50 protein-coding genes, 3 rRNA genes and 4 pseudogenes (1 of these 57 running past the window's edge) are annotated in these 57225 nt (G+C 35.5%); 24 read left to right on the top strand and 33 right to left on the bottom strand.

Going from position 1 to position 57225, the window contains the following annotated elements:
* Positions 1-16, top strand: the end of a protein-coding gene (locus tag C7J90_RS11560; protein WP_103207538.1) for a C45 family autoproteolytic acyltransferase/hydrolase. The gene continues 1028 nt to the left of window position 1, outside the view; 16 of the gene's 1044 nt are visible here — the last part of the coding sequence; its start codon lies off the left edge, out of view; it ends in the stop codon at positions 14-16.
* 426 nt (positions 17-442) lie between these two features.
* Here the strand turns inward: C7J90_RS11560 and C7J90_RS11565 are convergent, their stop codons facing one another.
* Together C7J90_RS11565 and C7J90_RS11570 are read right to left on the bottom strand one after the other, a co-directional pair.
* Complete coding sequence (locus tag C7J90_RS11565) at positions 443-1285, bottom strand: DUF4097 family beta strand repeat-containing protein (protein ID WP_103207536.1); 843 nt, start codon at positions 1283-1285, stop codon at positions 443-445.
* Entirely contained in the window at positions 1282-1845 is a 564-nt protein-coding gene (locus tag C7J90_RS11570) for an HAAS signaling domain-containing protein (RefSeq protein ID WP_103207534.1), read from the bottom strand. The genes C7J90_RS11565 and C7J90_RS11570 overlap by 4 nt, the downstream gene beginning before the upstream one ends.
* A 187-nt stretch (positions 1846-2032) precedes the next feature.
* Between C7J90_RS11570 and C7J90_RS11575 the strand changes: the two genes are divergently transcribed.
* Complete coding sequence (locus C7J90_RS11575; protein WP_103207532.1) at positions 2033-2593, top strand: thioredoxin family protein; 561 nt, start codon at positions 2033-2035, stop codon at positions 2591-2593.
* A 159-nt stretch (positions 2594-2752) separates the two neighbouring features.
* On the opposite strand, the gene C7J90_RS11580 is transcribed toward C7J90_RS11575, so the two are convergent.
* The 10 genes from C7J90_RS11580 to C7J90_RS12345 all read right to left on the bottom strand — a co-directional run bounded on the left by C7J90_RS11580 (position 2753) and on the right by C7J90_RS12345 (position 11445).
* Complete coding sequence (locus C7J90_RS11580; RefSeq protein ID WP_103207530.1) at positions 2753-4114, bottom strand: gluconate:H+ symporter; 1362 nt, start codon at positions 4112-4114, stop codon at positions 2753-2755.
* 13 nt (positions 4115-4127) lie between these two features.
* The gene (gene gntK, locus C7J90_RS11585; protein WP_103207528.1) at positions 4128-5669 is read right to left on the bottom strand and encodes a gluconokinase; all 1542 of its coding nucleotides are present in this window, start codon (positions 5667-5669) and stop codon (positions 4128-4130) included.
* Positions 5670-5689: 20 nt separating this feature from the next.
* A complete protein-coding gene (locus tag C7J90_RS11590; RefSeq protein WP_103207526.1) occupies positions 5690-6364 on the bottom strand; it encodes a GntR family transcriptional regulator in 675 nt (224 codons plus the stop codon).
* 192 nt (positions 6365-6556) lie between these two features.
* Positions 6557-7285, bottom strand: a complete 729-nt coding sequence (pmtD, locus tag C7J90_RS11595; RefSeq protein WP_103207525.1) for a phenol-soluble modulin export ABC transporter permease subunit PmtD — start codon at positions 7283-7285, stop codon at positions 6557-6559.
* On the bottom strand, positions 7285-8157 hold the full coding sequence (gene pmtC / locus C7J90_RS11600) for a phenol-soluble modulin export ABC transporter ATP-binding protein PmtC (RefSeq protein WP_103207523.1): 873 nt from the start codon (positions 8155-8157) through the stop codon (positions 7285-7287). The genes pmtD and pmtC overlap by 1 nt, the downstream gene beginning before the upstream one ends.
* 13 nt (positions 8158-8170) lie before the next feature.
* Positions 8171-8818, bottom strand: coding sequence for a phenol-soluble modulin export ABC transporter permease subunit PmtB (gene pmtB, locus C7J90_RS11605; RefSeq protein ID WP_103207521.1), 648 nt, complete (start codon positions 8816-8818; stop codon positions 8171-8173).
* Between the two features lie 624 nt (positions 8819-9442).
* A complete protein-coding gene (gene pmtA / locus C7J90_RS11615) occupies positions 9443-10333 on the bottom strand; it encodes a phenol-soluble modulin export ABC transporter ATP-binding protein PmtA (RefSeq protein ID WP_103207518.1) in 891 nt (296 codons plus the stop codon).
* Entirely contained in the window at positions 10333-10710 is a 378-nt protein-coding gene (pmtR, locus tag C7J90_RS11620; RefSeq protein ID WP_103207516.1) for a PSM export ABC transporter transcriptional regulator PmtR, read from the bottom strand. The genes pmtA and pmtR overlap by 1 nt, the downstream gene beginning before the upstream one ends.
* A 333-nt stretch (positions 10711-11043) precedes the next feature.
* Positions 11044-11217 (bottom strand): SE1626 family protein, encoded by a 174-nt coding sequence (locus C7J90_RS12035; protein WP_167389004.1) that lies wholly within the window; start codon positions 11215-11217, stop codon positions 11044-11046.
* A 90-nt stretch (positions 11218-11307) separates the two neighbouring features.
* Positions 11308-11445: a Trp-rich small protein gene (locus tag C7J90_RS12345; protein ID WP_158701930.1), complete on the bottom strand. Its 138-nt coding sequence runs from the start codon at positions 11443-11445 to the stop codon at positions 11308-11310.
* Positions 11446-11652: 207 nt separating this feature from the next.
* Here C7J90_RS12345 and C7J90_RS11625 point away from each other — a divergent pair, with 207 nt between their 5' ends.
* The 5 genes from C7J90_RS11625 (at position 11653) to C7J90_RS11650 (ending at position 17307) form a co-directional block, all read left to right on the top strand.
* Entirely contained in the window at positions 11653-12945 is a 1293-nt protein-coding gene (locus tag C7J90_RS11625; RefSeq protein WP_103210369.1) for an aminotransferase class I/II-fold pyridoxal phosphate-dependent enzyme, read from the top strand.
* Between the two features lie 199 nt (positions 12946-13144).
* Positions 13145-13966, top strand: a complete 822-nt coding sequence (locus tag C7J90_RS11630; RefSeq protein WP_103210371.1) for an SPL family radical SAM protein — start codon at positions 13145-13147, stop codon at positions 13964-13966.
* Positions 13967-13979: 13 nt separating this feature from the next.
* Positions 13980-14489 (top strand): methylated-DNA--[protein]-cysteine S-methyltransferase, encoded by a 510-nt coding sequence (locus tag C7J90_RS11635; RefSeq protein WP_103210373.1) that lies wholly within the window; start codon positions 13980-13982, stop codon positions 14487-14489.
* On the top strand, positions 14482-15717 hold the full coding sequence (locus C7J90_RS11640) for an acetylornithine deacetylase (RefSeq protein WP_103210375.1): 1236 nt from the start codon (positions 14482-14484) through the stop codon (positions 15715-15717). Before C7J90_RS11635 ends, C7J90_RS11640 begins: the two co-directional genes overlap by 8 nt.
* A gap of 445 nt (positions 15718-16162) precedes the next feature.
* Positions 16163-17307, top strand: a protein-coding gene (locus tag C7J90_RS11650; RefSeq protein ID WP_103209691.1) for an IS3 family transposase whose coding sequence is annotated in 2 segments (ribosomal slippage) — positions 16163-16409 and positions 16409-17307 — 1146 coding nt in all. Because the reading frame shifts where the segments join, the coding sequence is not laid out codon by codon here.
* Positions 17308-17986: 679 nt separating this feature from the next.
* Here the strand turns inward: C7J90_RS11650 and C7J90_RS11655 are convergent.
* From C7J90_RS11655 to C7J90_RS12355, 6 genes and pseudogenes are all read right to left on the bottom strand, one after another.
* Positions 17987-18364, bottom strand: coding sequence for a hypothetical protein (locus tag C7J90_RS11655; protein ID WP_103210796.1), 378 nt, complete (start codon positions 18362-18364; stop codon positions 17987-17989).
* Between the two features lie 18 nt (positions 18365-18382).
* Complete coding sequence (locus C7J90_RS11660) at positions 18383-18871, bottom strand: hypothetical protein (protein WP_103210794.1); 489 nt, start codon at positions 18869-18871, stop codon at positions 18383-18385.
* A 180-nt stretch (positions 18872-19051) separates the two neighbouring features.
* A pseudogene (locus tag C7J90_RS12350) lies at positions 19052-19376 on the bottom strand (hypothetical protein).
* Between the two features lie 208 nt (positions 19377-19584).
* Positions 19585-20729 (bottom strand): IS3 family transposase gene (locus C7J90_RS11670; protein ID WP_103209691.1). Its coding sequence is split into 2 segments (ribosomal slippage): positions 19585-20483 and positions 20483-20729, totalling 1146 coding nucleotides; the frame shifts between segments, so codons are not numbered across the junction.
* A 9-nt stretch (positions 20730-20738) separates the two neighbouring features.
* Entirely contained in the window at positions 20739-21293 is a 555-nt protein-coding gene (locus tag C7J90_RS11675; protein ID WP_106465148.1) for a DUF3885 domain-containing protein, read from the bottom strand.
* A pseudogene (locus tag C7J90_RS12355) lies at positions 21286-21717 on the bottom strand (SAR2788 family putative toxin); the annotation flags it as partial. The pseudogene C7J90_RS12355 and the gene C7J90_RS11675, both read right to left, overlap by 8 nt.
* Between C7J90_RS12355 and C7J90_RS12120 the strand changes: the two are divergent.
* Positions 21709-22492, top strand: a pseudogene (locus C7J90_RS12120) (tyrosine-type recombinase/integrase); the annotation flags it as partial. The pseudogenes C7J90_RS12355 and C7J90_RS12120 sit on opposite strands and share 9 nt — an antisense overlap.
* A 96-nt stretch (positions 22493-22588) precedes the next feature.
* Here the strand turns inward: C7J90_RS12120 and groL are convergent.
* Entirely contained in the window at positions 22589-24214 is a 1626-nt protein-coding gene (gene groL / locus C7J90_RS11685) for a chaperonin GroEL (RefSeq protein WP_103209737.1), read from the bottom strand.
* Positions 24215-24253: 39 nt separating this feature from the next.
* Positions 24254-24541, bottom strand: coding sequence for a co-chaperone GroES (groES, locus tag C7J90_RS11690; RefSeq protein WP_103209739.1), 288 nt, complete (start codon positions 24539-24541; stop codon positions 24254-24256).
* Between the two features lie 158 nt (positions 24542-24699).
* Here groES and mroQ point away from each other — a divergent pair, with 158 nt between their 5' ends.
* A complete protein-coding gene (mroQ, locus tag C7J90_RS11695; RefSeq protein ID WP_103209741.1) occupies positions 24700-25443 on the top strand; it encodes an intramembrane glutamic endopeptidase MroQ in 744 nt (247 codons plus the stop codon).
* Positions 25444-25504: 61 nt separating this feature from the next.
* On the opposite strand, the gene C7J90_RS11700 is transcribed toward mroQ, so the two are convergent.
* On the bottom strand, positions 25505-26668 hold the full coding sequence (locus tag C7J90_RS11700) for an SdrH family protein (protein WP_106465149.1): 1164 nt from the start codon (positions 26666-26668) through the stop codon (positions 25505-25507).
* Positions 26669-26933: 265 nt separating this feature from the next.
* Between C7J90_RS11700 and C7J90_RS11705 the strand changes: the two genes are divergently transcribed.
* Positions 26934-27740, top strand: a complete 807-nt coding sequence (locus C7J90_RS11705) for a carbon-nitrogen family hydrolase (RefSeq protein ID WP_103209745.1) — start codon at positions 26934-26936, stop codon at positions 27738-27740.
* A 248-nt stretch (positions 27741-27988) separates the two neighbouring features.
* Here C7J90_RS11705 and C7J90_RS11710 read toward each other — a convergent pair whose 3' ends face one another.
* Positions 27989-28102, bottom strand: coding sequence for a delta-lysin family phenol-soluble modulin (locus tag C7J90_RS11710; RefSeq protein WP_194295051.1), 114 nt, complete (start codon positions 28100-28102; stop codon positions 27989-27991).
* 362 nt (positions 28103-28464) lie between these two features.
* On the opposite strand from C7J90_RS11710, the gene C7J90_RS11715 reads away from it, so the two are divergent.
* From C7J90_RS11715 to agrA, 4 genes and pseudogenes are all read left to right on the top strand, one after another.
* Complete coding sequence (locus tag C7J90_RS11715; RefSeq protein WP_103207462.1) at positions 28465-29031, top strand: accessory gene regulator AgrB; 567 nt, start codon at positions 28465-28467, stop codon at positions 29029-29031.
* A 2-nt stretch (positions 29032-29033) separates the two neighbouring features.
* Positions 29034-29171, top strand: coding sequence for a cyclic lactone autoinducer peptide AgrD (gene agrD / locus C7J90_RS11720; protein WP_103207460.1), 138 nt, complete (start codon positions 29034-29036; stop codon positions 29169-29171).
* A gap of 35 nt (positions 29172-29206) precedes the next feature.
* A pseudogene (gene agrC / locus C7J90_RS11725) lies at positions 29207-30504 on the top strand (quorum-sensing sensor histidine kinase AgrC).
* 14 nt (positions 30505-30518) lie between these two features.
* Positions 30519-31235, top strand: coding sequence for a quorum-sensing response regulator AgrA (gene agrA / locus C7J90_RS11730; protein WP_103207458.1), 717 nt, complete (start codon positions 30519-30521; stop codon positions 31233-31235).
* 88 nt (positions 31236-31323) lie between these two features.
* Here agrA and C7J90_RS11735 read toward each other — a convergent pair whose 3' ends face one another.
* The 4 genes from C7J90_RS11735 to C7J90_RS11750 all read right to left on the bottom strand — a co-directional run bounded on the left by C7J90_RS11735 (position 31324) and on the right by C7J90_RS11750 (position 35661).
* Entirely contained in the window at positions 31324-32808 is a 1485-nt protein-coding gene (locus tag C7J90_RS11735) for a sucrose-6-phosphate hydrolase (RefSeq protein WP_103207456.1), read from the bottom strand.
* A gap of 224 nt (positions 32809-33032) precedes the next feature.
* On the bottom strand, positions 33033-33257 hold the full coding sequence (locus C7J90_RS11740; protein ID WP_103207455.1) for a sulfurtransferase TusA family protein: 225 nt from the start codon (positions 33255-33257) through the stop codon (positions 33033-33035).
* Between the two features lie 17 nt (positions 33258-33274).
* Complete coding sequence (locus tag C7J90_RS11745) at positions 33275-34351, bottom strand: YeeE/YedE family protein (protein WP_103207453.1); 1077 nt, start codon at positions 34349-34351, stop codon at positions 33275-33277.
* A 665-nt stretch (positions 34352-35016) separates the two neighbouring features.
* The gene (locus C7J90_RS11750) at positions 35017-35661 is read right to left on the bottom strand and encodes a redox-sensing transcriptional repressor Rex (RefSeq protein WP_103207451.1); all 645 of its coding nucleotides are present in this window, start codon (positions 35659-35661) and stop codon (positions 35017-35019) included.
* Positions 35662-35813: 152 nt separating this feature from the next.
* On the opposite strand from C7J90_RS11750, the gene C7J90_RS11755 reads away from it, so the two are divergent.
* On the top strand, positions 35814-37766 hold the full coding sequence (locus tag C7J90_RS11755; protein WP_103207449.1) for an ABC-F family ATP-binding cassette domain-containing protein: 1953 nt from the start codon (positions 35814-35816) through the stop codon (positions 37764-37766).
* 189 nt (positions 37767-37955) lie between these two features.
* Here C7J90_RS11755 and tsaD read toward each other — a convergent pair whose 3' ends face one another.
* Genes tsaD through tsaE form a run of 4 tightly spaced genes read right to left on the bottom strand, consistent with a single transcriptional unit; the run spans position 37956 to position 40515 of the window.
* The gene (gene tsaD / locus C7J90_RS11760) at positions 37956-38978 is read right to left on the bottom strand and encodes a tRNA (adenosine(37)-N6)-threonylcarbamoyltransferase complex transferase subunit TsaD (protein ID WP_103207447.1); all 1023 of its coding nucleotides are present in this window, start codon (positions 38976-38978) and stop codon (positions 37956-37958) included.
* Entirely contained in the window at positions 38971-39396 is a 426-nt protein-coding gene (rimI, locus tag C7J90_RS11765) for a ribosomal protein S18-alanine N-acetyltransferase (RefSeq protein WP_103207463.1), read from the bottom strand. The genes tsaD and rimI overlap by 8 nt, the downstream gene beginning before the upstream one ends.
* 11 nt (positions 39397-39407) lie before the next feature.
* Entirely contained in the window at positions 39408-40073 is a 666-nt protein-coding gene (gene tsaB / locus C7J90_RS11770; RefSeq protein WP_103207446.1) for a tRNA (adenosine(37)-N6)-threonylcarbamoyltransferase complex dimerization subunit type 1 TsaB, read from the bottom strand.
* The gene (gene tsaE / locus C7J90_RS11775) at positions 40066-40515 is read right to left on the bottom strand and encodes a tRNA (adenosine(37)-N6)-threonylcarbamoyltransferase complex ATPase subunit type 1 TsaE (RefSeq protein ID WP_103207444.1); all 450 of its coding nucleotides are present in this window, start codon (positions 40513-40515) and stop codon (positions 40066-40068) included. The genes tsaB and tsaE overlap by 8 nt, the downstream gene beginning before the upstream one ends.
* 491 nt (positions 40516-41006) lie before the next feature.
* On the opposite strand from tsaE, the gene ilvD reads away from it, so the two are divergent.
* The 9 genes from ilvD to ilvA all read left to right on the top strand — a co-directional run bounded on the left by ilvD (position 41007) and on the right by ilvA (position 51825).
* The gene (ilvD, locus tag C7J90_RS11780; RefSeq protein WP_103207443.1) at positions 41007-42695 is read left to right on the top strand and encodes a dihydroxy-acid dehydratase; all 1689 of its coding nucleotides are present in this window, start codon (positions 41007-41009) and stop codon (positions 42693-42695) included.
* A 101-nt stretch (positions 42696-42796) separates the two neighbouring features.
* Complete coding sequence (gene ilvB / locus C7J90_RS11785) at positions 42797-44473, top strand: biosynthetic-type acetolactate synthase large subunit (protein WP_232618943.1); 1677 nt, start codon at positions 42797-42799, stop codon at positions 44471-44473.
* Entirely contained in the window at positions 44470-44943 is a 474-nt protein-coding gene (gene ilvN, locus C7J90_RS11790; protein ID WP_103207440.1) for an acetolactate synthase small subunit, read from the top strand. Before ilvB ends, ilvN begins: the two co-directional genes overlap by 4 nt.
* Positions 44944-44979: 36 nt before the next feature.
* Positions 44980-45984 (top strand): ketol-acid reductoisomerase, encoded by a 1005-nt coding sequence (gene ilvC, locus C7J90_RS11795; RefSeq protein ID WP_103207438.1) that lies wholly within the window; start codon positions 44980-44982, stop codon positions 45982-45984.
* A 21-nt stretch (positions 45985-46005) separates the two neighbouring features.
* Positions 46006-47544 carry a 2-isopropylmalate synthase gene (locus tag C7J90_RS11800; protein ID WP_103207436.1) on the top strand — a complete coding sequence of 513 codons (1539 nt, stop codon included), beginning with the start codon at positions 46006-46008 and terminating at the stop codon, positions 47542-47544.
* Positions 47541-48593 (top strand): 3-isopropylmalate dehydrogenase, encoded by a 1053-nt coding sequence (leuB, locus tag C7J90_RS11805; protein WP_103207435.1) that lies wholly within the window; start codon positions 47541-47543, stop codon positions 48591-48593. The genes C7J90_RS11800 and leuB overlap by 4 nt, the downstream gene beginning before the upstream one ends.
* Entirely contained in the window at positions 48594-49976 is a 1383-nt protein-coding gene (gene leuC / locus C7J90_RS11810) for a 3-isopropylmalate dehydratase large subunit (protein ID WP_103207433.1), read from the top strand.
* On the top strand, positions 49966-50535 hold the full coding sequence (gene leuD / locus C7J90_RS11815; protein ID WP_103207432.1) for a 3-isopropylmalate dehydratase small subunit: 570 nt from the start codon (positions 49966-49968) through the stop codon (positions 50533-50535). The genes leuC and leuD overlap by 11 nt, the downstream gene beginning before the upstream one ends.
* 21 nt (positions 50536-50556) lie before the next feature.
* Positions 50557-51825 (top strand): threonine ammonia-lyase IlvA, encoded by a 1269-nt coding sequence (ilvA, locus tag C7J90_RS11820; RefSeq protein ID WP_103207430.1) that lies wholly within the window; start codon positions 50557-50559, stop codon positions 51823-51825.
* Positions 51826-52131: 306 nt separating this feature from the next.
* Here ilvA and rrf read toward each other — a convergent pair.
* The 3 genes from rrf to C7J90_RS11835 form a co-directional block, all read right to left on the bottom strand.
* Positions 52132-52246 (bottom strand): 5S ribosomal RNA (gene rrf, locus C7J90_RS11825).
* A 72-nt stretch (positions 52247-52318) separates the two neighbouring features.
* Positions 52319-55240, bottom strand: a 23S ribosomal RNA gene (locus C7J90_RS11830).
* A 392-nt stretch (positions 55241-55632) separates the two neighbouring features.
* Positions 55633-57183, bottom strand: a 16S ribosomal RNA gene (locus tag C7J90_RS11835).
* The 16S, 23S and 5S rRNA genes sit together here, the layout of an rRNA operon.
* Between the last annotated feature and the right edge of the window lie 42 nt (positions 57184-57225).

The raw sequence follows: 57225 nt of genomic DNA on the forward strand, positions 1-57225 counted from the left end.
CTTCGCATCACATTAATCCTTATTTTCATTGTCATATATTAACATGAAACATAAAGCAGGCTGGGAGATCAATCCCAAAATAAATAGCGCTAAGATGATTTTTAATCAAAGTACGTCTTAGCGATTCTTTTTTATGATATGCCTTCACTTTTCGAGGTACAGCCTCAGCTGTCGTCTTCATCTAGTCCTATTCCCTCAGGAGCCTCGTCACCAATACGTCGCTTATACATATAATCATTCACTATTATACTTTAATAAATAAGACACTTTCGTATCATTTAATTCATCATCATAAAACTAAATTAACGAGTACCTTATATATAAAGATCATTAAAAGAAAAATTTCGAGATTTTTCGCGAATTTATACGAAAATCTCGAAGTTTTTCGATTACTGAGATATTTATGTCTCAGCCTTTTTCATTCCATTGTGATTCAAAAGTTCTATTCAACTTTAATGTCACCATTTGTAGTATACAATTCGATTTTATGACGTCCGTCCCCATTTTTGCCATTTTGAATGTTTTTATTTTTAATGATAGAGCGACCATTCTCAGGATTCAATTTGAGCATCATATTATGAGGTTGAGCTTTATAGTGCAATAATATATCTCCATTTTTGATTGAAGCTTTTAAGACGCACTCTGCTGGCATGTTTTTTAGGTTAATCATACCTTCAACCACTTTAAATACACTATTGTTTACTTGTGTGCTATTAATATCGATGGCGCCTTTTTCTATATTAACTTCACTATCTGTTAAAGAACTATTATTCGCTTTAACAAAGGTTTCATATCCGCTTATTTGCGTGCTTTTAAACTGACTATCATCAATATTTATTTCACCATGCTTTTCATTCCATAATGTGGCATTAACACTATTAATATGATTCACTTCAATGTTAGATACATTCGAAGTTAACTTTAATTCTTTGAGTTTAGTAGATGGAATTTCAATTTTTAAAGTACCATGATGATTGGCAAAAGGATTGACATCGACCATTTTTTTAGAAGTTGCAGACATTTCAGCAATTTGTAATGTCTGATCCACATTCGATATATTTAGTTTGTTTTTTCCTTTGTAGACAAGCTTAAATGTATTGCCTTTCGTCACTTTAATATCAGCTGTATCGCTATTAACAATAAGTCTATTTATTTTGTTTATATCATATTGCTTTTCAATTGTTTTGACTTTATTATTATTTTTTTCAAATCCAAACCATGTGACCATGCCTAAAATAAAAGTAACGATAAAAAGGCTTAAACCGAACAGAAATAATTTTTTCATTCTTTCACTGTTCCTTTTTTAATAAAATTAATATTCCATGTTAAATAACGTATGATAGCATATCGAATGACAAGTACTATTTTAGTAATAATAACAATGAAAACAATACCCAAACCTAAAAAAGACATACTAAAAATAAAGTTACTTAAAGAAAAGTATTGTACGCCAACCCACATCGTTGATATCAATACAATAGCTGGTGCTAAAATCATACCTATCGATATAAATGCACCTGCTAACACAAACAAGCTGACAAAAAATAATGGAATCATAATAATGAACAACGTAATGATGCTCATACCAATTGTTGCTACTAAAGCTCTTGCAATATGCACGAAATCAGGCTTTTTTTCTGCATTTTTAACCGCATATGCTGCATAACTTTGTTTAGCGACCTTCTTAGGACTATCAAGCATTTTAACAATTTCTTTATCTGTTTTACCGTTTTCGCCTTCTTCATAAAAATACTGTTCATATTTAGTCATCACTTCGTCAATACGATAACTTGGCAACTTCTTAAGGCGATGTTCTAACTCATTTAAATATGTTATTTTATCCAATACTTTCCCCCCTTACCCCTTAAAATAACCTTTCTTAATAATATAAATTATATAGATTCTTCATAAAGATTTGAATATGAAACAACGAATTGTATTTTAATTGTTATATTCTTAATTTGTCGTAATCTTTTTAATTTTCTTCACATTGAAGAACTGTTATAATCTAAATAAAATAGGAGGGATGATTATGGTAAATTTAAAAACATATTATGAGCAATCTAAACCATTATCTCAATATATTGACGATATGACATCCAATCAAGCAGGCATTAAAGAAATTGATCAACGGTTTGTCGCTCCTCAAAATGAACCTCAACTCGAAAAAATCAAACAAAAAAATTATAAATATGTACTTGTGATTAGTGAAGACTGGTGCGGGGATGCCATGATGAACATTCCTGTTTTAAAGCATATTGCAGAACAATGTGATTTAGAGGTACGTGTATTTTACAGAGATGAGGATACAAATCTTATTGATCAATATTTAACGAATGGCAAATCTCGTTCCATTCCTATTTTCGTATTTTTGAATGATCAATTTGAGCAAAAAGCGGTTTGGGGTCCTCGCGCAAAAGAAGTCCAGAATTTTGTAGACGATATTCGCTCTAAACATCTTCCTGATAAGAAGGATCCGCTATTTGATGATAAGCAGAAAGAAGTGCATCAAATGATTCGCAATCGTTATTTAACTGATTCACAATTTTGGCTTTATGTTTATCATTCTATCCTTAATCGCCTCACATCTTAGCACTTCAATTTTACGTATTAAGCTAAACAACAGCTTCTATATAAAATAGCTATAAAGTAATCTTTGCTGTTAGATTGCTTTATAGCTATGCTTTACTGATGATTATTGATAAGCTATGTAGATGAATGTTTGTTTGATGCGATAACGTCTATTCATACTCTAAACGATTAAACTAAGAATATAAACAAAAATGAGTCCACTCACAGAAATAATCGTTTCAACCATAGACCAAGTTAAAAAGGTTTCTTTAACCGATAATCCAAAGTATTCTTTAAACATCCAAAATCCTGCGTCGTTAACGTGAGAGCAAAAAACACTTCCCGCTCCGATAGCTAATACTACAAGTGCCGTATTAACATCACTCGTTTGCAGTAACGGCAAAACTATACCTGTTGTCGAAATAGCTGCAACTGTTGCAGATCCCAAAGCTAAGCGTAATACCGCTGCGACAAGCCACGCAAGAAATAATGGCGATAATTCAGACCCGACGAAGAAATGTTCGACTGTTTTACCAACCCCACCATCGATAAGTACTTGTTTAAAAGCACCGCCACCTCCGATTATGAGTAGCATCATGCCAATTGGCGTAATCGCTTTTGTCACACTTTCCATAATATCAGACATACTTCTATTTAAATGTAACCCCATACTATAAATTGCAAATAGCACCGCAATGAGCATAGCAGTTCCAGCTGTACCTATAAAATAAACAATACGCTCAATAAAATCAGTCGCTTCTTTTTGATGCCCCGTAACCAACTGCCATATTGTTGCAACTAACATTAATATAACTGGTAATAAAGCTGTGAAGACACTTAATCTAAAACTTGGTAACTCTGACTTTTGAAACGTTTTTGTAGCACCTAAAGAAGAGATATTACCTTCTTTGTGAAATGCAGTCCCTGATAAATGGGGTGCGATTTTGACAAATAATGGTCCTGCAATAATTGTGACAGGAATAGCTACAATAAAACCATATAACAACACTTGACCTATGTCAGCATTTAAAGATTGCGCGATAACAACAGGACCAGGGTGAGGTGGTAAAAAACCATGTGTTACAGATAATGCTGTTACCATAGGCAATCCAATTTTAAGCTGCGACATTTGCATTCGTTTAGCAATTGTAAATACTAGAGGAATCAACAAAACTAATCCCACTTCAAAGAATAATGCTATTCCGACAATAAATGACGCAATGACCATCGCCCATTGAACGTAGCGCCTACCAAATCGATCAATGAGTGTGTCTGCAATTTGAGTTGCACCACCACCATCTGCTAAAAGTTTTCCTAACATTGCACCTAAACCAAAAATCAGTGCGATATGTCCTAATGTATTTCCCATGCCTGTTTCAATCGTGCCAATAATTTTATCTAATGGCATACCTAGTAAGATACCAGTACATATTGCAGTTAAAATCAATGAGATAAATGTATTCAATTTTAAATAAATGATCAATATTAATAAAAATACAATACCAATCACAACACTGAATAATGGCCATAACGCTTCAAACATACGCTTCCCTCTTTTACTTTAAATTATTTTTTCGTTGAAACTGTGCAAGATTTCGATAAGTTTCAGATAATGATAATGAGATATCATTAAAAATAGGCATCAATTGTTGATAAACTTCGTGATAAGCTAAGTTTGGACTGTGCACATGCGTTGATGTTATCCATTTTTCAACAATGTCATAATTTTCGATTTCACCCATTGCTTTTAAACCGATAATACATGCTCCTAAACAAGAGCTCTCATTATGAGTTGGAATATCAACATGGCAATTAAAGACATCAGAAACTATTTGACGCCAAACGGCACTCTTTGAAAATCCGCCAGTTGCGCTAATTTTGTAAGGCGTACCTCCTATGATTTCACTTAACGCCATAAATACACTATATAAATTAAACACAACCCCCTCTAAGACTGCACGTATCATATGCTCTTTACGATGTGCTAATGTCAATCCAATAAATGAACCTCTCGCATCAGATGTCCATAATGGCGCACGCTCACCTGTTAGATAAGGATGAAACAGCAACCCTTTTGCCCCTGGTTCAACCCTTTCAGCTATTTTAGATATTAAATGATAACTATCAATCCCTAGACGCTTTGCAACTTCAACTTCATCAGCTAAAAGTTCATCTCTTAACCATCTTAAAACGACTGCCCCATTATTAACTGGACCACCAATGACATAGTGTGTTTCATCTAATACATAACAAAATGTACGACCTTCAGGATCAATTAGAGGCTTATCAACTACCGTACGAATTGCACCAGATGTTCCAATGGTAAGCGCAACCTCACCTTTTCTAAATCGGTTCACACCTAAATTTGATAAAACGCCGTCACTCGCTCCCACTACAATTGGTACATTTTTCGACAGTCCTAGTGATTCTGCAACTTGCTGATCTTTAAATTCCAGTCGAGTTGTTGTGGGTACGAGTTGAGGTAACTGTGATTCATCCAGTTCTAATAGTCTTAATATATCTTGATCCCACTTTTTCGTTTTCAAATTCATGAGACCAGTCGCTGATGCTATTGACCAATCCATGACCCACTGTCCCGTTAACTGATATAAAATATAAGACTTAATATCTACAAATTGAGCTGCCTTTTGAAATAACTCTGTTTCTTCTTCTTTGAGCCACATCATTTTACTTAATGGTGACATCGCATGAATAGGTGTACCAGTCTTTTGATAAATTGCGATGTTTTGATCAGTGTGTTTTAATTTTTCGACAACTGCTTGAGCACGATTATCCGCCCACGTGATGCTGTGGGTTAGTCGTTGATGATTATGATTCATGACGACGAGACTGTGCATTTGTGCACTGAAGGCAACAAACTTAATGTGTTTCGCTTCAAGATTTTGAGCTAAGACGACATTTCTAATGGTCGATTGAACCGCATGACAAATCTTATCGGGGTCTTCTTCTGAAATGTCCACTGTTGGTGTAAGTAAAGGATATTCAATCAGTGACTGGTCTATCATATTCCCTTCCTCGTTATACAATACAGCTTTAGTGCTCGTTGTGCCGATATCAACACCAATCATATACTTCATCATTTTATCTCCTTTCAAAATTATGACCAAAATGCACCAATATTGTTGTTGATGTCATTAAAGTTAGCTTTAAATGCTTCATACATTTGATGTCTATCTTTAGCTTTTATAGCTTCAATAAATTGTTGATGATTATCAAGAATCCGTTCAAAATCGGATCGGTTTGTCTCCATTCGTTCTTTCATACTAATATAAATTAAGCAAAGCATTATCGGTTTCATCTGTTGCCAAATATGCATAAGATAACTATGTTCACATGCTTCAACCATCACCTCATGAAATCTGAGGTCTTCTGTCGCAAAACGTGTTGCATCTTCAAATTGAACACTTACACGCATTATTTCTAAAGATTGAAGCATATTTTTTATAATCATATCAATATCATTTCGCTCAACTATTTTTGTAAAAGCAAATGCTTCAATCATTAATCGGATATCTGATAACTCTTGCCTTTTTTCTTCATTGAAAGGGATAATCTCTGCTCCCATTCTTTCTAATCGTATTAAACGTTCTTGGCTTAAAATTTTAAAAGCATCTCTCACAGGAGAACGACTCACTTTGAATCGATCTGCAATTTGATTTTCAGTAATCAGTCGATGCTGATCCATTTCGCCATTAATGATATTAAGTCGTAGTACAGCAGCAATACGCTCTCCTTTTGACAAATGAACTTGCCATTCCTTTGGATAATCCATGTATTCACCTCAACTTGTATACAAGTATTCTAAAATAAATACTCGCTTTTGTAAACGTTTTCTTTTTAATTTCACTTGTATCCTCTTTAAAAATATAAAAAACCGAAGCACTCTTGTTCTGCCCTCTTAAAAGTTGAAATTATTTCTCAACAATTAGAGACACGTCACAATTTAATGCTTCGGTTTCATATATTAAATATCTTTCTTAGTGATTGAAAAGAGGTTTACAATAGTTAAAACAACAATCGATGCAATATTAATAAACCATTGCCAATTTGTAAATGTTAATCCACCTTCTAATGTTTTATCACTTAAATAACTAATTGGTATATATTTCAATGATTTTTGAATGTTATCACCAATTTCTGGAATAAGCGGTATAAAAGGTTTCACAACAGGCAAAATTAAAAGTAACAATATACCTAAAGTGAAAACTAATGATGGCTTTTGAACGAATAAATTAATCAAAAATAATAATAAACCATACACTAGAAACAAAATTAAATAGAATACTATGAGCTCACCTATATTCTCTACATCTAAGTCTGTCCCACTTGTTGTCCACTGAATGACATACGTAACAGCTAAAACAATAAACGCTGTTAAAAGTGCGATACAAATAATCGAAAGAAACTTTGTAATAAAATATCCTATGCGACTCCGTATGTTGTTCAAATACAATTGAATCGTCCCTTGCCCACTATCACGAGTGATGGTTTTAATGACAAAAAGTAAACCAATTAATGAAAAAAACCATTTTGCCACATTAAACATCGTATAGACATCTACATCTCTATGATTAGCGACCATAATCCCTACAGTAACACCAATAGGTAAAATACCTAATATCACTGCAATATAAGTTAAAGGACTTCTAAAAATGCTTATCATGTCATATTTTAATAATTGTAGGCTATTCATTATGCTTCACCTCTTTGGTTAATATTGAAATACGTATCTCGCAATGATGCTTTCCTTGTCTCAATATACTGAGGATAAATTTGAATATCAGATAATCCCTTTAACACGGATTGATAATTTTGTTGTGCACTTATGATAATTTCGCCAACTTCTTTTTGAGATTGAATGACTTTAAATTGATCAGTGAGATAGTCTAGGGCAACTTTATAATCGGAAGCGTCGACAGTAATGATGGTTTGATCAGATACTTGACCTTCCCCCATATTTACATCTTGAACAAAGTGGCCATCTCTTAAAAAGACCGCTCTATCACAGATAAGCTCAATATCTTCTAATTTATGACTGGAGATTAGTATTTTCATATCTAACTCTTTCACAAGGTTTTCAATGGTTTTCAAAACATCTATCGAACCATCTGGATCCATACCATTTGTTGGCTCATCAAGTATTAAGTATTTAGGTTTATTCATTAATGAAACAGCAATTGCCAGTTTCTGTTTCATCCCCATCGAATACTTTTTAACTTTTTTCTTAATATACGTCTCCATACCAAACGCTCGGATAATATTATCGGTATACTCTTTATCAAAGCCTTTTCCTAATACTTGAGCAAATAGTTTTAAGTTATACAGTCCTGATTTATTATCGTATAATTTGGGATGTTCAATTAAGTAACCAATATGGTCTTCTTTAGCCACTTGAACATCACCTGAATAATTAATAATGTTGCCATTCATCATTTTCATTAAAGTTGTCTTACCAACACCATTTTTACCAATTAAGCCGACAATTTTGCTATCGTTAAATGAAAAATCGATATTATCTATTACAGTATTCTGTCCATATCGTTTCGTAATATGCTTTAATTCCACTTTAAAAGACCTCCTATCGTTTGATAATGCTAAAAATCTGATATAAATACGAAATTAAAGCTAGTATGATTGCTAATATAAAATACCAAATGCCCACGTCTAATGGTGCAAAATACAATGGGTTATCAAATTTGACCATACCAATCGTAACCAAAATAATACAAATGACAAATGGTATTAGAAATAGCATCAGAAAAATGTAACCTATAATCGGTATCTTATCATTCATTTTTTCACTACAACTTGGAAATCCCACTATAAATGTTAATAAATTAGCACTAATGAATAACCACATCGTACTAAAGGTGATGCCATTAAAATCGATCATACTCTCCCTTATTCCATATGACCAAATCAGCAGCGCACCAAAGGCTGTTAACATCATTACGGTTACATAATGCGCATTAAGCAGTTGCATTTTGGACACCGGCAAACTGTGATGAAATAAATATGCCTGATTGTGTCCCAATCTGCGAAATAACCGATACGCATGTGCACTATCAATGACAGCAATAACATTAATAAATAAATAAACAAATGAGAGCCCTATCACATCATCTTGATTGGCTAAATAATGGAATGGCCACAGTAATAATATCATAAAATAAAGTATTAAAGTCCATCTTCTAAAATACAGATTCCGCTTTATTAATTGTAACATGTTCTATGCCCCTCTTTTAGTTCATCGTTTATTTAAATTTTAAGATGATTATTTTGAATTCTTTTTTGACTCATGCATATCTTAGTTAAGTAACTGATCAAGACAATAAAAAACATCATGTAGATCTTTAACGGAAACTGATTTTCATTCGTACGTTCAAAGAATGGGAAAAATATATAGTTAATATATAAAATGAATATGAAGAAAAATTTCATATACATCCAAGTAACATTCGATTTTTCTTCAAACAAAACACGAATACAAACGACACAATTCAATAACGTATAACTGATTAAAATGACTATAATTGTTAAACGGTTCTCAAATTGAAAGAACAAATTGACTATCGTAAATAGAACAATTTGTATGATACATATCTTTAAAACATACATATGTAATGATTGATATAACAATTTGGTTGAAACAGGCAAACTTCTCATATAGATATACATTTTATTTCTATTGAATCCCTCTTGAATATATATAGGCGAAAACCCCAGGAGAAGAATCAAAAGCACAAATAAATCGTCTATATTATTAAAGAGCATTGGACGTATCCATAAATAAATAAGTAATACGATACCCATAAACCCAATCATGATATACATTAAGTCAAAAATGTGGTTACGCTTTAAGAGTTGTTTCACTTTGAGTTACCTTCCCTTTTTCATACGCTACCATGATGTCTTCAATTGTCATTTTGGAAATAGTTATCTGGTTTCCAAATAATTCACTAAAGACACTAGCATGTTTTGTAACACCAGAAAAAGTGTCACCAGAAACTTTTTTGTAAAGGAGCAGACCTTCTAATTCTGAATCAAGATCTTTTACATCTCCTCTAACAAGTCGATGCGTATCGAGCAACGCTTCTTTAGATTCTTGAAATACAATTTTGCCACCTTTTAAGTGAATGATATAATCAGCAATTTGCTCTAAATCAGAAATAATATGTGTTGAAAATAGCACTGATTTATTTTCATCTATTAATAACTCTTGTATAATCTCTAACACTTCATGTCTCACTACAGGGTCTAATCCTGCTGTTGGCTCATCAAAAATAAATAATTCTGCATGATGACTAAATGCGATGGCTAATGATAATTTCATTTTCATCCCCGTTGAAAGGTTTTGAATTTTGTCCTTATAATTTAACTTAAACCGTTCTAGAAAACTTAAAAATAATTGATGATCCCAACGACTGTAAAATGGCGAGATTAACTTTTCGACCTTCTTGATAGTCCATTTTTCATTTAGATACAATTCGGAATATACAAATCCAATTTTGTCTTTAATAGCTATACCGTCATCCTTCATAGAACCATCTAAAATTTGGATATCTCCTGACGTTGGCTGAATTAAATCCATAATAAGACGAATCAATGTTGTTTTACCTGCTCCATTTGCACCTATAAATCCTGTCACATATCCTTTCGGCACATTAAAATTGATACGGTCTAACTCGAATGACTTCTGTTTATAACGAATATCTTTAACTTCAATTGCGAATTCTCCCATTACAACTCCTCCTCATAAATCATCGCTACGATTTCTTGTAATTCAGCTAGTGGCATTCCGATTGTTTTAGCTTCTTTTGCCAGGCTTTGAGCAAGTGACTCAATCACGATAAACTGCTTCTCTTTTAATATGGATGTATCTTGTGCTTTAACAAAGGTCCCTTTACCTCTTATAGATATCAGATAGCCATCTTTTTCTAAGTCTTCATATGCACGTTTGGTCGTGATCACACTAACACCTAAATTTTTAGCAAGCTCACGCATTGACGGTAAATGTGCCCCAGCTAGTAAAGCACCTGTCAGAATTTGTTCTTTAATCTGTTGTTTAATTTGTTCATAAATTGGAGACTCACTGTTGCCTTTTAATAATATTTTCACGGTCATCCTCCCTTACTAACTGTATATACCAAATATATACAATATATACTTATTTGTAAACCCCTCAAAGTAAAATCTTTTGATAATCTTTTAAAAACCCACCTATATTCTATATCCATTCGACTCAGTTTCAATTAGTCTTTCTTGTGAACAGATGGAATTGTATATACACTATATATATATTTTGCGTAAAAAAAGAGCCACTTATCTGACAAAACAGGCATTCAGAAATGAGTTTGATCATAGGACTCTCATCTCTCAATTTCATGTCATAAGTGAACATCTTTCTTTATAATACTTTATTTAAATTCGTGATAATTAACTATTTTTCAGTTAACGTTGCTTCTTACGATCATTATGTCGACTAATAAAAGCACAAATCATAAACAGTATCGTTGCAAAAAATAATTTAATTGCTGACGTTTCTTCCCCCATTGATTGCAAAACTATCCCTATGACAAATATAACAAGCGCAATCATAACAAAGATTTTAGTTAAATGTTTCATTTTATCTCTCACCTCGTCAAAAAAAGTATATCAAATCAAATTTGTCACAACAATTACCAAAAAGCCATAAGAATAGACAATAAAATCACTTTATTTTGTCGAATCATTGTCTTGTTTATCTTCTTTTTTATGTTGATACGTTTTCCATTTGGTTTCAATCCAACATCTAAAAACAATTAATATACTCCCCGAAATTAAAGTCATTACAAATTCGCTCCATGACATCATATCGCACCTCCTACATAACGCTTTTTCATAATCTATTTATCAATTTAAGTAGGAAATCGGTAACTATTCATATCTTATCACATTTTAGCGAACATGTGTTCTATTTTTGTTCTATTTTTTTCCTTAAATTTGTATACATTCTTTAACTTTCTTCTTATTCAAGGTATGATATAACTATATTAAGTTTTTTAGAAAAGAGGCTAAACTATGAACCCTTTAGCATTGAATTTAAACGAACAATTGAATGAAACTAACCCAAATGTATTGGACATGCTTTCTGACTTAGGTAAAAGCATGTACTATCCTAAAGGTATATTAACGCAATCTGCCGAGGCCAAATCTACTGAATATAACGCAACTATTGGTATGGCAACAAACAAAGATGGCAAAATGTTTGCCTCATCTTTAAATGACATGTTTAACCATTTAGAACCAGATGAACTTTTTGCTTATGCACCACCACAAGGTCTAGAAGCACTACGTGAATTATGGCAAAATAAAATGTTAAAAGAAAACCCAGAATTATCTAAAGCGTTAATGAGCAAACCTATCGTTACGAATGCTTTAACTCATGGATTATCACTTGTCGGCGACTTAGTTGTGAATCCCAATGACACATTGTTATTACCGAATCACAACTGGGGCAACTATCGATTAGTATACGGCGTACGTCACCAAGCTCATATTGAAACGTACCCAGTTTTTGATGAAGACGGACACTATACAACTGATGGATTGATTGAAGCCTTGCAACAAATTGATCAGGAAAAAGTAGTTTTAATCCTTAATTACCCGAACAACCCAACAGGCTATACTCCTACTAAAGACGAAGTACAAAAAATCGTTGAAGCAATAAATGAACTAGGTCGTCGCGGTGTAAATGTTGTAGCCATTGTCGATGATGCTTATTATGGATTGTTCTATGAAGATGTTTATACACAATCTATTTTTACAGCATTAACTAATCTGCAAAATGAGCATGTTTTACCGATACGTTTAGATGGCGCAACAAAAGAATTCTTTGCTTGGGGCTTCCGGGTAGGATTTTTAACATTCGGACTGAAAGATGATACGACAAAAAACATACTTGAAGCTAAAGTTAAAGGCCTTATTCGTAGCAATATTTCAAGTGGTCCTACACCTTCGCAATCTGCCATAAAATATGTGTTAGAACATCCAGAATCCTTTGACAAAGAAATTCAAGCGAATATTGACACACTCGAATCAAGATATAAAGTAACAAAAGAAATTGTCTATAAAACGCAATATCAATCATTGTGGCAGCCTTATGACTTTAATTCTGGTTATTTCATGGCATTAAAAGTAAAAGGCGTTAATGCCGAGACATTACGTGTTCACTTAATTGAAAAACATTCAATCGGCGTAATTGCGCTTAATGATACAGACATTCGTGTGGCATTTAGTTGTATTGAAAAAGACGAAATTGAACACGTATTTAATGCAATCGCGCAAGCTATTCAAACATTACAAGCATCATAATATATGACATTATCAGAAATGAATGATAGTCCATCAGCAATATGAGCCCCCTATTTCACTATGTAAACAGGGGGCTTTTCATTGAAATATACTAGACTTGAGATTTAATAAAATTTTTGGAAATCGATAGGCAATAGCTTTGCAAAAAAGTACAGATAATATCACTTTATCAATTATCTTTCATAATGAAGGTGAACCAATGGAGATTGAAACACGAAGACCGAAACAATTTTTAACCAAAGCATCTGGTTTTTTAAGTCAATATACCCATACGTTGAATCCATATATGGGTTGTCAGTTTGCATGTGAATACTGTTATGTCAGAAAATCCCCTATTTCTATCTTTTCAGGAAAAACATGGGGCGAATGGGTAACGATTAAAGAAGATTTAGATAATCAGTTTCTTAAAGAGTTACAACGCGAAAAACGAAAAGGCCCTGTCACAGTCTTTATGTCTTCATCTACAGATCCCTATCAACCTATTGAAAAACATCAACAAATCACCCGGCATTTACTTAAAGTGTTAAGTCAAGAACCACCAGATTATGTATTCATACAAACTCGTGGGCCATTAATTCAACGCGATATAGATATATTAAAAAACTATCCAGGTCGTTTTATTGTCAGTATGACGATTGAAACTGATAGAGAAGATGTCATTCGCACTTTTACACCACATGCACCAAGCATCAAATCACGTTTGATTGCATTACAAAAATTACGTCAACACGGTATCCCTACTCAAATTGCAATTGCACCGATTTTGCCTTGCACTGATCAGTTTGCTCGTGTCATTAAACCTTATACAGAACGTGTCACAATAGACGATTATTTTATGGGTGATGGCTCTAACGGCAAAAGAACAGCATCTTTAAACATTGAAAAAAACTATCAATTGTTAAATGCAGACAATTGGTATCAACGAGATGCCTATCGATATGTTGTTCAGTTAATGGAAAAAGAATTTGGAAAAGAAAATGTAAATATCAGTATTGATGGGTTTTTACCTCAGTTATCTTAAAGGAGTGCTCATGATGATTTATTATTATAAACATATTAATACCCCTATTGGACAAATGACAGCAGTCGTCAATAATCATGCATTAATCCAGTTGTCCTTTACTGACTCAAATCATTATCAAACAGTCATCAGTCAATTGTCTAAACAAGCAGACTTGAAACAAGTTTCCTTTCATCCCATTATAGACAAACTCGCATTTGAATTAGAGGGATATTTCCATGGAGATGTCAAATCTTTTAAAACACCCGTCCATTTCACTATAGGGACGCCTTTTCAACATCAAGTTTGGCATGCTTTATATCAACTTCCTTTTGGAACAGGTACAACATATAGCCAAATTGCACAACACATTCAAAAACCTAAAAGTGTACGTGCCGTTTCAACTGCTATAGGTCAAAACCCTTTATCAATCATCGTACCTTGTCATCGTGTATTAAGAAAAGATGGCCAGTTAGGTGGATTTAACAGTGGCTTACATCGTAAAAAAGCATTATTAAAAATGGAGGGAGTTCAACATGCTTAATGAGCGTCATTTTGACATTTTAAAGACCCTTATATCATATAATACAGAAAGCCCACCCGCACGTAACACATTACCATTACAAATGATTATAAAATCTTGGTTAGAAGCTTTAAATTTTGATGTTCAAACCATCCCCTTCTATGAAAATGACGCCATTATAGTAGGTACATTAAAAGGTGAAGATCCCACAGCACCAAAACTTATTTTAAATGGGCATGTTGATGTTGCCGAAGTTGAAAACGATCAATACTGGAATTCAAATCCTTTTGAACTTACACAAGATGGGGATTATCTAATTGGACGTGGCGTTGCCGATATGAAGGGTGGCATGTCGAGTTTATTGTATAATCTAGAACGTTTATATCATCATAACAAACAGCCTAAAGGAGATATTATTGTTCAGTCTGTTGTAGGTGAAGAAGTGGGTGAAGCTGGGACTAAAGTAGCATGTGAACATTCACCTCAAGCAGATTTAGCACTTGTGCTAGATACGAGCGAATCAATTGCTATGGGACAAGGTGGAGTCATTACAGGGTGGATTACAGTGCAAAGTGAAGAAACCATTCATGATGGCGCTAGAAGTCATATGATTCATGCGGGTGGCGGCCGTCACGGAGCAAGTGCGATTGAAAAAATGGTGAAAATCATTCAAGCCTTACAAGAGTTAGAGCGTCATTGGGCTGTGACAAAATCCTATCCAAACATGCCGGCAGGTGCAAATACCATTAACCCTGCAGTGATTGAAGGTGGTCGACACCCTGCATTTATAGCGGATCAATGCAAACTATGGATAACTGTTCATTATCTTCCAAATGAAAATGATAAAGATATTATTCATGAAATCGAGGATTACCTTAATCGTGTTGCAGCAAGTGATCTTTGGTTGCGTGACCATCCATTACAATTTAGTTGGGGTGGCGTATCAATGATTGAGGATCAAGGCGAAATTTTCCCAAGCTTTACTATCCCTGTAGATCATCCTGGTTTTGATTTATTAAGTCAATGTCATGAAATAGTACATCATTCCAAAATAAAAACCGAAATAAGTACTACTGTAACTGATGGTGGTTGGACTGCATACTATGGTATTCCAACTATCCTTTATGGACCAGGTGAACTAAATGAAGCTCACGGAACGAATGAAAAAATTAAAGTAAGTGATTTACAACAATTTACAGACGTTTTGTATCATTTCCTTATAAAATGGTATGAAAATCCAGTTAAGTAATTAGTAAAAGATTATTATCCCCAACATTGAACATGATTCTGGCAAGTCGAAATCGAAGTAAAAATAAAGGGGCTGGACCAAAAATCCAGTCCCAAAATTCAAAGGCTTTTCCCAAATAAGCTTTTAAAATAGTATGATATCAAAGTATAACGTTTAGGATTTAGTATATTTTATGAATATGTTCATTCTATACAATTTTCCATGTCATCAATGACCAAAAATGTATCACATTATTATTCCGTATATTCCATCCTCAACTTTTGACTTATATATAGCCACACCTATTTTTAATTTTCGTATATTGTTTGTCTTCTATATTTAGGTACAAAAACTATATAATACTTACAATTCTATTTTTTATGTGCTAACCTGTGAATCGTCTACACTTAGTTGGACAAATTCTATGAGAATAGATATTGTTAAATTAAGAAAGTAGGCGATTTTTATGACAAGAGAAAGAAGAACTTTTAGTCCTGAATTTAAATTACAAATGGTAAAGCTTTATGAAAATGGTAAGCCTAGAAATGAAATTGCTCGTGAATATGATTTAACACCTTCGGCGTTAGGGAAATGGATTAAGCAACATCAAAATACTGGTTCATTTAACCATCAAGATAACTTAACTAATGAAGAAAAAGAACTAAGAAAATTACGTAAAGAAAATCAACAATTGAAAATGGAAAATGATATTTTAAAGCAAGCAGCGCTGATCATGGGACGAAAATAGATGTCATTCGAAAGAATGCCAATAAATATTCAGTATCAGCAATGTGCAAAGTCCTGCAAATCTCTAGAAGTAGTTACTATTACGAAATTAACAAATCACCCAACGTTGAAAAAGATGATCGAGATAAGGAAATTAGCGATAAAATTATCGAGATTTTCAATTCTAATCGCAAATGTTTTGGAACAAGAAGGATTAAAAATGAACTTATCAAAAATGGTTTAAATGTCTCAAGACGACGTATAGGACGCATTATGAAAGCAAATAAATTAGTATCTTCTTATACGACATCGAAGTATAAATCATTTCCTTCTCGCTCAAGTGAACGCGAAATCAATAATGAATTAAATCAAAGTTTCAATAGAAAAGAACCATTGGAAGTTCTTGTCAGTGATTTGACATATGTAAAAGTGGCTGGAAAATGGCATTACATATGTTTATTTATTGATCTTTTTAACCGTGAGATTGTTGGGCATAGCGCAGGCTCAAAGAAAGATAGCACGCTTGTATCCAAGGCACTTAGTAGCATTAGACACGATTTAAGAGACGTACAAATGTTTCACACTGACAGAGGAAAAGAGTTTGATAATCACATGATTGATGATGTACTAGATACCTTTGGTATCAAAAGATCTTTAAGCATGAAAGGATGTCCATATGACAACGCAGTAGCTGAAAGTACATTTAAAGCGTTAAAAACTGAATTCATTAAACAGTATGATTTTAAATCTATTAATCACTTAAAACTCGAATTGTTTGATTATGTTAATTGGTATAACAACATTCGACCTCATAGTGCATTAAATTATCTGACGCCGAAAGCGTACAAAGATAGTTTCTATAAAAACTGTCTAGAAATCTGTTGACATACCACTATTTATGTCGTTAGACATTGTGGCATCTCTTCATGCAATTAATATTGGTTGGCTGACCAAATATTATTCTAGCATGTTGAGATGCCTATTTTAATAGGTTCTATAGTAAATCGGACTGGTGTATAAATAATTTCATTTATTTGATTGTTCCATAAAGCCTCGCTTTTCTAGGCGCCTTACCTCAACTCATTTTAAGATTGAACTTACCCAATCTTAAAATGGATTTTCGGTTACGGCAAGATGCCTCAGAAGTCTCGGCTTAGGAATCAATCAAATTTGCTATATTTATTCACACCTCTAAGTTATAAAATATGTTTTACTAACTCAATTTTACTGATTTATGTTGTATTAAAAGAGGCATTAATGTTCAAGACTTTATGATCACACAACGAAAAAGGCGTTAAGCAATCCATTATTGCATAACGCCTTAATTTAATGCGACCAGTCCAATTTGACTGAGAGCCTTTTAATATAACGGTAGAACCTTTCCGGAACCATACGCATAGCGCATGGTTTACTTTTAGTCAATTAAAAAGCAAGACTCCTGTAGAATACAGAAATCTTGCTTTAATGAAAGTAGCTTGATAAAAAGTTCACCTTTTTGGGTTCACTACAATGAGGTGTGGCGGGTAAAAAAGCAACCGTCGCAACGGTTAACCTTAAATACTGTTTAGAAATCGGATTGTTGACTTATTAAACTTCCCATATCTGACTTTATATTATCTGCTAATACTTGTAATTCAGGAAAATAATTATTAGCAAAGCCAATTATAATTTTATTTTTTACAAACGTATTAATCTCTCGATCTTCTGGAATCGTATTTTCTATTAAATCCAAAAGTTCACTTTGACTTATATCCTCTATACTTACTGTATTTAAATATTTTAAAATCGCTAAATACAAATTATCAAATACTTCATGTTCAAAATCAAAATCTAATAATAATAAACTAACAGAATTAGTTTCTAGCTGATTATCTCCAATTTTATCTGAAAGCTCTCGTATAGCTTGGTAAAGTAATCTAAAACTTTCTTTTTCTTTTAACATAATAACCTCCTTAATATATTAAAACAGCCAAGATATAGCTTCTTTTAAAGTCACCCCTAAAGTATGAGCTTTAGACTTTGATAAACCTGCTTCACGACCCGCTCTAATAGCAGCATCTCTCACTGCATTAGCAGGGACTTCACTCCATTTTAACATAGGCTTTAACTCTTTTACTAAAGGACTATAAGCTTTATTAAAAGCATTAGCTGCTTTTTTGCCACCTACTTTTTCTACCACTGCAACTGCCTTACCTCTATTGTTAATAATTAACTTAATAGCAGTCTTAACAACCTTTGTAGCTCCAATTCGATTTTGAGCCTCGGGATTCACTGGCAAATCAGGATTTCTATTTATTTTCACTCCATCTACCGTTACATATTGTACTTGAGGATTTCTATTAACTGTTGTTTTAGAAACCTCATTCTCTTTAGCATCTACTAATGGACTGATCGTTGATAATAAAACGGCACTCACTACTAATGTTCCAAAAGTTTTTTTTAGTTTCAAAATAAAAACTCCTTTGTTTTTAATTTACTCCCAAATAAAAACATTACCGAGAAAAACATATCATAATATTGCTTTTATTCCAATTGCTTTATTGACAATACAGTTCCTGCTCTATATTATCTAATTCACATTATATTTAAACACAAAAAACAGGACAATCGTAATGACCGCCCTTAACTATTAAAACACCTCATCAATAATCAAACGTTTTCGCCATACCCAACCGTTATTTGTGTCTGAATATACACGACACCAACTATCAACGATCTCAAATACATAAAATACAGTTCCAGGTTTATATGTTTCGTCCGTTTTATACATAATGTTGATTATGATTCGCTTTACAAATTGTAACACCTGCGTCATCTGTTTTTGCTTTAAAATACGCTGTGTTAGACCAATTAAGATTTTTAGGTATCGTCTTAAATGACTTCTCTTTTGTTTTCGGCTCTTGATAAGTAGTAGCTAAACCTTTCGTTGTTTCATTAGCAAATTTTGGGACAATAAAGTGTGTAAGACCTCTAAAATCATCATTTCAAGACTCCAATAATATCCTCCACTCTTCTGTTGTCATAACGGTTCTAAACTTTAATCAATTTCATTGCTCACATCAAACAAGAGGTTGCTGTATTTTCGGGAATACTTTATATAAGACTGCTTATTTACAAAATATAGCCACAATCCTCTATCATCATACAAGTGATATTGGTATGTCAACAGATTTCTAGACAGTTTTTATAGAAACTATCTTTGTACGCTTTCGGCGTCAGATAATTTAATGCACTATGAGGTCGAATGTTGTTATACCAATTAACATAATCAAACAATTCGAGTTTTAAGTGATTAATAGATTTAAAATCATACTGTTTAATGAATTCAGTTTTTAACGCTTTAAATGTACTTTCAGCTACTGCGTTGTCATATGGACATCCTTTCATGCTTAAAGATCTTTTGATACCAAAGGTATCTAGTACATCATCAATCATGTGATTATCAAACTCTTTTCCTCTGTCAGTGTGAAACATTTGTACGTCTCTTAAATCGTGTCTAATGCTACTAAGTGCCTTGGATACAAGCGTGCTATCTTTCTTTGAGCCTGCGCTATGCCCAACAATCTCACGGTTAAAAAGATCAATAAATAAACATATGTAATGCCATTTTCCAGCCACTTTTACATATGTCAAATCACTGACAAGAACTTCCAATGGTTCTTTTCTATTGAAACTTTGATTTAATTCATTATTGATTTCGCGTTCACTTGAGCGAGAAGGAAATGATTTATACTTCGATGTCGTATAAGAAGATACTAATTTATTTGCTTTCATAATGCGTCCTATACGTCGTCTTGAGACATTTAAACCATTTTTGATAAGTTCATTTTTAATCCTTCTTGTTCCAAAACATTTGCGATTAGAATTGAAAATCTCGATAATTTTATCGCTAATTTCCTTATCTCGATCATCTTTTTCAACGTTGGGTGATTTGTTAATTTCGTAATAGTAACTACTTCTAGAGATTTGCAGGACTTTGCACATTGCTGATACTGAATATTTATTGGCATTCTTTCGAATGACATCTATTTTCGTCCCATGATCAGCGCTGCTTGCTTTGAAATATCATTTTCCATTTTCAATTGTTGATTTTCTTTACGCAATTTTCTTAGTTCTTTTTCTTCATTAGTTAAGTTATCTTGATGGTTAAATGAACCAGTATTTTGATGTTGCTTAATCCATTTCCCTAACGCCGAAGGTGTTAAATCATATTCACGAGCAATTTCATTTCTAGGCTTACCATTTTCATAAAGCTTTACCATTTGTAATTTAAATTCAGGACTAAAAGTTCTTCTTTCTCTTGTCATAAAAATCGCCTACTTTCTTAATTTAACAATATCTATTCTCATAGAATTTGTCCAACTAAGTGTAGACGATTCATATAATATGCCTCTTTTATTATCCATTAAATATATATCTAAGTAATTATCTTTTTGGTTAATTGTCGGGAATAAACTTTTAAAATCTTGATTGCAAATTGCTCTCACTAATTTTTTATAATTTAAATCCTTCAATTTCTTATTTTTATAAGATAATGCATAACACTGGATGCCTTCATCGTTAATATATTTTTTAAAATCTGGTATTTCGTTATTATTGAAATAACTAAACTTTTCTTTGAACCGAGTTTTTTTAAATGAGTCTCCATATAAATAATACACAAGCACTATATCAATAGTATTACTTTTTTGAAACAAATCTTGTAAAATTTGAATTGCATTATTATGAATCCTTGCAAAATAACCTTTGTTAAAGCTTTTGCCATCATCTAAAAAAGGATATTCGCCCTCACTTAAATCTAAATGAACAGCATTTTCAACTTCAGAAAAATTTAAATCACTTACTTTCATACAATTTATAATATTACCCATATTTATCAATCTTCCTATTTACAAAATATTTTCCAACTTTAGTTAAAGTAGCTTTTCTTATACCACTTTTATCCAACAATTTCCAATATTTACTCCTTTGCCAGTTAGAAGTCTAGAATTTATTCCCTTCGCTACTTTATGCGTATTTGATTTTATAGTGTTATTCACTACCTTTTACCGTACTTTTTAATAGCCCATTGAATACCGTATTTTGCAGCCATTACTGCCACTACTACTAAAGGCGCAGCATAAGCTTCAGCCAATCTTGTATCAAATTCATGTTCCTCACCAGTTGAATTATTATTAAAAACCCAGCTATGTCTTCTTCATCTGCATATGTTAAATCAATTTTATAATCTACTTGTATAGATTCTTCTATAATAGCACTTTGTAGATGATATGACAGCGTAATTTCGATAGTATTCTGGCATCAACTAATATCGTATTTAAGTATGCTTATGATACAAAATTAATAAAAGTGTTAACTAGTGAATGAATCAAGCGTCCTAAAAAGAAACATAACGTTGAGGAATTAGAAGAAATCGAGATACAAAAAATTTCTCGAAAAAGATGAATTGATTGAATTTCTTAAAATGACATAAAAATAATCACTACCGAAAAATCGTTTTGAAGTTTTTTCTACCCTTGCATATATAGGATTACGTGCTGGGGAATTAATAGCATTGAAGTGGTCTGATATTAATTTTGAGAATAATACAATTAGCATTACAAAAACGTATTACAATCCGAATAATAATAAGAAAAAGTATCAAATACTTACACCTATAACTGATTCATCAATAGGCAAGATTTCTGTTGGTCCAAAAATAATCACGCTACTAAATGATTATAAAGTGAATGTACAAGACAAATGGAAAATGAATTATATGTAGATAATGGTTTTGTATTTACTGACACCAATGGCTATCCACATGTAATAAAGAAATTGTCTGCATGGATACAAAGTATTATCAAGAAAACTAATATCAATAAAAACATCTCCACTCACTCATTCAGACACACATTGTGCTTTACTTATTGAAGCTGGTGTTCATATCAAAGAGATACAGGAACGATTACGCCACAAAGATATTAACACTACTATGAACATCTACGCTAAAATTACAATTTCTTACAAAAAAGACGCTTTCCAAAAGTTTAGTCAACTAATGGAAAACGCCTCAAAAGAATTATTTTAAATGTTCGTTTGATTCAGCTGAACCAAACGACATTTTTTGAATTTTTATGTCATTGCAAGCTATAAAATGCTGTCAAATCGATATTTATAAGCTCTTTTACATCATACCTGGCATTCCGCCGCCCATTTGTGGCATGTCATTATTAGACGATTCGTCTGGAATGTTGGCTACAACCGCTTCTGTAGTCAAGAACATTGCGGCTACACTTGCAGCATGTTGTAATGCTGAACGTGTTACTTTTGTTGGGTCAACAATACCAGCTTCTAACATATTAACCCATTCATCTGTTGCAGCATTATAACCTACACCTGGCTCAGCATTTTTCATACGTTCTACAATGACTGAACCTTCTAATCCAGCATTTTCTGCAATTTGACGTACGGGTGCTTGTAATGCTTTAAGTACGATATTCACACCTGTTGCTTCGTCTCCTACAGCTTCAATGCTAGACACTTTGTGGAAAATGTTCATTAATGCTGTACCACCACCTGCTACAATACCTTCTTCAACAGCAGCTCGTGTTGAGTTTAAAGCATCTTCAATACGTAACTTACGCTCTTTTAATTCAGTTTCTGATGCTGCACCCACTTTAATAACTGCGACACCGCCAGCCAATTTAGCAAGTCTTTCTTGTAATTTTTCACGATCAAAGTCAGAATCCGTTTCTTCAATTTGAGCTTTTAATTGATTCACTCTTGCATCAATATTTGTTGGATCTCCATTACCATCAACAACTGTTGTGTTATCTTTAGTCACTTCAACCTTTGTTGCTGTACCTAACATCTCAATTGAAGCTTCTTTTAATTCAAGCCCTAAATCGTCAGTAATCACTTGCGCACCTGTTAAAATCGCTAAGTCTTCTAACATCGCTTTACGACGATCACCAAAACCTGGTGCTTTGACAGCTACTGCAGTGAATGTGCCACGCATACGGTTTAGAACTAAGTTTGTTAATGCGTCTCCTTCAACTTCATCAGCAACAATTAAAATTGGACGATTAGATTGAACGATTTGTTCAAGTAACGGCAAGATATCTTGGAATGAACTAATTTTTTTGTCCGTAATTAAAATATATGGATTTTCAAGTTCTGCAGTCATTTTATCTGAATCTGTTACCATATATGGTGATTGATATCCACGGTCAAATTGCATCCCTTCAACAACATCTAATTCTGTGTTGAAACCACTTGATTCTTCAATCGAAATGACACCATCGTTGCCCACTTTTTCCATCGCTTCTGAAATATAACGTCCTACCTCTTCATCTGCTGCAGAAATAGAACCTACTTGAGCAATTTCTTCTTTATTTTCTACTTTTTGTGAAATATCATGCAATGCTTCAATCGCTACACCGACAGCTTTATCAATTCCTTGTCTAATACCTACTGGATTTGCACCACTAGTTACATTTTTCAAACCTTCTTGAATCATTGCTTGTGCTAATACTGTCGCAGTAGTTGTACCATCACCAGCAATTTCATTCGTTTTGTTCGCAACTTCTTGAACTAATTTAGCCCCCATATTTTCATATGGATCTTCGAGTTCAATTTCTTTTGCGATTGTCACACCATCATTGGTAATTAACGGTGCAGTAAATTCTTTATCTAATACAACGTTTCGCCCTTTTGGACCTATTGTCACCTTAACAGCATTTGCTAATTTATCTACACCACGTAACATCGCTTGACGTGCGTCTTCAGAGAATTTTAATTCTTTTGCCATATTGACTTATACCTCCGTCATTTTAATTTGATTACATCATTATTCTTCAATAATAGCTAATACTTCTTCTTCATTTAAAACAAGATATTTCGTATCATCGCGTTTTATTTCAATTCCTGCATATTGATCATATACAACTCTATCTCCAACGTTTACTTCTATTTCTAGACGTTGACCATTATCTAAAGTGCGTCCCGGTCCTACCGCAACAACGACACCTTCATTTGATTTCTCTTTTGCAGTATCTGTTAATACAATACCACTTTTAGTAGTTTGTTCTTGCTCTTTTCTTTCGACAACAATACGGCTTCCTAATGGTTTAAGCATGATAATGCCTCCTTGTGATAACCAAATTTAGCACTCTAAATATGTAAGTGCTAATACATTGTCTATATTAATCAAAGTTGGTCAAAATATCAAGTAAAATGCTATCATTTGTGAGGTCAACTCAAATTCGATACAATTATTTTCTAAGGAGGTCACTTATGAAGCGGATTTATGTATCAGTACTTACGATAGTAATTTATGGTTTAGCACAATTTTTACCAACAATAGCCCAAGCAATGGGATTACTTTCAACTGAAAATACGACTGACTTAATGAAACAAAGTATTAACCTTCAGCTATTCAGTTTTATTGTTGCTGCAATTTTAATTTTATTATTTCAAACCCAGATTAAAAATCCAATGCAGTTTGAACTTACACCTAAAGAGCCAAAACGTTATATTGTGCCTTGGGTGCTTGCAGGTTTAGGTGTTGTATTCATAGCGCAACTCATCATTAATGCAATTTCTACACTTCTTTTTGGCATTGACCCAGCAAGTCAAAACACATTAGCACTTATGAAAATAGCACGTGAAATGCCACTATTTATCATTCTAATAGCGATTGTTGGTCCTATTTTAGAGGAGTATGTATTTAGAAAAGTCATTTTTGGTGAATTGTACAATGCCATTCAAGCTAAACCTATTGTTAAATTTTTAATCGCTGGAATCGTGAGCTCAATATTATTTGCATTAGCTCATATGGATTTTACGCACTTTTTAGTCTACTTCGCTATGGGCATTATCTTTTCTGCATTCTATATTTATACCAAGCGATTAAGTGTCGCTATTGGGATTCATATCGCTCAAAACGGATTAGTCACACTCGTTCAGTTACTTATACCTGAGCAAGTTTTTGAACGTATGTTAGAACAAACACAAGTAATTATACTTCATTTATTTTAGAAAAAAGGAGAGACTAGGACAGACGATTGCCGATGTCCTAAACTCTCCTTAACTTATATCTTTATCTTTTACGCCATATCAAAAACGCGACTAAAAAAGCAATTAATACACATATTATAATAAAACATACTTCTTTGAAAGTATTCAAATGTCGATTTGAGTGATGCTTATCCTGATGGTGTTGTCCTGCTCCCATATTTTCACCATTTTGTTCAATTGTTTCGACTTTATCTTGTGCTTTACCCGCTATTGGTCGATTAGCAGGCGTTTTGAGTCCTGGCATGGCGCCTGCTTCACCATTCATTAATGCTAAAACTTGTTTGTCTAAATTTTTGTAATATGAATCTGAATTCAGCGGATTAAAATACTGAAATCTAAAATATTCCGAATCCTGTTGAAGTTGATTTAAAAACCGATTATCTTGAAATGGCATCTTTTTATCAATATTTTGAAATTCTTGATCATTTAAAAATCCTGATGCTTCTAAATTTTGAAGTCTTTCCATAAATAATGGATTATATTTAAAATTATTATCTAAAGCATTAAAGTATTGATTAAATCGATTTGTTTTTTCAGACATGTTAGGCTCAGTTTGATTATGATTTAAAGCGCCTTCAGATGACTGAGGCAGATTTGTGCCATGGTTCCCTTGAGGAGGGTTCGTTACGTTCCCTTCACTGCTTTCTTGTTCAGTACTTGGCTCTTCTGTTGGTTTTTCTTCGCTACTTTCTTGTTCAGTGCTTGGCTCTTCTGTTGGTTTTTCTTCGCTACTTTCTTGTTCAGTGCTTGGCTCTTCTGTCGGTTTTTCTTCACTGCTTTCTTGTTCAGTGCTTGGCTCTTCTGTCGGTTTTTCTTCACTGCTTTCTTGTTCAGTGCTTGGTTCTTCTGTCGGTCTTTCTTCACTGCTTCCTTGCTCAGTACTTGGTTCTTCTGTCGGTCTTTCTTCACTGCTTCCTTGCTCAGTACTTGGCTCTTCTGTCGGTTTTTCTTCGCTGCTTTCTTGTTCAGTGCTTGGCTCTTCTGTTGGTTTTTCTTCACTGCTTTCTTGTTCAGTACTTGGTTCTTCCTTCATCCCAACTTTATATGTAATATCTTGATTTGATACATTGTTTGAATTTTCAACGGCATATGCTAAATCCGTTTGATTGGTATTAGAACCGAGCATTGTACTGCCGACTATTAAAGTAGATATGCTGATTGCTAGTTTGAATTTAGTAAACGACATCTTTTCACCTCCAGAAAGCTTTAATTGTTCAACCAAAGTTGATATCAAAGACGTATAATGCTTTCGACAGAAAATAGCATTATTTGTTAATCCCAATTGATTATAACACTAAAACTATATTACTTTAATTACTTTTAATATACATTTTAATTAAACTTTTTTGTTTTTTCATATCAATTTAACATGATATATGTTCACTTTGTATATTTGTTTAAACTCTAGTAGACTTAACATTAACAAACCAAATGATTTCGGGGGTGCCTTTATGTATATACAGCTTTTCCAAATTGAAATCGAACCCGCTAATGCTTCAAAAAACAAAGAAAAAATACGGTATTTATTTGAGCAATATGTTGATGACTCCATTGATCTCGTTGTTCTACCAGAAATGTGGAATAATGGTTATGCATTAGATAGACTCTATCAACTTGCCGATGTAAACCTAAAAGATTCCTATCCATTTATAAAGAATTTAGCTAAAACATATGATGTTGATATTATTGCTGGATCTGTATCAAATCAAAAAAAGACAGGATTATATAACACTGCTTTTGCAGTTAATCGTCAAGGATATAAAATTTATGAGTATGATAAAATCCACCTTGTCCCAATGCTTGATGAACCTCGTTATTTAGATGCCGGGCAAAAGGTTCCATACACTTTCACATTAAGCGATGGTATTCAAGGTACACAAATCATATGTTACGATTTACGTTTTCCAGAATTAAGTCGTTATCCATCTGCAACAGGTGCTGAAATACTTTTTTATGTTGCCCAATGGCCTATTACACGTTTGTCCCATTGGCGCTCTCTTTTACAAGCTCGTGCAATTGAAAACGATGCATATGTTGTCGCAACTAATAGTTGTGGTCATGATGGCAAAACTGAATATGCCGGGCATTCTATGATTATTAGTCCAAATGGCGATGTAATTGATGAAGCTAACGAACATGAAACTGTAATCACTGCAAAAATTGATATTAGCAAAGTTGCAGAACAAAGACAAAAGATACCAGTATTTGAAAATATGCGTCCAAACATTTATCGTTATTTCAATCATAAAAATTTATAAAAAATAAATAACCAAGCAAGTTTGGGAGAGACTTGCTTGGTTACCTTTTATTATATTAAGGGAATGTTTATTAATTACAGTTATTCTATTTATTATAATTGGGGATGTTATTAATTATGAAAAAATTAGTGAATTTACCGATTATTAAATAATGTTTACACTAGCTTTGTTAATTTTGGAACTAACAACTTCGTTCGATATTTCTTATACATACGGAAAAGATTGCAATAATTACTATGTAACCGTAATTATTTAGTGAATTTTTGGACTGTTTCAGCGATTAATTTAACGAAATCAATAACTGTAGAAATGATATCTTGTGCCATAATTGCCACCTCCTCCATTATTGTAGTAATTTCCATAGACAAATAGATGTTTAAATCCTTAGTATGCGTAAACTGAGCGAAGAATACAAAATACTAAGATGTAAACTGACTTCACTTAGATTAAAAGTCATTGGTTAAATAGTCATTCTGCTTCAATCACTATTTAATGAAATGACTAATCACTAACTTGTGATTATGTTTATATTAGAACATATCATATTATTAAATTGTTAATTTTTGCGTAACTTATCATTTTTTCTACTTAACTGTTAAAAAAATATGTTAAAATACGTTTGAATCAAAATAAGTATACAGTTAAGCATAATAATACGACAGTTAGGCAAAAATAACTAATTCAAACAAGTTGTGCTATATAATTTAATTAAGGAGGTCAGATAGTGCGTATTATTGATCAAGCCATTGAACAATTTGCTCTTAAGTTAAAAGAAAAACAACATTTAGACCACATTGAATTTTTAAAAGTACGCTTAGGGATGCAAGTTGTTGCTATTAATTTATTTAAAGGCATCGTCACATACGGACTTGCACTCCTACTTAATATATTTTTATACACACTTACAGTTCATATTAGTTATTTTGTTTTAAGGTACTTCTCTCATGGCGCTCATGCGAAGTCATCCTTATTATGTCATATACAAAATATTGTTTTTTTTGTTATTATCCCATTTTTAATTAATTATTATGACATAACATTTAGTTATATGTTATTCTTAACTATAATAGGATTGATTGTTGTTATACGATACGCTCCTGCAGCTACTCGTAAACAGCCTATTAAATCATCACGTAAAAAAGGGCTAAAATTGAAATCAATCGTTACGATGGTTGCTTTAATTGTGATTTCGATTTTTATGCCTCAACCGTATCAACAATTAATTTGTTACGGTTTAATTTTACAAGCAGTAACGTTATTACCAATATTTTTCTTTAAGGAGGAGCATTAATTATGAATTTTTTAGAGAATGTTTTATCTTTAATTACTAAACTTTTCCAAGTGATTGGTAACTTTGCTAAAATCAACACTTGCACTGTTTATTTTGATGAGCCTGAAGTCCCTAGAGAGCTACTTGACTCAAATAAATAACATTATCAACTAATATTAGAGAGTGTGTATAAAATTTGGAAATTTTAATTGTTGTGGTTTTGAGCTTATTTCAAGCATTTGTTTTATTTACAGTCACTAATATCATTCTAATTGACAGACCAATATACACTCGAAGGGATTACCTCTCTATATTACTAGGGATTGTAGTCCCTTCAACTATTTTATTCCTTTTTATTGGTAAGGCCAGTTTATTTTTCCTTATATTTGGTTTTTTGATTCTTTTTTTAGAAAAAAGAAAATAATTGGTATAATCAGTGTTGTAGTTAGTGTATTAATACTTATATTATGTGACTTTATTTCTACATTATTTTATCAGTATATTTTAACTTTTAATCTCAATTATTATATTGTTCAAATATTGTATGCTGCTGCTTTTATGTTTGCTAGTTTTCTCATTGCATTTGCGTTCAGAAAATTAATGAATTTATTAAAATTATCATGGTTATACGTTAATCGAATTTATTTATTATTTTTATTTGGTTTACTTGTAGTTTTCTTTATCACGATTTATTTTTATCGTCCTACGTCCGTAAGTAGCCTCGATGATATGTTAAGCATTGCTTATCTTGTTATGTTGTATTTCCTTGCATTTATCTCAGTCATCACCCTTGTAACAATTAGTGTAGCAAGAGAAATACGTTATCGCCGAAGTCAAAAAGAAGTAGAAGACTACTACAAATATACACTTCAAATTGAAAAAATTAATAATCGCATGCGTAAGTTTCGTCATGATTATATTAATATTCTTTCGACGATGTCTGAATATTTACGTGAAGAAGATATAGAAGGACTTAAACAATATTTTAGCGACCATATTACACCGTTAAAAAGTAATTTCGAAATGAACACTTTACAACTGAATGGTATTGATCAATTAAAAGTCCGTGAGATTAAAGGCCTTATAACAACAAAAATCTTACAAGCTCAAGAAAATCATATCGAAATCAGTGTTGAAGTTGCCGATGAGATTACACAAATTAATATGGAACTGATTGATCTCAGCCGTGCTTTAGGTATTATAATGGATAATGCTATTGAAGCTTCACTAAATATTGAAAATCCAATGATTCAAATCGCTTTCATTAAAACTGATAACTCTGTTTTAATCATCATTATGAATAAAGCACCTAAAAATTTACCAAAGTTACATACTTTGTTTAAAGAAGGCTTTTCAACTAAAGGAGGCAACCGTGGATTAGGGTTATCGACTTTAAAAGAGATTACCGATAATACTGAAAACGTTTTGCTTGATACGACCATTGAGAACCAATATTTTATTCAAAAACTTGAAATTATGAATGAAGAGATGTAAGGAAGTGATGATACATGAAAATACTGATTTGCGAAGATGATCCAAAACAACGTGAACGAATGCAACAAATTATTGAGAATTATATTATGATTGAAGAAAAACCAATGGAAGTTGAAATTGCAACAAATGATCCATATGAGATTTTAGAAGCTGCTAAAAATATGTCAGACATTGGCTGCTATTTTTTAGATATTCAACTTGAATCTGATATCAATGGTATTAAGTTAGGTAGTGAAATTAGAAAACATGATCCTGTTGGAAATATTATTTTTGTAACAAGTCACAGTGAGTTAACATATCTCACATTTGTTTATAAAGTAGCCGCACTTGACTTTATTTTTAAAGATGATCCTGACGAATTGCAAACGCGTATTATTGATTGTTTAGAAACTGCATTAAAACGTTTAGACTTATTAACAAAAGACAATACCATTGAAACATTAGAGCTAAAGCGCGGTAGTAGTTCTGTTTATGTCAATTATGATGAAGTGATGTTTTTCGAGTCTTCTCCAAAGTCTCACCGTTTAATCGCACATTTGGACAACCGTCAAATTGAATTTTATGGTAATCTCAAGGAACTTGCACAACTTGATGACCGCTTCGTCCGTTGTCACAATAGTTTTGTTTTAAATCGACATAATATTTCACATGTTGACTCTAAAGAACGCATCGCTTATTTTAAAAACGACGAGTATTGTTATGTCTCTGTTCGTAATCTCAAAAAAATATAAAATAGTAAGGATTCTCGACAATCGCTAGTGGTTTTCAAAATGGTTTTCCCAATTTTGATCTCCTATCATTTTGTCGAGAATCCTATTTTTATAATTCTATGCTTTTCATATTGTATTTAGACATTTTTAAATAAACTTGCCCAGAATCAGTCGCCACTCTAATTTTGTTAGCATTTTCACTTGGAAAAATACGTGAAGTAAGGACACGTTCACCTTCATTACAGAAAATTTCGATGCTTGATGTATCTACAAAAATGCGCAGTTGATATAATTCAGTTTCCAAAGTTGCTTTCCTCTCTGTACCTTTGACAGGTATCGGCAATGCACCACTATCAAAACGTTCAAGTGATATTTCTTTTGTTAAACTATTATATCTGATGACTGTATGTTCATTTTTAGAAGCTCTCAACTGAAATTCAATTGCTGATGCTTCATTTTCGAGTATGTCGACAACAAGTTCATATTGCTTCCCTTCGTATGGATGCAGTTGCTTGAAAAACTTATTCGCATAGCCAAGCGCCGTTTCTTTTTCTTCTCTTAATTTTCTTAAATTCATATGTGGTTTTTGCTTTAAGATGCCACTTTCAATCGTTAACGTTCTAGGTAAAGTTAAACAATGTGCCCAACCTTCATTGTCAGTGGGATATTCTGTATCTGGAAGTCCCATCCATCCAATTAAAACACGTCGTCCCACTTCATCTTCAAACGTCTGAGGCGCATAAAAATCAAAACCATTATCTAAAGTTTGAAATGAACCGTGTGAAAATTTGAGTGTGTCAAAGTCCAATTCTCCTATGATATAACCACTTAAATATTTATTCTGAAATTGCTCTTCCTCTGAATCTAGCGCTCTAGGACAAAATAATAGTACATCTTTACCATTCAATTGAAAGAAATCTGGGGATTCCCAAAATGACCCAAAGTTTTCTAAATCTGTCTCGATTTCTCCTACAAATCTCCATTCGCTCTCTGGTTGCTCTGCTTCATAGAGGACTACACAACCAGTTAAATCATCTCTTTGAGCACCTATAATTGCATATAATTTTCCATCTCGTTTAAATACTTTGGGAAAACCAAAATTTTGCGTATAGCCTTTTGGAGGATGAGGAATTGCAGGTGGATTTAATTTTTCAACTTTACCATTATTCATTTTGGCAACAATTTGGCTGCTTTGACGATCCCAGTCTTTTGTTCGATGATTACCTGTATACATCACATAAAGGTTATTTTGATAGGTAAAAGCACTCCCACTATAGACTCCGTGGCTATCATATGCTGAATCAGGCTTTAATAACATACCTTCTCTATGATATTCAACGAGATCTGAACTTGTATAGTAATACCAATACTTCAAACCATGTACTGCCCCAAGTGGAAACCATTGATGCGCAATATGATACTGTCCATTTGTATAAATGAGACCATTGGGATGATTTAAAAGCCCTGACAACGGTTGTATGTGAAATCTTTGACGATATTTAGAAAGACCCACCTTTTCTTTTAGAGCTTCAAATTCATGCTGTGGCATTGATTCTATTGGTCGATACCGTTGATCACGACTCCATTGTTCCATTAACCATTTCCTCCTATACTTATCACAAGTTGATTTGCGTATGAATTTCGTTAAATATACCTCAATGGTTATTTTATCATATTCTCATCCTTTCATGTCATGCTCCTTAACTTCTACATTCGTTTTTCTTATCAAGAGAAATAGTTGGTTATCGTGGCATTCGTATCAAAAAATTCAATCAAAACCTCCTTAAAATTAAGCTTTAAGGAGGCCTGTCATAGTTATTATACTTTTTGGACTGTTATCGTCCATGATGCATCATCGAGCTGTTCAAAATGGTTGATGGGATAATTTTGTTCTGCTGCCCAATTCGGGATAGATTCAGTCGCTTGAGTACAATCAAAATCAATTTTGAGCTCATCTCCAGCGCTTAATTCCTCCATTTTCTTTTGAGCTTCTATTAATGGAAATGGACATACCATTCCTACTGTACCTAATTCATAAATCATATTGTATCCTCCTTTTTTTATGATACACTTACAGATCGTTGAGCCGATTGCACACGTGCTGCTTTTAATGGTTTAACAAATAAAAAGTAACTCATAAACCATGTTCCTAATATCATAAAGGCTAATGCTAACCAGCCTTGCCAAGATAAAGCTGCCGTTGCAACAAGACCATTACCAATAGAACATCCCCCTGCAACTGCTGCACCAAATCCCATACATGCACCACCCAACGCACTGTTACGAATGGTCTTTTTATCAGGTAATCTCCATTTAAATTCGCGTGATCCTCGTGCTGCTATATATGATCCTACAAAAATACCTAAAACTAGAAATACACCCCAATCTAACACCGACACATCTCCTGTCGTTAGAAATTGAACAATATTCGCTGATGGTGTTGTTATCCCTAATCCACCCGCTCTACCTGTAGATTCGCTCATTGGCCATGCGATTAATGCAATGAGACCAATCGCAATCGCAGCAACGAATGGATGTATACGCTTTTCAAATAAAAGGTGACGTATCCCTGTATAACGCGACTTTAATTTTGGAATCGCAATGTTTGATTTTGGCTTACGAAGCGTTTTAACGACGACAAATAATGTAATGCTAATAAGTACAATCAACCATATCCAACCGGGGATTCCAGTTGAAGATGCCATATCAGCGTTGGTAACAGTCGTACTATTGATTTGATCTTTTAGTGGCAATAAAATGCCATATTTGGAAACCGCGGCCAAAAAACCATACATCGCTAATGCTATCCAACTGCCAATTAGCCCTTCACCAGCTCTGTAGTATGTACCAGTAGCGCATCCACCAGCTAGTATTATACCGACACCAAATATAAAAGAACCGATTATCGTACCAATAATGGGAAATGTTCCATTATCAATATGAATAACGCCTGCAGTGTTAAGCCCGTATATGCCAATAGCTTGTATCGTAATCGCAATTAAAAGTGCGTAAAATATTTTATTATTTTTTTGCACGTACATATCTCTAAATCCGCCTGTCAAACAAAAACGAGTACGTTGCATTACAAAACCTAATAACACCCCTACAATTAGTCCACTTATGATTGTCCAAATCAAATAAACCCCTCCTATATCCGATTAACATTATATGAATTATAGAATAAATTATCCCTTTTGACAAGGCCATTTTAAAAATGGATGCTACTATTTACTTTTTAATTCAAACATAAAAGATTCGTTTATTATATGGGGCGTTCTTCAATTCTATTTTTGAGCATCTTTAAAATAGTGGCAAAAAATTATAAGAGGATAAAATTTTTAGAAGCTATTTATGATAGAAGGATAATAATAAACTTAATAGATTAAAAACTTTGTATAGAGTGGTTTACAGAAAAGCATTCATACTCGTTTTGATCGGAAAGAATGACTACAGTTAAGCACTGATATATTTAACTTAAGGAATATTAGCCTCATTTATGAGTACATACAATATAATTGAGCCATACTCCAATAATAAAACTCCCTTCCCAATATTTAAATGTTCCTCAGAAATCGGGTCATCTTTTTCCAATTGATGGCTCGATTTTTTGCATAAAAATAACGAGACTTATCCGGGGCTAAAGTGTCATAAACTTATATCATTTGTCATTAACGATTAAGTTTATTCACGACATTAGTGTATGCGTTATGACAATTTTTATTCTGACTAAAGGCCCCTATATCTCGCGTTCTTTTAATATACTTTTTTATTGAGCAGATAATTATAACCTAGTATCGCCCGTTTACTGTTGCTTTCCATAATTTTTCATAAAGAATAATAATGATTGTAATTCAACACCTAGATCAATTTGGTGAACCTGAACATGATTAGGTGTCACTACGCGTTTAGGTGTGAAATTAAGAATTCCTTTAATACCTGATTTTACTAAATGATCAGTAACTTCTTGAGCTACGGCAGCTGGTGTTGTAAGTATCATTACCTCAATACAGTGTTTTTGAATAACTTCTTCAATTTCTTCCATAGATTTAACTTTGACATTACCGATTTGACTCCCTATAATATTGGGATCAATATCAAACGCCTCAGTAATAGTCATATCATCATGAATTGAGAAGTTATAACTAATTAAAGCCTTACCTAAATGACCTACTCCAATGACACCGATTTTAATAATATCTGCATCGCTCAATTCAGATTTAAAAAATTCTAATAAACTATCTATATTATAGCCATACCCCTTTTTTCCTAACTCACCAAAATACGAAAAATCACGTCGAATTGTTGCAGAATCAATATTTAACCCTTCACTAATCGCTTTAGAGTTGACTCTATCTTCACCTTTAGCTTTTAAAGTGTTAACAAAACGATAATATAGCGGTAGACGTTTTAATGTCGCTCTCGGAATTTTGTTTACCTCTTTCGCCATTTGCAAACCTCCAAATCATTTTCAGATATTTGTGATAAACTTCACAGTATATACACTTACAATTATACCCGAATATAACTAGTAATAAAACAGTAACTATTTTATAGATGAATCATTTATTGTAAAATATAATATTGAGAGGAGTATGCCTAATGATATTAATGCAATTGAATCAAATCTCAAAATCCTTTGATGGCGAAACGATTTTTGAGAATGTTCATTTTGAAATTAAAACTGGAGAGCGTATCGGCATAGTAGGTCGTAACGGTGCGGGAAAATCAACACTAATGAAGCTGATTGCCGGTGTTGAAGGATACGACGAAGGACATATTTCAAAAATTAAAAATTTACGCCTCGGTTATTTGACACAACAAATGACTTTAGACACGCAAAATACCGTGTATGAAGAAATGTCAAAACCATTCGTGTATCATCAATCTTTAGCAGATAAGATGCAAGTCGAAGTTGATTGGTTAAGTCAACACGTTGATCAGCACGATACAACTGCGTATCGAGAACACCTCCAACGTTATGAAAATATCTCAAATGAATTTGAGAAGTTGGGCGGTTATCAAGTGGATAGTAAGATTAAAACTGTTTTAAATGGGCTTAACTTCTCTGAAAAAGACTACCAACGACCGGTGAATGACTTTAGCGGTGGACAAAAAACCCGATTGTCACTTGCTCAAATGTTATTAAGTGAACCTGATTTATTATTACTAGATGAGCCGACCAACCATTTAGATATGGAAACGACACAATGGCTTGAAGATTATTTGAAATTTTTCAAAGGGGCCATTGTCATTATCTCACATGATCGTTATTTTCTAGATAAAATAGTAACACAGATTTACGATGTCTCTCTTGGTGAAGTGAAGCATTATGTCGGTAACTACGAAAAGTTCATTCAACAACGTGATCAATACTTTCAAAAGCGCCTTGCAGAGTATGAACGTCAACAAGCTGAGATTAAGCGACTAGAAAATTTTGTCGACAAAAATATTACAAGAGCTTCTACAAGTGGAATGGCTAAAAGTAGACGCAAAATGTTAGAAAAAATGGAACGTATCGAAAAGCCTATGCTTGATGCAAGAAGTGCCGATATAAAGTTTGACTTTCAACGTAATACGGGAAATGATGTTTTCCATATCCGTCAGCTTGAGATTGGCTACGATTCCCCTATTACATCACCTATCAATTTAGAAGTCACTAAAGGGGATCACATCGCTGTAATTGGGCCCAATGGTATTGGTAAATCTACGTTTATTAAAACTTTAGCTCAACGCTTACCAATACTATCGGGCGAAATCATACCTGGCGCTAATTTGAAGATCGGCTATTATGATCAAAAGCAAGCTGAATTTTCTTCTAACAAAACGATTTTAGATTATGTCTGGGATCAATATAAACATATGCCTGAAAAAGATGTTCGAGCTGTGCTAGGTCGATTTTTGTTCACTCAAGACGATACAAAAAAAATTATTCACGACTTGTCTGGTGGCGAAAAGGCACGTCTACAACTTGCTTTATTGATGTTAGAAGAAAATAATGTACTGATTTTAGACGAGCCGACTAACCATCTTGATATCGATTCTAAAGAGATGCTTGAGCATGCGCTTTTAAATTTTGAAGGGACTCTTATTTTTGTTTCTCATGATCGCTATTTTATTCAAGCACTTGCCAATAAAATATTTGATTTAGATCATAATGGTGGCACTGCTTATTTAGGGCATTATCAGTATTACTTAGATAAATTAGAAGAGCAGCATGCACTTGTAGCACACCAACAATCCCAAACACCTGAATTGAAGACGCATCAATCCAAAGCAACAACACCCGAACACTCAGACTATCAAGATCAAAAAGCCATACGCCGAGATAAACGTAAAATTGAACGTCAAATCGAAGCATTAGAAGCTGAAATTTCACAATTTGAATATCAAATTGAAGCAATAGACCAAAAAATGGTCGATGATACTATTTTAAATGATTATGAACAATCACAATTATTAGCTGACGAGCGAATTGAAATCGAAGCCCAACTAGATCAAATCTTATCCAATTGGGAAGCATTACAATTAAAATTAGCTGATTACGAGACATAAAAATTTAACATGCACAACCGTTGCTGTAAACACGTTTTTCCAATCAGTCATGTTACCGGTAATCGATGTTCAATGAGTGACTTCTTAAAAGAGCCTAACAGATTAGCAAAAGTTAAAGCGTCATTTTGCTAACTGTTAGGCTCTCTTTAAAGTCAAAATGGATTTTCATCAACCTGGATGAATGCTATTTCATACTGAATACATTTCAAGATCCATACTACTTTTTCCATTCAATGTCATATCTCCAAAAATCCCTTTTTGATAAATATAGTAACCCGCTGCACCTATCATGGCTGCATTATCCGTACACAGTTTCGGTTGCGGTATAGAAAGTTCGATATGTCTTTTTTGTGTCTCTACTTCAAGTGCTTTGCGTAACCCTTTGTTACTTGCGACACCGCCTGCAACAATTAACTGTTTGACACCATATGATTCACAAGCGCGCATCGCTTTTTTGACCAATACCTCCACAACACTATTTTGAAAGCTTGTGGCCACATTTTTCGGATCGATTTCTTCACCTTTTTGATTAAGATTATGCAATTTGTTAATCACTGCACTTTTCAATCCACTAAAACTAAAGTCATAGCTATCTGGTTCTAGCCATACTCTCGGAAATGCGTACAAGTCTTCACCTTCTGCTGCCAACTGATCAATAATGGGCCCTCCAGGATAAGATAATCCAATAGTACGAGCGACTTTATCATATGCTTCTCCTACTGCATCATCACGTGTTTCTCCAATCACTTCAAAATTTAAATGATCCTTCATATATACAAGTTCAGTATGACCACCTGACACAATTAAAGCTATTAATGGAAATTTCAACGCTTGTTCAAGTTGGTTTGCATACACATGTCCTGCAATATGATGTACTGGAATTAATGGTTTTTGATGAGCAAATGCTAATGCTTTTGCTGCATTGACCCCTACTAATAAAGCACCAATAAGACCCGGCCCTTGTGTGACTGCAATGGCATCAATATCTGACATTGTCTTTTCAGCAGTCTGTAGTGCATTGTCGATCATAATGGTCATATTTTCAACATGATGACGGCTTGCAACTTCAGGTACAACACCGCCAAAACGTTTGTGACTTTCAATTTGACTTAACACACTGTTACTTAAAATATGCTTGCCATTTTCAACTACACTTACGCTTGTTTCATCACAACTCGTTTCAATCGCAAGTATTAATGTTTGTTTACTCATTTAAATTCACCCACATTACTAATGCATCCTCTCCATCACCATAATAATTTTTTCGACGTCCACCATATTCGAACCCTAACTTTTCATATACATGCTGTGCTGTATGATTTTCTACACGTACTTCTAAACTCATTAATGTTGCAACAGCACTAGCAAAATTCATCACGTATTTTAACATAAGTTGTCCTAACCCTAGTCCGCGATAATTCGGCTCAATCGCTATAGTCGTAATTTGCGCTTGATCTACTACAATCCATATACCGCAGTACCCAATCACTTTATTTTCATATTCCATAATAAAGTAATGGGCAAAATTATTTTCAAGTATTTCGTGATAAAACGCATCAATTGTCCAAGAGCTCCCCATGAAACTTACACGTTCAATATCAGTTACAGCGGGTACATCTTCAACACTCATACGTCTTATGTTTAATTGCTGTTGGATTGCTGCTGATTCAACCAATTTTGTTCAGCCTCCGATAATTTTAAATACTCTGGTACAAAGCTATGAATTGTAACAGGCTCACCTTTTAGCGCATCCATTTTTTCTGCTTGTGGCAAATTCAATTTTTTGTCAAAATGCGACAAATCATCAAATTGAAGTACATCTCTTCCAACTAGTACAACTTTTGAAGCTTGATTCAATTTTTCTAAAAGTGTCTCCAATGCTACATATTGATCTTCCATTATTGCAATTAATTCGCCGTTTTGCCATTGATATATACCAGCATAAACATAGTGACGTCGTGCATCGATAATAGGTACAATCCAACAATCTGTTTCGTCAGTTGTCGCTGCTAATGCTTTTAATGATGAGACACCATATAAATTCAAATTCAGTGTATAAGCTAATGTTTTAGCTGTTGTGACACCAATTCTTAATCCTGTGTACGAACCTGGACCTTTGGCTACTATAATATCGGTTAACGCATTGGGTAAAATGTTAGCCTCTTTTAGTAATGATTCGATAAGGGGCATTAATTGCACAGAATGATTACGTTTAATAGAAGATGTATGTGTGTTTAAAACGTAACCCTCTTTCATAAGTGATACAGATATCGGTTGATTGGATGTATCAATACATAAACTATACACGATCTAATGCCTCCTTCACTGCCAAATAGTGTTCTCCGTGAGCACTGAGACTAATCATTCGTTCATCTTCATTCACAACATCGATTGATATTTTTAAAAAGTCTTCAGGTAAAAAAGGTTCGATAAATTGACTCCATTCAATAACAGTCACTGCATTATCATTAAAGTACTCATCAAACCCTAAATCTTCGTCCGAATCCTCTAAACGATAACAATCCATATGATGAAAGTTTAACGAGTCCCCTTTATAAGATTTTATAATATTAAATGTAGGAGAATTTATCGTTCTTTTGACACCAAGTTCACGACCGATAAATTGTGATAATGTCGTTTTTCCAGCCCCTAAGTTTCCATCTAATAATATGACATCCTTAGCTTTTAAAAACGAAACAAGATGATTTGCAAATTGTTGCATATCTTTTAAATTTTTTATCTTAATCATTTCATTTACTCCCTGATCATTTTTCCTATCTATTGTAACAGATTTTGCTTTATTTGACTTAGTCAGTCAACCATAGCAAACCCATTTCATAAAAATAGATGCTATAACTTAAATTTATGACTCACCCTTTCATAGAATCATAAAGCGTACCTTATACGCTTCAATTTTCAGAAATTTCAAATTTGCTGTTGACATCATTTAAGTTATACGGTAAATTAAAAACATAAATTTTCTTACAATTCATTCAATTCACAATATAAAATTTTATTATCCATTTAACTTAGAAAGGAGCGTTATATGATGAATAGACAATCTAAATCTAACTTTGTACAATTAAATGTCATTATTTTATTACGCTCAGGGCTGGAGCTTTAGTGATTTTTGACTAAAGACTTAAGTCCTATTTCAAGTTGAATGGGACTTTACAATACGTCCCAATCCAAATTGGGGCGTATTTTTTTATTTTATAAACGGCCAAGGGGGAATCACTGATGAGAAGTGACATGATAAAAAAAGGAGATCATCAAGCACCAGCCAGAAGCTTATTACACGCGACTGGTCAAATTAAATCACCTACTGATATGAATAAGCCATTTATTGCGATATGCAATTCTTACATCGATATCGTCCCTGGACATGTCCATTTAAGAGAACTCGGAGACATTGCTAAAGAAGCAATCCGTGAAGCTGGCGGTATTCCATTTGAGTTTAATACGATTGGTGTCGATGATGGTATTGCGATGGGACACATTGGCATGCGTTACTCATTACCAAGTAGAGAAATTATTGCAGATGCTGCTGAAACAGTCATTAACGCTCACTGGTTTGACGGCGTATTTTACATTCCTAATTGTGACAAAATTACTCCTGGTATGTTGTTAGCAGCAGTTAGAACAAATGTCCCAGCAATCTTTTGCTCTGGAGGCCCTATGAAAGCTGGATTATCTGCTCAAGGCAAAGCCCTTACTTTATCATCTATGTTTGAAGCAGTCGGCGCCTTTAAAGAAGGTTCCATGACAAAAGAAGAGTTTCTAGATATGGAACAGAATGCTTGTCCAACTTGTGGCTCATGTTCAGGTATGTTTACTGCAAATTCTATGAACTGCCTAATGGAAATTTTAGGTTTAGCTTTACCGTACAATGGGACAGCATTAGCCATCAGCGATCAGCGACGAGATATGATTAAACAAGCAGCTAAACGATTAGTTGAAAATGTCAAAAATGATATTAAGCCTAGAGATATTATTACAAAAGAAGCGATTGATGATGCATTTGCTTTAGATATGGCTATGGGGGGCTCTACTAACACCGTGCTGCATACACTTGCTATTGCTAATGAAGCGGGTATCGACTATGACTTGTCAAGAATTAATGATATTGCTAAGAAAACACCTTATTTATCTAAAATTGCACCTAGTTCATCCTATTCTATGGAAGATGTTCACCATGCAGGCGGTGTTCCAGCAATCATTAACGAATTAATGAAAAAAGAAGGTGTTTTACATCCGGATCGCATCACAGTAACTGGCCAAACGCTACGAGAAAATAATCAAGATCAGTCAATTTTAAACGATGAAGTCATTCGAACACTTGATAATCCTTATGATCAACAAGGTGGTTTATCCATACTGTTTGGTAATATCGCTCCAGATGGCGCTGTCATTAAAGTGGGGGGTGTTGATCCATCTATCAAAACATTTACTGGTGAAGCCATTTGTTTCGACAGTCATGATGAAGCAGTTGCTGCAATTGATGATCACCGAGTCCGAGCGGGACATGTAGTTGTGATTCGTTACGAAGGTCCTAAAGGTGGCCCGGGTATGCCAGAGATGCTTGCCCCAACCTCTTCAATTGTAGGCCGTGGATTAGGAAAAGATGTTGCACTTATTACCGATGGCCGCTTCTCTGGTGCTACGCGTGGTATCGCTGTTGGTCATATTTCTCCAGAAGCTGCATCTGGCGGTCCCATCGGATTAATTGAGGATGGTGATACGATTACTATTGATTTAACAAATCGTCATTTAACATTACATGTCGACCAAATCATATTAGATGAACGTAAAAATACGCTCAAACCTTTTAAGGCCAAAGTCAAAACTGGATATTTAGCTCGATATACCTCTCTCGTTACAAGTGCAAATACCGGTGGCGTGATGCAAGTACCAGAACACTTAATCTAAAAATATAGGAGGGAATCATCATGGTAAAATCAGAAAAATTGCAAGAACTTGAAATAGAAGAACCGCTCGCATCAGACTATGTAGAATCAGTAGTGGAATCAATGAAATCGGGTGCTGAATTACTAGTAGAGTCTTTTTTAGAAGAAGATGTTGAATATATTTTTGGATACCCTGGAGGTGCTGTATTACCCTTATATGATTCATTTTATGACGAACATATTCCACATATTTTATATCGTCATGAGCAAGGTGCCACCCATGCTGCTGAAGGTTATGCACGTGTCAGTGGCAAACCTGGTGTTGTCGTTGTGACAAGTGGTCCAGGGGCTACAAACGCAATCACAGGAATTGCGGATGCATATAGTGATTCATTACCTTTAGTCGTGATTACTGGTCAAGTCGCTACACCTGGTATTGGCAAAGATGCATTCCAGGAGGCAGACATTTTATCGATGACAACACCAATTACAAAACATAATTATCAAGTTAATGACGTTAAAGATATTCCTAGAATTGTGAAAGAAGCGTTTCACGTTGCAAACTCTGGTCGTAAAGGGCCAGTCGTGATTGATTTCCCTAAAGATATGGGTGTTTTATCAACAAATGAGATATATGATACAACAGTTAACACGCCTGGATATACTGTGAATACGACACCACAAGTTGATGAGGTACAACAATTAATAAACTATTTAAAATCATCTCAAAAACCCATTGTACTAGCAGGTGCAGGCATTAATTTTTCTAAATCTAACCAAGCACTTTTATCATTTATTGAACAACATCAAATACCAGTTGTAACTACTTTACACGGTTTAGGTGCTATCCCTTATGACCATCCCCTATTTTTAGGAATGGGTGGCATGCATGGATCTTACGCAAGTAATATGGCGCTTACCGAATGTGATTTGCTTATTAATTTCGGTTCTAGGTTTGATGATAGACTGGCAAGTAAGCCTGACGAATTTGCACCTCTTGCCAAAATCGTTCATATCGATATAGATCCTTCAGAGATTAACAAAGTCATCGATACAGATTTAGGGATTGTTGCAGATGCTAAAGAAGTATTAGAACAACTCCTTCGCTTCAATAATATAGCGACAAAACATGATGATTGGGTCGCACATGTACAATCTAACAAGGAAAACTATCCATTTCGATATTCGCAAATAGAGGGTGATATTTTCAGTAAACCTCAACGTGCTATTGAATATATTGGTCAAATTACAAACGGAGACGCATATGTTACGACAGACGTTGGACAACATCAAATGTGGGTGGCACAGTTTTACCCTTTCAAAACGCATGGCCAACTTATCACAAGTGGCGGATTAGGTACAATGGGATTCGGTATTCCTGCTGCCATCGGGGCAAAATTTGCTAAGCCTGATGCCACTGTCGTAGCTTTTGTCGGTGATGGTGGATTTCAAATGACCAATCAAGAAATTGCATTAATGAATGAATTCAATCTGAACATCAAAGTTGTCCTTATCAATAATGGAACATTAGGTATGGTAAAGCAATGGCAAGATAAATTTTTTAATCAACGCTTTTCTCATTCAGTATTTAATGACCAGCCTGATTTTATGAAATTGAGTGAAGCGTACGGAGTGAAAAGTTTTTTAATCGATCAACCTGAACGTCTTGAAAAAACACTTGATGAAGCTTTTCAATATGAAGGTCCAGCAGTTATTGAAATCCGTATCTCCCCTACCGAACCAGTATTACCAATGGTTCCAAGTGGAAAAGCAAATCATGAAATGGAGGGGCTTACATGAGAAGAACGTTTAAAGTACTCGTTTTTGACAAAGCTGGAACACTCAATCGCCTTACGAGTCTTTTTGTCAGACGCCAATTTAATATTGTCAATATTACAGCTGGACAGACCTTACAAGGAGGTGTTACAGAAATTACGTTTGTAGCTGAAGTTCCAGATAATCAAATGTTACGGACTATAGTGCAACAACTCAAAAAACAAGTTAATACATTATCAGTCAAAGACATCACAGATACAAATACATTTAATCGCGAACTTCTACTTATCAAACTTAAAAAACCTGAAAACCAAAAAGATTTTGAGAATGCTATTGAACCTTACACGGATATTTTAAAAGTTTTAAAAGAAGAAGATGCATTCGTTTATTTACAAGCTGCTGGTCCCCCATACACCTTAGATAGTCTAACAGAAGATTTAAAACCGTTTCACATTGATTCTATGTCTCGCTCAGGGACGACAGGTATAGAGTAACCACATCAAAATTAACAATATTTGGAGGTTTTTCATATGGCAAAAGTTTATTATGATAATTCAGTTGAGAAAGATGTATTACAAGGTAAAAAGATTGCAATTGTTGGGTATGGCTCACAAGGACATGCACATGCTCAAAACTTAAAAGACAATGGTTATGACGTTGTAGTTGGTATTCGTCCAGGACGTTCATTTAATCAAGCACAAGATGATGGTTTTGCAGTATATCCTGTGTCTGAAGCCGTTCAATTATCAGATGTCATTATGGTATTATTACCTGATGAAATTCAAGGTGACGTCTATGCAAATGAAATTGCACCAAACCTTAAAGCTGGTAATGCACTAGCCTTTGCACATGGTTTTAATATCCACTTTGGTGTGATTAATCCACCTGAAAATGTTGATGTATTTTTAGTTGCGCCTAAAGGGCCTGGACATCTTGTTCGTCGGACTTTCGTTGAAGGCTCTGCAGTACCTGCCTTATTTGCTGTACACCAAGATGCATCTGGAGAAGCACGCCAGTTAGCACTGAGTTATGCAAAAGGAATTGGTGCAACACGCGCCGGCGTTTTAGAAACAACTTATAAAGAAGAAACAGAGACTGATTTATTTGGTGAACAAGCCGTACTTTGTGGTGGTGTGACCCGATTAATCCAAAATGGGTTTGAAGTTTTAGTTGAAGAAGGCTATCAACCTGAGATTGCGTATTTTGAAGTTTTACATGAAATGAAACTCATTGTTGATTTAATGTATGAAGGCGGACTTGAAAATATGCGTTATTCGATTTCAAATACGGCTGAATTTGGAGATTATGTTTCTGGACCACGCGTAATCACAGATGAAACAAAAGCAAATATGAAAGCTGTTCTAAAAGATATTCAAAATGGCACATTTAGTGATCGTTTTATAAAAGATAACCAAAATGGATTTAAAGAATTTAAACAGTTAAGACAGTCGCAAGCAGATCATCAAATAACTGAAGTAGGTCAAAATTTAAGAGACATGATGCCATTTATTAAATCAAAGCGCATTCAAAAATAATGGAGATAAGGACTGATTGACATGACTAGCCATATTCAAATTTTCGATACGACACTTAGAGACGGTGAGCAAACACCAGGTGTAAGCTTTTCTTTTGATGAACGTTTAACAATTGCCCGTCAGCTTGAAGATTGGGGTGTTGATGTCATTGAAGCGGGATTTCCTGCCTCGAGTCAAGGTAGTTTTGATTCTGTACAAGCTATTGCAAGAACATTAAAAAAGACAACTGTCACAGGTCTTGCACGTTGTAAAAAATCTGATATCGATGCAACTTATGAAGCAACTCGAGATGCCGTTTCGCCTTCCATACATGTATTTGTTGCAACAAGTCCAATTCATTTAAAATATAAGCTCAAAATGACTGAAAAAGAAGTACTCAGAACGATAAAAGAACATGTATCTTACGCACGCTCCAAATTTGACATTGTGCAATTTTCACCCGAAGATGCAACTCGCACCCCGCTTTCTTTTTTAGTTCAATGTGTACAAGTTGCTGTCGATGCAGGTGCAACTATTATCAATATACCTGATACTGTTGGTTATACGTATCCAAAAGAATATGGTTTCATCTTTAAAACACTCAAAGAAAAAATAAGACATTCCGAACAAGTTACATACAGCGCCCATTGTCACGATGACCTTGGGCTTGCTGTTGCCAACAGTATGGCTGCAATTGAAAATGGTGCTACACGGATTGAAGGTACTATTAATGGCATTGGCGAACGTGCAGGCAATACTGCACTTGAGGAAGTTGTATTAGGACTACATGTTCGTCAAGATCATTATCAAGCAAAGACTCAAATTCAATTTGAAAAAACAAAGCTAACCTCAGACATTATTTCGCGATATGCAGGTATTCGTATACCGCGTAATAAAGCTATTGTCGGTAAAAACGCCTTCAGCCACGAATCTGGTATTCATCAAGATGGCTTCCTTAAACATCCTGAAACTTATGAAATTATGACGCCTCAACTTGTTGGAGTCAAAAATACGGAACTACCATTAGGTAAACTATCAGGCAAACATGCATTTCAAGAAAAGCTAAAAAAATTAGGCTATCATATTTCAGAAACTGATCAAATAGCACTCTTTAAATTATTCAAAGCCATGGCAGATAAGAAAAAAGTCATTACTGATCGTGATATACATGCATTAATTCAAGGTACAGAACATGAACAACATGCTGAATTTCAAGTTGCGTCGTTACAACTTCAATTTGTTTCCAATGGCGTACAAAGCGCTGTCGTTGTTTTAAAAGATAAGCAAAATCAGACATACCAAGATTCAAGCATTGGAACTGGTTCAATTCTCGCCATCTATAATGCCATTAATCGTATATTTGACATTCAACCTGAATTGCTTGATTATCGCATTGATGCAGTCACTGAAGGATCAGATGCACAAGCCGAAGTTCATGTGCGATTAAAGTTAGATCATATTGAAGTCGTAGGAATAGGATTTGACCACGATATTTTATATGCATCTTGCAAGGCTTACGTCGAGGCATCCTCAAAATTTATCAAACCTCAATTCGGACAAAGGTCAGGTGATTGTTCATGACTTATCATATCGTCGCACTACCTGGAGATGGCATTGGCCCTGAAATTATGGAAGGCACACTTAATATATTGCGTTTATTGTCAGAAAAATTTGACTTTTTAGTGGATATAACCTCTTGCCCTTTTGGTGGACACGCTATTGATACATTTGGTAATCCATTACCTGATGAAACGTTAAAAGCATGTCAGCGTGCTGATGCTATATTATTAGGTGCTGTTGGTGGGCCTAAATGGCATGATAATAACTGTCGTCCAGAACAAGGGTTGTTACAGTTGAGACAAGCCTTACAACTTTATGCAAACATTAGGCCGACTGTCGTTACACCATCTACAGTTGATTTTTCACCAATTAAACCTGAAGTGATTCAAAATACTGATTTCATTATTGTTCGTGAGCTTACAGGTGGTTTGTATTTCAGTTCACCCAAATATGTGAAAAAAGATGAAGCTTTGGACTCATTACACTATACAAAAGAAGAAATTACGCGTATAGCACATATAGGATTTCAACTTGCACAATCTAGACGCAAAAAATTAACATCAGTTGATAAAGAAAACGTACTCGCTTCAAGTCAGTTGTGGCGAAAAACAATTAATGAAATAGCACAGGATTATCCTGATGTTGAAGTCGAACATTTATTAGTTGATGCCTGCACTATGCATTTAATCAAACGCCCAACAGACTTCGATGTCATTGTCACTGAAAATTTATTCGGCGATATTTTAAGTGATGAAGCATCAGTTTTGCCAGGTACACTGGGTTTATCACCATCAGCAAGCTTAAGCTTAAATGGACCGCATCTTTACGAGCCGATTCACGGATCAGCACCTGACATTGCAGGTCAAAATAACGCAAATCCTTTTGCAATGATTTTATCACTTGCGATGTGTTTGAGAGAATCTTTGCAACAATACAAAGCCGCTGAACTTATTGAAAAATTAACGTATCGACTCATCGATGAACATTATGTCACACCTGATTTGAACGGATCATACCATACCACGGATATATTTGAAAAAATGTATCAGTACATTAAGGAGGCCTCATAAATGGGACAAACCTTATTTGATAAAGTTTGGAATCAACACGTCATTACTGGTAAAGAAGGCGAACCTCAATTATTATACGTTGATTTGCATTTAATTCATGAAGTTACATCGCCTCAAGCATTTGAAGGATTGCGTATAAATGAACGTCAATTGCGTCGTCCGGACTTAACTTTTGCCACAATTGATCATAACGTACCAACTCAAGATATTTTTAATATTCAAGATGAAATCGCACTCAAACAAATTGAGACATTAAGACAAAATTGTCATGCATTTAATGTCAAATTGTTTGATATGGGTAGCGATGAGCAAGGGATTGTTCATATGGTTGGACCAGAATTAGGACTTACACAACCAGGTAAAACTATTGTTTGTGGTGACTCACATACAGCGACACATGGTGCTTTTGGTGCTATTGCTTTTGGTATTGGCACGAGTGAAGTCGAACATGTCTTTGCAACTCAAACCATTTGGCAAACGAAGCCTAAAAACTTAAAAGTCGAGATTAATGGTGATTTACCTAAAGGTGTTTACGCCAAAGATATAATATTATACTTAATCAATCAATACGGTGTGAAGTTTGGTACGGGTTATGCATTAGAATTCACTGGTGAAGTCATTCAAAATTTCTCAATGGAAGAGCGAATGACAATTTGTAATATGGCAATTGAAGCGGGTGCCAAATACGGCCTTATCCAACCTGACGCAATGACATTTGAATATTTAAGAAATAAAAGATATGCGCAAAATTTCGAAGAGAATCTTTCAACTTGGCAAACATTATACACTGATGACGATGCCACTTTTGACCGCATCATCCAAGTCAATGTTAGCCATTTAGAACCTCAAGTGACTTGGGGAACGAGTCCAGAAATGGGTGTTAACTTTAGTAAGCCTTTTCCTCATATTCAAAATGATAATGACAAAAGAGCTTACCAATATATGAATTTAAAGCCGGGTCAAACAGCTAGAGATATCCCTTTAGGTTATGTGTTTTTAGGGTCTTGCACAAATGCTCGTCTTTCAGATCTTATTGAAGCCAGTCACTATGTTAAAAATCAAAAAGTCCATGAGAACATTACAGCTATCGTTGTACCTGGTTCACGCAAAGTTAAACGTGAAGCAGAAGCACTCGGGTTGGATATTATTTTTAAAGAGGCAGGATTTGAATGGAGAGAGCCTGGTTGTAGCATGTGTTTAGGGATGAATCCTGATCAAGTTCCTAATGGTGTTCATTGCGCATCTACAAGTAACCGAAACTTTGAAGGAAGACAAGGTAAAGGCGCAAGAACCCATCTTGTTTCCCCTGCTATGGCCGCAGCAGCTGCGATTCACGGACGATTTGTTGATGTAAGAAATGAGGTTGAAATACATGGAAATTAAACCTATTAAGAGATACCACGGAAAAGTCGCCCCCCTGTTTCATAACAATATCGATACTGATCAAATCATACCTAAAACACATTTAAAACGGATTACAAAAACTGGCTTTGGACAATTCTTATTTGATGAATGGCGATACCTAGATGACGGTTCTCCCAATCCAGATTTTATCTTAAATCAACCTGAATATGTTGATGCAAGTATACTCGTAACTGGTGATAACTTTGGGTGTGGATCCAGTCGTGAACACGCAGCATGGGCACTTAAAGATTTTGGCATTAATATTGTTATTGCTGGAAGTTTCAGTGATATATTTTATATGAACTGTACCAAAAATGGCATCTTACCTATCAAGTTAGAACAAAAAGATCGTGAAGATATCATTCAACACACTTTCATCACAATTGACTTACCAAAACAAACCATCGAATTACCTAATCGACAAATTGCGTTTGACATTGATAAAGCATGGAAATATAAATTAGAACACGGATTAGATGATATTGATTTAACGTTACACTATGAAACTGAAATAGAAAAATATGAATTACAAAACTAAGTACAATGAGGAGTGACTATGATGGCTGCCGAAACACAAACTGTGACAGCTCAAGATGTAGAAGATGCATTTTTACGTCTTCAAAACACTGTAAAAACAACACCCTTAGAAAAAGATCATTATCTTTCAAAAAAATATGAATGTAACATATATTTGAAGCGAGAGGATCTACAATGGGTCCGTTCATTTAAACTTCGAGGTGCATATAATGCAATCTCAGTCCTTCCTGCTTCCCAACAAAATAAGGGAATCACATGTGCAAGTGCAGGTAATCACGCACAGGGTGTCGCATTTACAGCTCAACAATTAAATTTAAAAGCAGTTATCTTTATGCCTGTGACAACCCCAAATCAAAAAATTAATCAAGTGCGTTTTTTCGGTGGAACAAATGTAGACATTCGACTCATTGGTGACACTTTTGATGATTGCTTAAAAGAAGCACTAGCATTTACAGATGCACATGATATGACCTTTATCGACCCGTTCAACAATGTTAATACTATTGCTGGTCAAGGCACCATTGCAAAAGAAATCATTGAAGCTGCCAACAATGAACAAATTGAGTTTGACTATCTTTTTGGAGCTATAGGTGGAGGTGGATTGATGTCTGGCATTGCCACATATTTCGCTGAATATTCTCCGCAAACGAAATTGATTGGTGTAGAGCCATTAGGTGCAAGTAGTATGTTTCAATCTATCAGTCAAGACAAAGTCATCACTTTACAAAACATTGATAAATTTGTAGATGGTGCTTCTGTAGCACGTGTAGGAGACATTACATTTCATATTTGTAGAAAATATCTTGATCATTATCTTCAAATCGACGAAGGTGCTGTTTGCTCAACCATTCTTGATATGTATTCTAAACAAGCAATCGTTGCTGAACCAGCAGGCGCACTGAGTGTAAGTGCACTAGAGCAATACAAGAGTCAAATCAAAGGCAAAAATGTTGTATGTATCATTAGTGGTGGCAATAATGATATTAATCGGATGAAAGAAATTGAAGAACGCTCATTACTATTTGAAGAAATGAAGCATTACTTTATTTTAAATTTTCCACAACGTCCAGGAGCATTACGACAATTCGTTAATGACGTATTAGGATCACATGATGATATTACTAAATTTGAATATCTAAAGAAATCTTCTCAAAACACAGGTACTGTTATTATCGGGATTCAACTTCAAAATCATGAAGATTTAACAGCACTGCTCAAACGAGTTAGCCAATTTGACCCTAAAAATATTTATATTAATGAAAACAAAATGTTGTATTCACTGCTAATTTAAAATAACTGAGCTGATTAATTTTATAACATGCGAAAATCCGTAGATCTGAAAAGAGCTACGGTTCTTTTATATCATCCATATCCGTCTCACTTAACATAATGATAGTTTGGTATAATTATCTTATTAAATATATAATAACAGTTGAAGTGCATTTAAAGCCTTTAATCACTTTAGAAACTTCTACAACTGTTAAAAGGACTAGGCCGCCAATGTATTATTGCAAAAAGAAAAACACCTTTTAAAGCTGTTTCTGCAACTTTAAAAGGTGTTTTTTCGGCTCATCGCATCCTATACGCTTATGTATTTACCTGGCACCGTCCTACTCTTGCGGAACGTAAGTCCGACTACCATCGGCGCTAAAGAGCTTAACTTCTGTGTTCGGCATGGGAACAGGTGTGACCTCTTTGCCATTGGCACCAGATAAACATTTGAATGCTTATACATTCAAAACTAGATAGTAAGTAACTTCTCACAAGCAAACCTTGTTATGAATTTGATTAAGTCTTCGATCGATTAGTATTCGTCAGCTCCACGTATCGCTACGCTTCCACCTCGAACCTATTTACCTCATCATCTTTGAGGGATCTTATAACCGAAGTTGGGAAATCTCATCTCGAGGGGGGCTTCATGCTTAGATGCTTTCAGCACTTATCCCGTCCATACATAGCTACCCAGCTATGCCGTTGGCACGACAACTGGTACACCAGAGGTATGTCCATCCCGGTCCTCTCGTACTAAGGACAGCTCCTCTCAAATTTCCTACGCCCACGACGGATAGGGACCGAACTGTCTCACGACGTTCTGAACCCAGCTCGCGTACCGCTTTAATGGGCGAACAGCCCAACCCTTGGGACCGACTACAGCCCCAGGATGCGATGAGCCGACATCGAGGTGCCAAACCTCCCCGTCGATGTGAACTCTTGGGGGAGATAAGCCTGTTATCCCCGGGGTAGCTTTTATCCGTTGAGCGATGGCCCTTCCATGCGGAACCACCGGATCACTAAGTCCGTCTTTCGACCCTGCTCGACTTGTAGGTCTCGCAGTCAAGCTCCCTTATGCCTTTACACTCTATGAATGATTTCCAACCATTCTGAGGGAACCTTTGAGCGCCTCCGTTACACTTTAGGAGGCGACCGCCCCAGTCAAACTGCCCGCCTGACACTGTCTTCCAGCACGATAAGTGCTGCGAGTTAGAAATCCAATACAATTAGGGTAGTATCCCACCAATGCCTCCACGTAAGCTAGCGCTCACGCTTCAATGGCTCCTACCTATCCTGTACAAACTGTACCGAATTTCAATATCAGGCTACAGTAAAGCTCCACGGGGTCTTTCCGTCCTGTCGCGGGTAACCGGCATCTTCACCGGTACTATGATTTCACCGAGTCTCTCGTTGAGACAGTGCCCAAATCGTTACGCCTTTCGTGCGGGTCGGAACTTACCCGACAAGGAATTTCGCTACCTTAGGACCGTTATAGTTACGGCCGCCGTTTACTGGGGCTTCGATTCGTAGCTTCGCTGAAGCTAACCACTCCTCTTAACCTTCCAGCACCGGGCAGGCGTCAGCCCCTATACGTCACCTTACGGTTTAGCAGAGACCTGTGTTTTTGATAAACAGTCGCTTGGGCCTATTCACTGCGGCTCTTCAGAGCGTGAACCCTAAAGAGCACCCCTTCTCCCGAAGTTACGGGGTCATTTTGCCGAGTTCCTTAACGAGAGTTCGCTCGCTCACCTTAGAATTCTCATCTTGACTACCTGTGTCGGTTTGCGGTACGGGCACCAACTTTCTAGCTAGAGGCTTTTCTCGGCAGTGTGAAATCAACGACTCGAGGAAACAATTTCCTCTCCCCATCACAGCTTGACCTTTTGAGTGCCGGATTTGCCTAACACTCAGTCTCACTGCTTGGACGTGCACTCCAACAGCACGCTTCGCCTATCCTACTGCGTCCCCCCATCGCTTAAAACGATTGTTGGTGGTACAGGAATATCAACCTGTTATCCATCGCCTACGCCTGTCGGCCTCAGCTTAGGACCCGACTAACCCAGAGCGGACGAGCCTTCCTCTGGAAACCTTAGTCAATCGGTGGACGGGATTCTCACCCGTCTTTCGCTACTCACACCGGCATTCTCACTTCTAAGCGCTCCACATGTCCTTGCGATCATGCTTCAACGCCCTTAGAACGCTCTCCTACCATTGTCCAAAGGACAATCCACAGCTTCGGTAATATGTTTAGCCCCGGTACATTTTCGGCGCAGTGTCACTCGACTAGTGAGCTATTACGCACTCTTTAAATGATGGCTGCTTCTAAGCCAACATCCTAGTTGTCTGGGCAACGCCACATCCTTTTCCACTTAACATATATTTTGGGACCTTAGCTGGTGGTCTGGGCTGTTTCCCTTTCGAACATGGACCTTATCACCCACGTTCTGACTCCCAAGTTAAATTATTTGGCATTCGGAGTTTGTCTGAATTCGGTAACCCGAGAGGGGCCCCTCGTCCAAACAGTGCTCTACCTCCAATAATCATCACTTGAGGCTAGCCCTAAAGCTATTTCGGAGAGAACCAGCTATCTCCAAGTTCGATTGGAATTTCTCCGCTACCCTCAGTTCATCCGCTCACTTTTCAACGTAAGTCGGTTCGGTCCTCCATTCAGTGTTACCTGAACTTCAACCTGACCAAGGGTAGATCACCTGGTTTCGGGTCTACGACCAAATACTCATTCGCCCTATTCAGACTCGCTTTCGCTACGGCTCCACATTTCCTGCTTAACCTTGCATCAGATCGTAACTCGCCGGTTCATTCTACAAAAGGCACGCCATCACCCCTTAACGGGCTCTGACTACTTGTAAGCACACGGTTTCAAGTTCTCTTTCACTCCCCTTCCGGGGTACTTTTCACCTTTCCCTCACGGTACTGGTTCACTATCGGTCACTAGAGAGTATTTAGCCTTAGGAGATGGTCCTCCCAGATTCCGACGGAATTTCACGTGCTCCGTCGTACTCAGGATCCACTCAAGAGAGAATCAGTTTTCGACTACAGGATTATTACCTTCTCTGATTAACCTTTCCAGGTTATTCGTCTAACTCATTCTTTTGTAACTCCATAAGAGTGTCCTACAACCCCAACAAGCAAGCTTGTTGGTTTGGGCTCTTCCCGTTTCGCTCGCCGCTACTCAGGGAATCGATTTTTCTTTCTCTTCCTCCGGGTACTAAGATGTTTCAGTTCTCCGGGTCTACCTTCTCACATGCTATGTATTCACATGCGGATAACACGACATAACTCGTGCTGGGTTCCCCCATTCGGAAATCTCTGGATCAAAGCTTACTTACAGCTCCCCAAAGCATATCGTCGTTAGTAACGTCCTTCATCGGCTTCTAGTGCCAAGGCATCCACCGTGCGCCCTTAATAACTTAATCTAGACGTGCTAATAAGCGCTCGCATTCTATCTCATTTCTTTCTTCGCTTGCTCATTTACAAAACGTAATCTTCGCTGCACTCATCAAGAAATTCTCTGACTGACAAACGCTTTCATCACGTCAATGACGCAATCACATTTGTCTTGTCAATGCTTTCACACTTATCATCACCAGTTATTAATTATGTGAGTCGTCTGTTGACGACTAGCGATAATTGTTTGTTTCAAGCTTTTCGCTTGTTACTCGGTTTTGCTTGGTAAAATCTATTACTTACTTATCTAGTTTTCAATGTACAATGTTGAATCCTCAATGAATGAGCATTCAAAACTGAATACAATATGTCACGTTAATCCGTCTATCACCTATGGTGATATTCCGTATATTATCCTTAGAAAGGAGGTGATCCAGCCGCACCTTCCGATACGGCTACCTTGTTACGACTTCACCCCAATCATTTGTCCCACCTTCGACGGCTAGCTCCAAATGGTTACTCCACCGGCTTCGGGTGTTACAAACTCTCGTGGTGTGACGGGCGGTGTGTACAAGACCCGGGAACGTATTCACCGTAGCATGCTGATCTACGATTACTAGCGATTCCAGCTTCATGTAGTCGAGTTGCAGACTACAATCCGAACTGAGAACAACTTTATGGGATTGGCTTGACCTCACGGTTTCGCTGCCCTTTGTATTGTCCATTGTAGCACGTGTGTAGCCCAAATCATAAGGGGCATGATGATTTGACGTCATCCCCACCTTCCTCCGGTTTGTCACCGGCAGTCAGCCTAGAGTGCCCAACTTAATGATGGCAACTAAGCTTAAGGGTTGCGCTCGTTGCGGGACTTAACCCAACATCTCACGACACGAGCTGACGACAACCATGCACCACCTGTCACTTTGTCCTCCGAAGAGGAAAACTCTATCTCTAGAGCGGTCAAAGGATGTCAAGATTTGGTAAGGTTCTTCGCGTTGCTTCGAATTAAACCACATGCTCCACCGCTTGTGCGGGTCCCCGTCAATTCCTTTGAGTTTCAGTCTTGCGACCGTACTCCCCAGGCGGAGTGCTTAATGCGTTAGCTGCAGCACTAAGGGGCGGAAACCCCCTAACACTTAGCACTCATCGTTTACGGCGTGGACTACCAGGGTATCTAATCCTGTTTGATCCCCACGCTTTCGCACATCAGCGTCAGTTGCAGACCAGAAAGCCGCCTTCGCCACTGGTGTTCCTCCATATCTCTGCGCATTTCACCGCTACACATGGAATTCCACTTTCCTCTTCTGCACTCAAGTTTTCCAGTTTCCAATGACCCTCCACGGTTGAGCCGTGGGCTTTCACATCAGACTTAAAAAACCGCCTACGCGCGCTTTACGCCCAATAATTCCGGATAACGCTTGCCACCTACGTATTACCGCGGCTGCTGGCACGTAGTTAGCCGTGGCTTTCTGGTTAGGTACCGTCAAGATGTGCACAGTTACTTACACATTTGTTCTTCCCTAACAACAGAGCTTTACGATCCGAAGACCTTCATCACTCACGCGGCGTTGCTCCGTCAGACTTTCGTCCATTGCGGAAGATTCCCTACTGCTGCCTCCCGTAGGAGTCTGGACCGTGTCTCAGTTCCAGTGTGGCCGATCACCCTCTCAGGTCGGCTACGCATCGTCGCCTTGGTGAGCCGTTACCTCACCAACTAGCTAATGCGGCGCGGGTCCATCTATAAGTGACAGCAAAACCGTCTTTCACTGTTGAACCATGCGGTTCAACATATTATCCGGCATTAGCCCCGGTTTCCCGGAGTTATTCCAGTCTTATAGGTAGGTTACCCACGTGTTACTCACCCGTCCGCCGCTAACGTCAAAGGAGCAAGCTCCTCTTCAGTTCGCTCGACTTGCATGTATTAGGCACGCCGCCAGCGTTCATCCTGAGCCAGGATCAAACTCTCCATATTAGAGTAAGCTTGATATAGCTCTTTGATTGTTTAAGTCAATCA

It is taken from the genome of Staphylococcus felis (genome assembly GCF_003012915.1).
Classification (GTDB): domain Bacteria; phylum Bacillota; class Bacilli; order Staphylococcales; family Staphylococcaceae; genus Staphylococcus; species Staphylococcus felis.

What these genes read in the sequence shown, in the direction of transcription:
- rimI (WP_103207463.1), bottom strand. Translation starts at nt 39,396, where the DNA reads ATGAGTGTTGAAGATGTACCCGCTGTAACTGATATTGAACGTGTAAGT.
- pmtA (WP_103207518.1), bottom strand. Translation starts at nt 10,333, where the DNA reads ATGGGAGAATTCGCAATTGAAGTTAAAGATATTCGTTATAAACAGAAG.
- C7J90_RS11675 (WP_106465148.1), bottom strand. Translation starts at nt 21,293, where the DNA reads ATGGGTAATATTATAAATTGTATGAAAGTAAGTGATTTAAATTTTTCT.
- ilvC (WP_103207438.1), top strand. Translation starts at nt 44,980, where the DNA reads ATGGCAAAAGTTTATTATGATAATTCAGTTGAGAAAGATGTATTACAA.
- groES (WP_103209739.1), bottom strand. Translation starts at nt 24,541, where the DNA reads ATGCTTAAACCATTAGGAAGCCGTATTGTTGTCGAAAGAAAAGAGCAA.
- C7J90_RS11755 (WP_103207449.1), top strand. Translation starts at nt 35,814, where the DNA reads ATGATATTAATGCAATTGAATCAAATCTCAAAATCCTTTGATGGCGAA.
- pmtD (WP_103207525.1), bottom strand. Translation starts at nt 7,285, where the DNA reads ATGAATAGCCTACAATTATTAAAATATGACATGATAAGCATTTTTAGA.
- C7J90_RS11700 (WP_106465149.1), bottom strand. Translation starts at nt 26,668, where the DNA reads ATGTCGTTTACTAAATTCAAACTAGCAATCAGCATATCTACTTTAATA.
- tsaD (WP_103207447.1), bottom strand. Translation starts at nt 38,978, where the DNA reads ATGAGTAAACAAACATTAATACTTGCGATTGAAACGAGTTGTGATGAA.
- ilvB (WP_232618943.1), top strand. Translation starts at nt 42,797, where the DNA reads ATGAAATCGGGTGCTGAATTACTAGTAGAGTCTTTTTTAGAAGAAGAT.
- C7J90_RS11640 (WP_103210375.1), top strand. Translation starts at nt 14,482, where the DNA reads ATGCTTAATGAGCGTCATTTTGACATTTTAAAGACCCTTATATCATAT.
- C7J90_RS11655 (WP_103210796.1), bottom strand. Translation starts at nt 18,364, where the DNA reads ATGTTAAAAGAAAAAGAAAGTTTTAGATTACTTTACCAAGCTATACGA.
- C7J90_RS11630 (WP_103210371.1), top strand. Translation starts at nt 13,145, where the DNA reads ATGGAGATTGAAACACGAAGACCGAAACAATTTTTAACCAAAGCATCT.
- agrA (WP_103207458.1), top strand. Translation starts at nt 30,519, where the DNA reads ATGAAAATACTGATTTGCGAAGATGATCCAAAACAACGTGAACGAATG.
- C7J90_RS11590 (WP_103207526.1), bottom strand. Translation starts at nt 6,364, where the DNA reads ATGGATTATCCAAAGGAATGGCAAGTTCATTTGTCAAAAGGAGAGCGT.
- leuD (WP_103207432.1), top strand. Translation starts at nt 49,966, where the DNA reads ATGGAAATTAAACCTATTAAGAGATACCACGGAAAAGTCGCCCCCCTG.
- leuB (WP_103207435.1), top strand. Translation starts at nt 47,541, where the DNA reads ATGACTTATCATATCGTCGCACTACCTGGAGATGGCATTGGCCCTGAA.
- ilvN (WP_103207440.1), top strand. Translation starts at nt 44,470, where the DNA reads ATGAGAAGAACGTTTAAAGTACTCGTTTTTGACAAAGCTGGAACACTC.
- C7J90_RS12345 (WP_158701930.1), bottom strand. Translation starts at nt 11,445, where the DNA reads ATGATGTCATGGAGCGAATTTGTAATGACTTTAATTTCGGGGAGTATA.
- C7J90_RS11705 (WP_103209745.1), top strand. Translation starts at nt 26,934, where the DNA reads ATGTATATACAGCTTTTCCAAATTGAAATCGAACCCGCTAATGCTTCA.
- gntK (WP_103207528.1), bottom strand. Translation starts at nt 5,669, where the DNA reads ATGAAGTATATGATTGGTGTTGATATCGGCACAACGAGCACTAAAGCT.
- C7J90_RS11625 (WP_103210369.1), top strand. Translation starts at nt 11,653, where the DNA reads ATGAACCCTTTAGCATTGAATTTAAACGAACAATTGAATGAAACTAAC.
- tsaE (WP_103207444.1), bottom strand. Translation starts at nt 40,515, where the DNA reads ATGATTAAGATAAAAAATTTAAAAGATATGCAACAATTTGCAAATCAT.
- C7J90_RS11740 (WP_103207455.1), bottom strand. Translation starts at nt 33,257, where the DNA reads ATGATTTATGAATTAGGTACAGTAGGAATGGTATGTCCATTTCCATTA.
- C7J90_RS11735 (WP_103207456.1), bottom strand. Translation starts at nt 32,808, where the DNA reads ATGGAACAATGGAGTCGTGATCAACGGTATCGACCAATAGAATCAATG.
- C7J90_RS12035 (WP_167389004.1), bottom strand. Translation starts at nt 11,217, where the DNA reads ATGAAACATTTAACTAAAATCTTTGTTATGATTGCGCTTGTTATATTT.
- C7J90_RS11710 (WP_194295051.1), bottom strand. Translation starts at nt 28,102, where the DNA reads ATGGAAATTACTACAATAATGGAGGAGGTGGCAATTATGGCACAAGAT.
- C7J90_RS11750 (WP_103207451.1), bottom strand. Translation starts at nt 35,661, where the DNA reads ATGGCGAAAGAGGTAAACAAAATTCCGAGAGCGACATTAAAACGTCTA.
- C7J90_RS11635 (WP_103210373.1), top strand. Translation starts at nt 13,980, where the DNA reads ATGATTTATTATTATAAACATATTAATACCCCTATTGGACAAATGACA.
- agrD (WP_103207460.1), top strand. Translation starts at nt 29,034, where the DNA reads ATGAATTTTTTAGAGAATGTTTTATCTTTAATTACTAAACTTTTCCAA.
- C7J90_RS11800 (WP_103207436.1), top strand. Translation starts at nt 46,006, where the DNA reads ATGACTAGCCATATTCAAATTTTCGATACGACACTTAGAGACGGTGAG.
- ilvD (WP_103207443.1), top strand. Translation starts at nt 41,007, where the DNA reads ATGAGAAGTGACATGATAAAAAAAGGAGATCATCAAGCACCAGCCAGA.
- C7J90_RS11580 (WP_103207530.1), bottom strand. Translation starts at nt 4,114, where the DNA reads ATGTTTGAAGCGTTATGGCCATTATTCAGTGTTGTGATTGGTATTGTA.
- leuC (WP_103207433.1), top strand. Translation starts at nt 48,594, where the DNA reads ATGGGACAAACCTTATTTGATAAAGTTTGGAATCAACACGTCATTACT.
- groL (WP_103209737.1), bottom strand. Translation starts at nt 24,214, where the DNA reads ATGGCAAAAGAATTAAAATTCTCTGAAGACGCACGTCAAGCGATGTTA.
- ilvA (WP_103207430.1), top strand. Translation starts at nt 50,557, where the DNA reads ATGGCTGCCGAAACACAAACTGTGACAGCTCAAGATGTAGAAGATGCA.
- C7J90_RS11565 (WP_103207536.1), bottom strand. Translation starts at nt 1,285, where the DNA reads ATGAAAAAATTATTTCTGTTCGGTTTAAGCCTTTTTATCGTTACTTTT.
- pmtB (WP_103207521.1), bottom strand. Translation starts at nt 8,818, where the DNA reads ATGTTACAATTAATAAAGCGGAATCTGTATTTTAGAAGATGGACTTTA.
- mroQ (WP_103209741.1), top strand. Translation starts at nt 24,700, where the DNA reads ATGAAGCGGATTTATGTATCAGTACTTACGATAGTAATTTATGGTTTA.
- C7J90_RS11575 (WP_103207532.1), top strand. Translation starts at nt 2,033, where the DNA reads ATGGTAAATTTAAAAACATATTATGAGCAATCTAAACCATTATCTCAA.